General features: G+C 64.2%; 48 protein-coding genes and 5 tRNA genes (2 of these 53 running past the window's edge). 29 read left to right on the top strand and 24 right to left on the bottom strand.

From position 1 onward, the window contains the following. The 5 genes from AC4OR5_RS16130 to AC4OR5_RS16110 all read left to right on the top strand — a co-directional run. Positions 1-179 carry the final stretch of a DUF6160 family protein gene (locus AC4OR5_RS16130; protein ID WP_003098074.1) on the top strand. It extends 259 nt beyond the left edge of the window, so the window shows 179 of its 438 coding nt (coding positions 260-438); its start codon lies off the left edge, out of view; its stop codon occupies positions 177-179. A 78-nt stretch (positions 180-257) separates the two neighbouring features. Beyond that, positions 258-1019: a C39 family peptidase gene (locus AC4OR5_RS16125; protein ID WP_003098072.1), complete on the top strand. Its 762-nt coding sequence runs from the start codon at positions 258-260 to the stop codon at positions 1017-1019. A 40-nt stretch (positions 1020-1059) separates the two neighbouring features. Next, entirely contained in the window at positions 1060-2085 is a 1026-nt protein-coding gene (locus tag AC4OR5_RS16120) for a transporter (protein ID WP_003120313.1), read from the top strand. Positions 2086-2104: 19 nt separating this feature from the next. Further along, positions 2105-3703 carry an outer membrane protein transport protein gene (locus AC4OR5_RS16115; RefSeq protein ID WP_003132834.1) on the top strand — a complete coding sequence of 533 codons (1599 nt, stop codon included), beginning with the start codon at positions 2105-2107 and terminating at the stop codon, positions 3701-3703. Positions 3704-3716: 13 nt separating this feature from the next. Next, complete coding sequence (locus AC4OR5_RS16110) at positions 3717-4904, top strand: MalM family protein (RefSeq protein WP_003087803.1); 1188 nt, start codon at positions 3717-3719, stop codon at positions 4902-4904. Positions 4905-4960: 56 nt separating this feature from the next. On the opposite strand, the gene AC4OR5_RS16105 is transcribed toward AC4OR5_RS16110, so the two are convergent. The 4 genes from AC4OR5_RS16105 to ppsR form a co-directional block, all read right to left on the bottom strand. Then, on the bottom strand, positions 4961-5944 hold the full coding sequence (locus AC4OR5_RS16105; protein ID WP_003087807.1) for an alpha-L-glutamate ligase-like protein: 984 nt from the start codon (positions 5942-5944) through the stop codon (positions 4961-4963). A gap of 3 nt (positions 5945-5947) precedes the next feature. Then, the gene (rloB, locus tag AC4OR5_RS16100; protein ID WP_003087809.1) at positions 5948-7474 is read right to left on the bottom strand and encodes an osmotic stress tolerance membrane protein RloB; all 1527 of its coding nucleotides are present in this window, start codon (positions 7472-7474) and stop codon (positions 5948-5950) included. Between the two features lie 5 nt (positions 7475-7479). Further along, positions 7480-8019: a retropepsin-like aspartic peptidase RloA gene (gene rloA / locus AC4OR5_RS16095; RefSeq protein ID WP_003087811.1), complete on the bottom strand. Its 540-nt coding sequence runs from the start codon at positions 8017-8019 to the stop codon at positions 7480-7482. A gap of 290 nt (positions 8020-8309) precedes the next feature. Then, positions 8310-9128, bottom strand: coding sequence for a posphoenolpyruvate synthetase regulatory kinase/phosphorylase PpsR (ppsR, locus tag AC4OR5_RS16090; protein ID WP_003087813.1), 819 nt, complete (start codon positions 9126-9128; stop codon positions 8310-8312). Positions 9129-9299: 171 nt separating this feature from the next. On the opposite strand from ppsR, the gene ppsA reads away from it, so the two are divergent. The 8 genes from ppsA to oprF all read left to right on the top strand — a co-directional run bounded on the left by ppsA (position 9300) and on the right by oprF (position 17489). Continuing rightward, entirely contained in the window at positions 9300-11675 is a 2376-nt protein-coding gene (gene ppsA, locus AC4OR5_RS16085; RefSeq protein ID WP_003098065.1) for a phosphoenolpyruvate synthase, read from the top strand. A gap of 69 nt (positions 11676-11744) precedes the next feature. Next, positions 11745-12755, top strand: a complete 1011-nt coding sequence (locus AC4OR5_RS16080) for an alpha/beta fold hydrolase (protein WP_031694134.1) — start codon at positions 11745-11747, stop codon at positions 12753-12755. A gap of 106 nt (positions 12756-12861) precedes the next feature. Continuing rightward, complete coding sequence (gene rraA / locus AC4OR5_RS16075; protein ID WP_009876241.1) at positions 12862-13350, top strand: ribonuclease E activity regulator RraA; 489 nt, start codon at positions 12862-12864, stop codon at positions 13348-13350. 187 nt (positions 13351-13537) lie between these two features. Beyond that, a complete protein-coding gene (locus tag AC4OR5_RS16070) occupies positions 13538-14536 on the top strand; it encodes a zinc transporter ZntB (RefSeq protein WP_023106657.1) in 999 nt (332 codons plus the stop codon). Between the two features lie 48 nt (positions 14537-14584). After that, positions 14585-14839: a hypothetical protein gene (locus tag AC4OR5_RS16065; protein ID WP_003120308.1), complete on the top strand. Its 255-nt coding sequence runs from the start codon at positions 14585-14587 to the stop codon at positions 14837-14839. A 2-nt stretch (positions 14840-14841) separates the two neighbouring features. Next, on the top strand, positions 14842-15666 hold the full coding sequence (locus tag AC4OR5_RS16060) for a mechanosensitive ion channel family protein (RefSeq protein ID WP_003087830.1): 825 nt from the start codon (positions 14842-14844) through the stop codon (positions 15664-15666). Positions 15667-15737: 71 nt separating this feature from the next. After that, positions 15738-16328 (top strand): RNA polymerase sigma factor SigX, encoded by a 591-nt coding sequence (gene sigX / locus AC4OR5_RS16055; RefSeq protein ID WP_003098059.1) that lies wholly within the window; start codon positions 15738-15740, stop codon positions 16326-16328. A gap of 108 nt (positions 16329-16436) precedes the next feature. Next, complete coding sequence (gene oprF, locus AC4OR5_RS16050; RefSeq protein WP_003087843.1) at positions 16437-17489, top strand: outer membrane porin OprF; 1053 nt, start codon at positions 16437-16439, stop codon at positions 17487-17489. Positions 17490-17557: 68 nt separating this feature from the next. Here the strand turns inward: oprF and cobA are convergent, their stop codons facing one another. The 10 genes from cobA to acnB form a co-directional block, all read right to left on the bottom strand. Next, positions 17558-18295 (bottom strand): uroporphyrinogen-III C-methyltransferase, encoded by a 738-nt coding sequence (gene cobA / locus AC4OR5_RS16045; protein WP_058160674.1) that lies wholly within the window; start codon positions 18293-18295, stop codon positions 17558-17560. An 11-nt stretch (positions 18296-18306) separates the two neighbouring features. Then, positions 18307-21033 carry a nitrate reductase gene (locus AC4OR5_RS16040; RefSeq protein ID WP_043087234.1) on the bottom strand — a complete coding sequence of 909 codons (2727 nt, stop codon included), beginning with the start codon at positions 21031-21033 and terminating at the stop codon, positions 18307-18309. Between the two features lie 26 nt (positions 21034-21059). Continuing rightward, on the bottom strand, positions 21060-21386 hold the full coding sequence (gene nirD, locus AC4OR5_RS16035) for a nitrite reductase small subunit NirD (RefSeq protein ID WP_003139953.1): 327 nt from the start codon (positions 21384-21386) through the stop codon (positions 21060-21062). A gap of 52 nt (positions 21387-21438) precedes the next feature. Further along, on the bottom strand, positions 21439-23889 hold the full coding sequence (gene nirB, locus AC4OR5_RS16030; RefSeq protein ID WP_003098052.1) for a nitrite reductase large subunit NirB: 2451 nt from the start codon (positions 23887-23889) through the stop codon (positions 21439-21441). 267 nt (positions 23890-24156) lie between these two features. Continuing rightward, a complete protein-coding gene (locus AC4OR5_RS16025) occupies positions 24157-25752 on the bottom strand; it encodes a bifunctional protein-serine/threonine kinase/phosphatase (RefSeq protein ID WP_096082785.1) in 1596 nt (531 codons plus the stop codon). 74 nt (positions 25753-25826) lie between these two features. Next, positions 25827-27038 carry a NarK family nitrate/nitrite MFS transporter gene (locus tag AC4OR5_RS16020; protein ID WP_003087861.1) on the bottom strand — a complete coding sequence of 404 codons (1212 nt, stop codon included), beginning with the start codon at positions 27036-27038 and terminating at the stop codon, positions 25827-25829. Between the two features lie 353 nt (positions 27039-27391). After that, on the bottom strand, positions 27392-28087 hold the full coding sequence (locus AC4OR5_RS16015; protein WP_003087865.1) for a polysaccharide lyase family 7 protein: 696 nt from the start codon (positions 28085-28087) through the stop codon (positions 27392-27394). A gap of 229 nt (positions 28088-28316) precedes the next feature. Beyond that, positions 28317-28895, bottom strand: coding sequence for an ANTAR domain-containing response regulator (locus AC4OR5_RS16010; protein ID WP_003087868.1), 579 nt, complete (start codon positions 28893-28895; stop codon positions 28317-28319). 16 nt (positions 28896-28911) lie between these two features. Beyond that, entirely contained in the window at positions 28912-30120 is a 1209-nt protein-coding gene (locus tag AC4OR5_RS16005) for a CmpA/NrtA family ABC transporter substrate-binding protein (RefSeq protein WP_058160673.1), read from the bottom strand. Positions 30121-30296: 176 nt separating this feature from the next. Next, positions 30297-32906, bottom strand: coding sequence for a bifunctional aconitate hydratase 2/2-methylisocitrate dehydratase (acnB, locus tag AC4OR5_RS16000; RefSeq protein ID WP_003087875.1), 2610 nt, complete (start codon positions 32904-32906; stop codon positions 30297-30299). 381 nt (positions 32907-33287) lie between these two features. Here acnB and AC4OR5_RS15995 point away from each other — a divergent pair, with 381 nt between their 5' ends. Beyond that, positions 33288-33755, top strand: a complete 468-nt coding sequence (locus tag AC4OR5_RS15995) for a DUF1289 domain-containing protein (RefSeq protein ID WP_003098041.1) — start codon at positions 33288-33290, stop codon at positions 33753-33755. Positions 33756-33810: 55 nt separating this feature from the next. Here the strand turns inward: AC4OR5_RS15995 and AC4OR5_RS15990 are convergent, their stop codons facing one another. Further along, entirely contained in the window at positions 33811-34674 is an 864-nt protein-coding gene (locus AC4OR5_RS15990; protein WP_003087881.1) for a universal stress protein, read from the bottom strand. A gap of 170 nt (positions 34675-34844) precedes the next feature. On the opposite strand from AC4OR5_RS15990, the gene AC4OR5_RS15985 reads away from it, so the two are divergent. Next, complete coding sequence (locus AC4OR5_RS15985; protein WP_004342965.1) at positions 34845-35468, top strand: tRNA isopentenyl-2-thiomethyl-A-37 hydroxylase MiaE; 624 nt, start codon at positions 34845-34847, stop codon at positions 35466-35468. 49 nt (positions 35469-35517) lie between these two features. Here the strand turns inward: AC4OR5_RS15985 and AC4OR5_RS15980 are convergent, their stop codons facing one another. The 3 genes from AC4OR5_RS15980 to AC4OR5_RS15970 all read right to left on the bottom strand — a co-directional run bounded on the left by AC4OR5_RS15980 (position 35518) and on the right by AC4OR5_RS15970 (position 38207). Then, the gene (locus AC4OR5_RS15980; RefSeq protein WP_003087885.1) at positions 35518-36849 is read right to left on the bottom strand and encodes an SPFH domain-containing protein; all 1332 of its coding nucleotides are present in this window, start codon (positions 36847-36849) and stop codon (positions 35518-35520) included. 133 nt (positions 36850-36982) lie between these two features. After that, positions 36983-37705, bottom strand: a complete 723-nt coding sequence (gene lpxH / locus AC4OR5_RS15975) for a UDP-2,3-diacylglucosamine diphosphatase (protein ID WP_009314628.1) — start codon at positions 37703-37705, stop codon at positions 36983-36985. A gap of 4 nt (positions 37706-37709) precedes the next feature. Continuing rightward, complete coding sequence (locus tag AC4OR5_RS15970) at positions 37710-38207, bottom strand: peptidylprolyl isomerase (RefSeq protein ID WP_003087890.1); 498 nt, start codon at positions 38205-38207, stop codon at positions 37710-37712. A 122-nt stretch (positions 38208-38329) separates the two neighbouring features. Between AC4OR5_RS15970 and AC4OR5_RS15965 the strand changes: the two genes are divergently transcribed. Both AC4OR5_RS15965 and cysS read left to right on the top strand, forming a co-directional pair. Then, complete coding sequence (locus AC4OR5_RS15965) at positions 38330-40000, top strand: glutamine--tRNA ligase/YqeY domain fusion protein (protein ID WP_043104979.1); 1671 nt, start codon at positions 38330-38332, stop codon at positions 39998-40000. A 9-nt stretch (positions 40001-40009) separates the two neighbouring features. Continuing rightward, positions 40010-41392 carry a cysteine--tRNA ligase gene (gene cysS / locus AC4OR5_RS15960; protein WP_003113587.1) on the top strand — a complete coding sequence of 461 codons (1383 nt, stop codon included), beginning with the start codon at positions 40010-40012 and terminating at the stop codon, positions 41390-41392. A gap of 57 nt (positions 41393-41449) precedes the next feature. On the opposite strand, the gene folD is transcribed toward cysS, so the two are convergent. Further along, positions 41450-42304 carry a bifunctional methylenetetrahydrofolate dehydrogenase/methenyltetrahydrofolate cyclohydrolase FolD gene (gene folD / locus AC4OR5_RS15955; RefSeq protein WP_003087898.1) on the bottom strand — a complete coding sequence of 285 codons (855 nt, stop codon included), beginning with the start codon at positions 42302-42304 and terminating at the stop codon, positions 41450-41452. Between the two features lie 278 nt (positions 42305-42582). On the opposite strand from folD, the gene AC4OR5_RS15950 reads away from it, so the two are divergent. The 5 genes from AC4OR5_RS15950 to AC4OR5_RS15930 all read left to right on the top strand — a co-directional run bounded on the left by AC4OR5_RS15950 (position 42583) and on the right by AC4OR5_RS15930 (position 43477). Beyond that, positions 42583-42659: transfer RNA gene (locus tag AC4OR5_RS15950), tRNA-Arg, on the top strand. A gap of 51 nt (positions 42660-42710) precedes the next feature. Next, positions 42711-42786 (top strand) — tRNA-His (locus tag AC4OR5_RS15945). Positions 42787-42840: 54 nt separating this feature from the next. Beyond that, positions 42841-42925: transfer RNA gene (locus AC4OR5_RS15940), tRNA-Leu, on the top strand. A 66-nt stretch (positions 42926-42991) separates the two neighbouring features. Beyond that, positions 42992-43067, top strand: a tRNA-His gene (locus AC4OR5_RS15935). 188 nt (positions 43068-43255) lie between these two features. Further along, a complete protein-coding gene (locus AC4OR5_RS15930; protein WP_003087901.1) occupies positions 43256-43477 on the top strand; it encodes a hypothetical protein in 222 nt (73 codons plus the stop codon). Between the two features lie 286 nt (positions 43478-43763). Here the strand turns inward: AC4OR5_RS15930 and AC4OR5_RS15925 are convergent, their stop codons facing one another. The 3 genes from AC4OR5_RS15925 to parR form a co-directional block, all read right to left on the bottom strand. Beyond that, positions 43764-45596, bottom strand: a complete 1833-nt coding sequence (locus tag AC4OR5_RS15925; protein ID WP_058160658.1) for a serine hydrolase domain-containing protein — start codon at positions 45594-45596, stop codon at positions 43764-43766. Positions 45597-45700: 104 nt separating this feature from the next. Then, a complete protein-coding gene (gene parS / locus AC4OR5_RS15920; protein ID WP_003087912.1) occupies positions 45701-46987 on the bottom strand; it encodes a sensor histidine kinase ParS in 1287 nt (428 codons plus the stop codon). After that, positions 46988-47695, bottom strand: coding sequence for a response regulator transcription factor ParR (gene parR / locus AC4OR5_RS15915; protein WP_003087915.1), 708 nt, complete (start codon positions 47693-47695; stop codon positions 46988-46990). Between the two features lie 231 nt (positions 47696-47926). Between parR and tig the strand changes: the two genes are divergently transcribed. From tig to AC4OR5_RS15880, 7 genes are all read left to right on the top strand, one after another. After that, positions 47927-49237 (top strand): trigger factor, encoded by a 1311-nt coding sequence (gene tig, locus AC4OR5_RS15910; RefSeq protein ID WP_003087920.1) that lies wholly within the window; start codon positions 47927-47929, stop codon positions 49235-49237. Positions 49238-49330: 93 nt separating this feature from the next. Further along, complete coding sequence (clpP, locus tag AC4OR5_RS15905) at positions 49331-49972, top strand: ATP-dependent Clp endopeptidase proteolytic subunit ClpP (protein WP_003098129.1); 642 nt, start codon at positions 49331-49333, stop codon at positions 49970-49972. A gap of 104 nt (positions 49973-50076) precedes the next feature. Next, the gene (gene clpX, locus AC4OR5_RS15900) at positions 50077-51357 is read left to right on the top strand and encodes an ATP-dependent Clp protease ATP-binding subunit ClpX (protein WP_003087924.1); all 1281 of its coding nucleotides are present in this window, start codon (positions 50077-50079) and stop codon (positions 51355-51357) included. 131 nt (positions 51358-51488) lie between these two features. Continuing rightward, positions 51489-53885 carry an endopeptidase La gene (lon, locus tag AC4OR5_RS15895; RefSeq protein ID WP_003124759.1) on the top strand — a complete coding sequence of 799 codons (2397 nt, stop codon included), beginning with the start codon at positions 51489-51491 and terminating at the stop codon, positions 53883-53885. A 135-nt stretch (positions 53886-54020) separates the two neighbouring features. After that, positions 54021-54293, top strand: a complete 273-nt coding sequence (gene hupB / locus AC4OR5_RS15890; RefSeq protein WP_003087931.1) for a nucleoid-associated protein HU-beta — start codon at positions 54021-54023, stop codon at positions 54291-54293. 51 nt (positions 54294-54344) lie between these two features. Next, positions 54345-54421 (top strand) — tRNA-Asp (locus AC4OR5_RS15885). A gap of 103 nt (positions 54422-54524) precedes the next feature. Continuing rightward, positions 54525-56390: a SurA N-terminal domain-containing protein gene (locus AC4OR5_RS15880; RefSeq protein WP_058160656.1), complete on the top strand. Its 1866-nt coding sequence runs from the start codon at positions 54525-54527 to the stop codon at positions 56388-56390. Positions 56391-56487: 97 nt separating this feature from the next. Here the strand turns inward: AC4OR5_RS15880 and fabI are convergent, their stop codons facing one another. Together fabI and AC4OR5_RS15870 are read right to left on the bottom strand one after the other, a co-directional pair. Further along, on the bottom strand, positions 56488-57285 hold the full coding sequence (gene fabI / locus AC4OR5_RS15875; protein WP_003087936.1) for an enoyl-ACP reductase FabI: 798 nt from the start codon (positions 57283-57285) through the stop codon (positions 56488-56490). A gap of 21 nt (positions 57286-57306) precedes the next feature. Beyond that, on the bottom strand, positions 57307-57671 hold the 3' portion of the coding sequence (locus AC4OR5_RS15870) for an ABC transporter ATP-binding protein (RefSeq protein WP_003087940.1). It continues 1246 nt past the right edge of the window; only the last 365 of its 1611 coding nucleotides appear in the window; its start codon lies beyond the right edge, outside the window; its stop codon occupies positions 57307-57309.

Genomic DNA, 57671 nt, shown 5'->3' with positions numbered 1-57671 from the left:
TCACCACCGATATCGGCGGCAAGTCGACCCAGCAATTGGCCATCGGCCTGCCGGCCATCACCGGCGACGTGACCGTTGGCGCCATCAAGGTGGGCGACACCAGCGCCGCCAGCATCGGCTCGCTGACCGTCTCCGGGCTGAACATGGCCGGTTCCACCATCAAGGTCTGGGGTCACTGATCCAGGAACCGAGTCGAGACGCGAAGACCTCGCCGAGGCATCGGCGGGGTCTTTCTCCGAAAGAGGTACGACGGGGCGATGTTCGAGATTTTGCTGGGAAGTCTGATCGGACTGTTCGGGTTCACCCAGACGGTCGATACCAAGCCGCAACCGCAGGGCACGGTCAACCTCAGCCAGCCTCTGACCCCCAATGGACCCTACCGCGAATCGGTGCAACTGGAGCCGATGAGCCAGTTGCAGTTCCGCAACGTCATCCGCCAGGCCTATGACTACAGCTGCGGCTCGGCGGCGCTTACCACGCTGCTGGACTACTACCTCGGGCGCAACCTCGAGGAACGCCAGGTCATGGAAGGGCTGCTGCGCTATGGCGAGGCCGATAAGATCGTGCAGCGCCGCGGTTTCTCGCTGCTCGACATGAAGCGCTACGCCGCTGCGCTGGGCTACAAGAGCGGTGGTTTTCGCGCCGAGTTCAGCGACCTGGACGCTCTCGAGCATCCGGCGCTGGTCCCCATCCACTATGCCGGCTTCAAGCATTTCGTGGTGGTGCGCGATGTCTACAACGATCACGTCTTCGTCGCCGATCCGGCCTTGGGCAACATCAGCTTCACCCGGACGCGCTTCGAGGAAATCTGGGACCAGAACGTCCTGTTCGTGATCTTCCCGAGTGGGCAGGAGCCCCGCAACGCGCTGGCGCTGAACGATCGCGACATGCGCCTGGTGGACGACCGCACCGTCAGCCTGCTGGCGTTCCGCGAGTTTCCGCAGATCAACAAGATCACTGAAAACCAGGTCCGTGAGCTGGGCACTGGTGGCGACGTCATACACCTGCGCACCAAGTAGCAGATACCCAAAAACAAGAACAATCTCTGGGGATAGCGCCATGAGAATCAGGGGGTACACATGCGCGGCGGCGCTGATGCTGTCTATCAGCGGTTTGTCCGTTGCCGAGGAAGCCTCGGTCGACCAGGCCCGTGACGCGCTGGCCAAGAAGAATGACGATGCCGACAGCGCCAAGGCGCTGGAGGAAGTCTTCCAGGCCGCCGAGAAGAGCTACACCTTGCTGAAGAAGGGCGAGCGGACCCTGACCTACGGTTTCGACTACGCGCTGGTGCGCGACCAGCGGCTGACCCTGGTGCCGCTGACCAAGACCAGCGGCGGCACGCAGATCTACGGCCTCGCCGGCCGGCAGAGCCAGTCCCAGCACACCTTCACCAACTCCTTCACCTTCGACTACGGGATCTGGGACAACCTCACCTTCAGTTTCCGCCTGCCGCTGGTAGCCAAGTACGACACCGAGATGGATACCCACGCCTACAGCCTCGGCGACGTTTCCGCGACCTTGCGCTGGCAGCCCTGGGCGGCGGTGCGCGGGCGGCCGGTCACCACGCTGTATACCACCATCGGCCTGCCGACCGGCGACAGTCCCTACAAGACCAACCTGGACAAGGACATCTCCACCGGCAACGGCTACTACAGCCTGGGCTTCGGCGCGAACATGTCCTATGTGATCGACCCGGTGGTCCTCTACGGCTCGCTCGGCTACACCTGGAACCTGCCGGTGGACGACGTGCACCAGACCCTGGCCGACAACTCCCAGCTGGAGAAGGTCTCGCCCGGCAACACGATCAACTTCAACATGGGCATGGCCTACGCGCTGTCCTACGACGTCTCGCTGGCGACTTCGTACCAGATGGCCTACACGCTGAAGAACCGCTACCACACCACTGCCGGTACGTTCGAGTCGTCCGAACAGACCAGTAGCATCATGAACTTCTCGCTCGGCTTGCGGACGTCACCGGACTACATCGTCAACGTCAACGCCGGTTTCGGCCTCACGGAAGACTCGCCGGATGTACTGCTGGGGTTATCCGTACCCCTCGATATCAAAGGGCTGAAGGCCCAGTAACCCGCGAGCGAGGCCTGTTATGAAGATGCGCATTGCGCCGCTCTGGCTGGCGCTGGCAGGGGTGTGCCTGGCCTGGATTCCGCCGGCCGGCGCGCAGATGGCCAACGACCTGACCATCGGCAACCCGAAAGCCATGGCCCTCGGCAACGCCGTGACCGCCGACGAGACCGGCATCGATTCGGTGCACTACAACCCGGCGGCGCTGACCAAGATGAAGGGCCGCCAGGCGACCGTGAAGCTGCTCACCGGGGTGATGGACATCCGCGCCGGCTTCAAGGCGCCGCCGAACTACGGCGAAGGCACCTTCGGCCTGCGCGACGACCCGGTCGCCAACAGCCACAGCCGGACCCTGACCCCGACCATGTACCTGCCCGGCCTCGGCGGCATGACCGACGTGCCGTTGCTGGTGGCGCCGCTGGCCGGGATCTCGATCAACCCGCCGGGTTCCAAGTTCACCTTCGCCACCAACGTCTACACCCCGCAAGCGCTGGGCTACAGCCGCGATTCCGATAGCGATCCGGCGCGCTACCAGGGACGCGAGGTGTCGTTGCAGCGGCTCACCTACTTCTCGCCGACCCTGGCCTACCAGGTCAACGACGAGCTGTCGGTCGGCCTGTCGGTGGGTTTTTCCCACCAGGCAGTAGCGTTGAACGAGGATTTCCGGGCGCCGAACCAGTTGCTCGGGCTGTTGCAGCAGACCAAGGAGATCGGTTGCCTGCCGGGAATGCAGGAGATCCTCGAGGTGTTCTTCAACGTCTGCGGCGGCAACATCGGTCCGTTCCAGAACCTGGCCAATATCGACCTGGACATGCAGCAGTCGCTGTCGCCCAGCTTCAACCTCGGCGTGCTCTGGGAGCCCACCGACTGGTTCGCCTGGGGCGCGACCTATCAGAGCGAGTCGCGGATGAGGCTCAAGGGTAAGTACCGGGTTGACTACGGCCAGGGCTGGCAGGGTTTCTGGACCGGGGTGCACAAGTCGCTCGGTGGTGCGATCCTCGGCCAGATGTTCCCCTACGGGAACGTCGATGAAGAGCATGGCAACGCCACGATGAACATGGTCTATCCGGATGCCTTCTCCACCGGCGTGAAGCTGCGCCCGTTCAAGAAGTGGCAATTCAACTTCGACCTGAAATGGAACGGCTACAGCGACTGGAACGAGTTCAAGATCGAGTTCGACCGCGAGCTCGACCTGCTGCGCATCGCCAAGTACCTCGACTCGAAGGACGCCACCAGCCACAGCATCACCCTCGACCGCGGCTACCGCGATACCTGGAGCTGGGCCATGGGCGTGCAGTACGACGTCAACGACCGTTTGCAGCTGCGCGCCGGCTACGAATACCGGCCTTCGGCGATCCCCAAGGGCCAGGCGGACATCCTGGTGCCGATCGGCGATGCCAATCTCTACGGCCTGGGGCTGGGCTACCAGTGGGACAAGGACACGGTGATCGATGTCGGTTTCAACTACTTCGTCACCAAGCAGAGCGTCAAGGCCGATACCAGCTGCAACCTGAACTGCACCGGGCTCGACAACCTGGTGTACAACCCCTACGCGGGACTGGACGTGGACACCACGGTGAAGGCCTATATTTTCGCCATGACCTACCGTACGACCTTCTGAGGGCTGGAGCATGATGCGCGCATCCATCGTACTTTGCGTCTTCTCCCTGGCGCTGCCGGCATCTTCGCCGGGCTGGGCCTCCGGCGGGCGCTACCTGACCTGGGTGGACGACAATGGCGGGGTGCACAACACCTTCGTCGACGGCCAGTTCGACCGCCAGCAGCGCCAGGCGCGGCAGCGCATCGGCCAGAGCGACCAGGCGCGGGTGCTGAACAAGGCGGACAACGCCACGCAGTGGCCGGGGAACAGCAGCGGAGGGGAGAGCAAGCGTCGCTACTACACTTGGATCGATGCCAACGGCAACGTGCAGAACAGCTTCTATGCCGGCGCCCAGGTCGCCGGCCAGCGCGCCGACTATGTCCTGCCCAACGGCGAGCACTCCGCCGAATACATCGATGCCGAGGCCTTCGAGGGCAAGGGTTTCGTTCGCAGCGAGAACGGCAGTCCCTACTACACCTGGGTGGACGAGAAGGGCCGTATGCACAACTCGCAGATCCCGCCCGAGGAGCGCGCGGCGCGCTTCAAGCGGGAGGCCGCGCCTTCGTCGCAGATCGCCTTCACCGAGGGCCGGCAGATCGAGTTCAAGCAACGTCCGACGGCGTTGCCCGGGCTGGATGGCGCCGGCCAGCAGAGCGATGCGCTGAAGGCTTTGCTCAAGGGCACCGAGATGACCATCGACGATCTCTACCAGGACCTGCAACGGCGCTGCTGCGAGCAGATCGCCGAGAGCGACTTCACCGAGCTGGATGCCGACGAACCGCGCTACGAGGAGTTGAACCGCTTCTCGCCGAGCTTCGACTTTCCCATGGGCAGGAGCTTCTACGCGGCGATCCGGCTGCCGCGCTCTCAGGGTGTCTACGGCCTGCGCATCCGCAGTTTCGCCAACCGCCAGGTGGTCTACCCGTCGCTGCTGTTCCTCGACGAGCACAAGCGGCCGACCCGGCTGGTCAGCGACGCGGTGTACAAGCTGAACCCGGAAACCTGGTATCGCTACGCTTTCATCGAGGGTACGGTGCCGGTGCGAGCCAATCGCGGCGAGCGCTACGTGCTGCTGCTGACTACCGACGAGGACCGCTCGCTGCAAACCCTCGACAACAAGCCGTTCAAGCGTCCGCTGCAGGACCTGGCGGTGAACGAGGCGGGCATGCAGGTACATGAGCACGCCCGGCAGGGCGGCTTCGAGCTGGCCGTGGTGCGTTGAAATCCGAGACATGAAAAAGCCCGGCCGGAGCCGGGCTTCTTCATACCGGAAGCACGTCAGCCCTGGTGCTGCTGGACGTGGCCGAACAACTGCTGGGAGAAGCGTACGCGCTCTTCCGCGGACTCTTCGATGCCTTTCGCCTTGAGTTCTTCCAGTCGCGCCTCGACGGCGTGGCAGCGGTGCACCAGGCCGCTGTCGTTGGCGATCTGGATGTTCAGGCCCGGGCGGGCGTTGAGTTCGAGGATCAGCGGGCCTTTCTCCTGGTCGAGAACCATGTCCACGCCGATGTAGCCGAGGCCCGACAACTCGTAGCAACCGGCCGCCAGCTTCATGAAGCCGTCCCAGTTCGGCAGTTGCACGCCGTCCACCGCGTTGGTGGTGTCCGGGTGCTTGGCGATCTTGTTGTTCAGCCAGGTGCCGCGCAGGGTGACGCCGGTGGCCAGGTCGACGCCCACGCCGATGGCGCCCTGGTGCAGGTTGGCCTTGCCGCCCGACTGCCGGGTCGGCAGGCGCAGCATGGCCATCACCGGGTAGCCCATCAGTACGATGATGCGGATGTCCGGCACACCTTCGTAGCTGATGCTCTTGAAGATCTGGTCGGGGGTCACCCGGTACTCGATCAGCACGCGGTCGCGATGGCCGCCGAGGGAGTAGAGGCCGGAGAGGATGCTCGAGATGTGGTGCTCGATCTCCTCGTGGCTGACGATCTTCCCCGACACGGTCTTGTAGCGGCCCTCGAAACGGTCGGCGATCACCATGATGCCGTCGCCGCCGGCGCCCTGCGCCGGCTTGATGACGAAATCGTTGTGCTCGCCGATGATCTCGTTGAGCTTGTCGATGCCTTTCTCGGTCTCGATGATGCCGTACATCTCCGGCACGTGGATGCCGGCCTCGAGCGCGCGTTCCTTGGTGATGATCTTGTCGTCCACCACCGGATACAGGTGCCGCTTGTTGTACTTCAGGACGTAATCGGCATTGCGTCGGTTGATGCCCATCACGCCTTTCGCGGTCAGGTCTTTCCAGGTCTTCCAGATCGACATGGTTCAGTCCTTGAGCAGGGCCTTGAAGCGGAACAGCTCGGTCAGGCGGTAGCCGCGGTAGCGGCCCATGGCGAGCATGAAGGCGACCAGGATCAGCAGCACGGCCGGGAAGGTGAAGATGAAGTACACCAGTTCCGGGATGCGCATGAGGATGTGCGCCAGCGATGCCGCGAAAAGGGTGCCGATGGCCACCTTCATCGCATGGCCGCCGCCGCGCTCTTCCCAGGTGATCGACAGGCGTTCGATGGTCATGGTCAGGATCACCATCGGGAACAGGGCGATCGACAGGCCGCTCTCGAAGCCGAGCTTGTGGCTGAACAGGCTGATCACCGCGATCATCACCACCACGAAGGTCAGCACCACCGAGAGGCGCGGCAGCATCTGCAGCTTCAGGTGCTCGAGATAGGAGCGCAGCGACAGGCCCAGGGCGGTGATCACGGTGAACAGGGCGATACCCCATTGCAGGCCGGTCTCGCGGAAGGCCAGGGCGATCAGCACCGGGGTGAAGGTGCCGAGGGTCTGCAGGCCGATCAGGTTGCGCAGGATCAGGATCACCAGCACGCCGATCGGGATCATGATCATGATCTGGAAGGTCTGCTGGGTGGACAGCGGCAGGCCGTACAGGGAGTACTCGAGGAAGGCCGCCTCGGTGTTCTCGTCGGACAGCTTGGCCAGGCGGATGGCATTCATCTCGCTGCTGTTCAGGCTGAAGCTGACCTGGGCCTTCTTGCCGCCGTCGATGGTCATCAGCGGCTCATCGCCAAGCCACCAGATCAGGCGATCGGAGGGCAGGCCCTGTTCGCCGGTGACCACGTTGAAATACAGCCAGTTCTCGCCGTTGAAGCTGCGCAGCCACAGTTCCGGGCTCTGTTGCAGGTCGGCGACCAGGCGGATGGTGTGGACCCGCTCCATCGGCACGTGGGCGATGGACAGCAGGGTCTCGACGATATGCGCTTTCTTTTCCAGGCTGGTGTCGCCAGCCATCAGCAGCTTGACGTTGTCGTCGTTGCCGTTGTTGGCGCGCTTGATGGCTTCGCTGACGAAGGTCTCGACGTCGGCCGAGTGCTGGCGAATGGGGGCCAGCAGGGCTTCTGCGGCGATCTTCTCCGGGCCTTCCAGGGGCAGGCTGTCGCGGAAGATCGGGCCTTTCTCCTTGGTCTTCTCGCCGGTGTAGCGCTTGGTCAGCACCAGGCGGTAGTACAGGGTCTGCTTGCCGTTGGCGCGGCGGGCGGACCAGGTCACCTTGCGATTGCCGTCGGCGCGATTGATGCTGACGCCGTAATTGTTGGAGACGAAGCTTTCGTTGAGGCTGACGTAGTCCTGGCTCAACGGCGGAACGAACATCTGCACCTTGACCGGGGTTTTCGGCGTGGCGACGAAGTCGACCTTGGCATCGATGTTCCAGAGGTCATCGGTTTCGGCTTCGGTAACGGGAATACCCTGGACGAAAATCTGATAGGCGGTGATCGCCACACCCAGGGTCAGCAGGATGGCGATCAGGACTTTCAGATGCAGGTTGAGAGAGCGCATGTCGTTTACTCAGCAGGTTTTGCATCAGGTTTGCAGCCGGGTTTCCCGGCCGAGTATTTCAAACTCGGATCGACCAGTGCGTCGAATTTCTTCAAGGCCTCCGAGCCGATCAAAAGCGGGTATTGGAATGCACTTCGGTCGGTCAGGTTCACTTCGATGGTGCGAATCGCCTTGCCCATGCAGACCTGCAGCTCGATCACCGGACGGGCGGTATAGGCCTTGCCCTCGTCGGGGTTGAAGTCGCCGTGGCGGCGCTTGATCTTGCTGATCCGCGCCAGGGGCTTCTCGATCGGGGTGTCGTCGGCGTTGTCGGTGGCCAGGTAGAAGCGCACCCAGGTTTCGCCGTCGCGCTTGAAACGCTTGATGTCGCGGGCGCTGAGGGAGGCGGTCTTGGCGCCGGTGTCGAGCTTGGCGGCCAGCTGGATGTCCGGGTCGTTGATGCGCGCGTATTCGTTCAGGCCGTAGACCGTCTTTTCGGCGGCTACGCTCAGGCCTGGTACGGCGATGAATAGGCAGAGCAGGGGAGCTAAGGGCTTGAGTTTCATAAGTCCTGGTTGGTGTCGCGTTCGGCGGGTCGATCTTGCGATCGCTGTCCAGTCCGTGACGGAAAACCCTGCGTCATCGACCTGCGCTCGGCAGGCCGGGCATGCCGGGCGCCCCGCCAGGCGCATGCGGGCCGCATTCTATCACGCGGTTTTTCGGCAGCGACAGCCGCTTATACCACTTGGTCGGGGTTTTGCCCCTGGGATGAAACGAAATTCCATCCAGGGGCTCGAAGCGTTACCGGAAGCGGGCAAGGGACCTTGGCGGTGCCGAGCCGCTGGCCCCGGAGCGGTTATTTGAAGCGCCGTTCCACGCCTTTTTCGACGAGGATCTTTGCGGAAATCTCCTCCACCGAGAAATGCGTGGAGTTGATGTAGGCGATGTTTTCGCGGCGGAACAGGCTTTCGACCTCGCGTACCTCGAATTCGCACTGGGCGAAGCTGGCGTAGCGACTGTTGGGCTTGCGTTCGTTGCGGATCGCGGTGAGGCGGTCGGGGTCGATGGTCAGGCCGAACAGCTTGTGCTTGTACTGCTTGAGGGCGTTCGGCAGTTGCAGGCGCTCCATGTCCTCTTCCGTCAACGGGTAGTTGGCGGCGCGGATGCCATACTGCAAGGCCATGTACAGGCAGGTGGGCGTCTTGCCGCAGCGCGAGACGCCGACCAGGATCAGGTCGGCCTTGTCGTAGTAGTGGGTGCGGGCGCCGTCGTCGTTGTCGAGGGCGAAGTTCACCGCCTCGATGCGATCCATGTAGTTGGAGTTGTGGCCGATGGAGTGGGACTTGCCGACCGAATAGGACGAGTCGGCCGAAAGCTCCTGTTCCAGAGGCGAAAGAAAGGTGGCGAAGATATCGATCATGAAACCGTTGGATTGCGCCAGGACCGCCCGGATGTCGCGGTTCACGATGGTATCGAAGATGATCGGGCGGGCCCCGTCCGACTCGGCAGCATTATTGATTTGCTGTACCATGGCGCGCGCTTTTTCTTCGGTATCGATGTACGGTCTCGTCAGTTTGACGAAGCTGATGTTCTCGAACTGTGCCAGAAGGCTTTGGCCCAGGGTTTCGGCGGTGATACCGGTGCCGTCCGAGATGAAGAATGCGGTTCGTTTCATTTGCACCGAAAGCCTTAAGGTAGGAACGATTCTTGGCTATGATAGGCCGCGCGTTGTCAGAGGCCTTTCTGTCGCAGCATTGTCACTTATTTCTAAGGGCCAGGCCAGAATCCAGCGGAGCTGCTCCTGGCCCCGCTTGAGCTTTTCCAATTCAATAGTGGAGAGATCACCTTGGTAGAGTACGTAGTTTCCCTCGATAAGCTCGGCGTCCATGATGTAGAGCATGTGGGGGGCAAGAACGCATCCCTCGGCGAGATGATCAGCAACCTGGCCGGTGCCGGCGTTTCCGTACCCGGCGGATTTGCCACCACCGCCCAGGCCTACCGTGACTTCCTCGAGCAGAGTGGCCTCAACGACCGTATCCACGCGGCCCTGGACGCCCTGGACGTCGACGACGTCAACGCCCTGGCCAAGACCGGCGCGCAGATCCGCCAGTGGGTGATGGAAGCCGAGTTCCCGGCCCGTCTCGACAGCGAAATCCGCCAGGCCTTCGCCGCCCTGGCCAACGGCAACGACAACCTCGCCGTGGCAGTGCGTTCCTCCGCTACCGCCGAAGACCTTCCGGACGCCTCGTTCGCCGGCCAGCAGGAAACCTTCCTCAATATCCGCGGCGTGGACAATGTGATCCGCGCAGCAAAAGAGGTCTTCGCCTCCCTGTTCAACGACCGCGCCATCGCCTACCGCGTGCACCAGGGCTTCGACCACAAGCTGGTCGCCTTGTCCGCCGGCGTGCAGCGCATGGTCCGCTCGGAAACCGGCACCGCCGGGGTGATGTTCACCCTGGACACCGAATCCGGCTTCCGCGACGTGGTCTTCATCACTGGTGCCTACGGCCTGGGCGAGACCGTGGTCCAGGGCGCGGTGAACCCCGACGAGTTCTACGTCCACAAGCCGACCCTGGAAGCCGGGCGTCCGGCCATCCTGCGCCGCAACCTGGGTAGCAAGGCGATCAAGATGATCTACGGCGACGAAGCCAAGGCCGGTCGCTCGGTCAAGGTGGTGGACGTCGATCGCGCCGATCGCGCCCGCTTCGCCCTGAGCGACGCCGAGGTCACCGAGCTGGCCAAGCAGGCCATGATCATCGAGAAGCACTATGGCCGCCCGATGGACATCGAATGGGCCAAGGACGGTGACGACGGCAAGCTGTACATCGTCCAGGCACGCCCGGAAACCGTGAAGAGCCGCGCCAGCGCCACGGTCATGGAGCGCTACCTGCTGAAAGAGAAGGGGACCGTCCTGGTGGAAGGACGTGCCATCGGCCAGCGCATCGGTGCCGGTCCGGTCAAGGTGATCAACGACGTGTCGGAAATGGACAAGGTCCAACCGGGTGACGTCCTGGTCTCCGACATGACCGACCCGGACTGGGAGCCGGTGATGAAGCGCGCCAGCGCCATCGTCACCAACCGCGGCGGGCGCACCTGCCACGCGGCGATCATCGCTCGCGAACTGGGCATCCCGGCGGTGGTCGGTTGCGGCAATGCCACCCAGATCCTGCAGGATGGCCAGGGGGTGACCGTTTCCTGTGCCGAAGGCGATACCGGCTTCATCTTCGAAGGCGAACTCGGTTTCGATGTGCGCAAGAACTCGGTCGACGCCATGCCCGACCTTCCGTTCAAGATCATGATGAACGTCGGCAATCCCGATCGCGCTTTCGATTTCGCCCAGTTGCCGAACGAAGGCGTGGGCCTGGCCCGCCTCGAATTCATCATCAACCGCATGATCGGCGTGCACCCCAAGGCGTTGCTGAACTTCGCCGGCCTGCCGGCGGACATCAAGGAAAGCGTGGAGAAGCGCATCGCCGGCTATCCCGATCCGGTCGGCTTCTACGTCGAGAAGCTGGTGGAGGGCATCAGCACCCTGGCCGCGGCGTTCTGGCCGAAGAAGGTCATCGTGCGCCTGTCCGACTTCAAGTCCAATGAGTACGCCAACCTGATCGGCGGCAAGCTCTACGAGCCGGAAGAAGAGAACCCGATGCTCGGCTTCCGTGGCGCCTCGCGCTACATCAGCGAGTCGTTCCGCGACTGCTTCGAGCTGGAGTGTCGTGCGCTGAAGAAGGTCCGCAACGAAATGGGCCTGACCAACGTCGAGATCATGGTGCCCTTCGTGCGCACCCTGGGCGAGGCGAGCCAGGTGGTCGAGCTGCTGGCCGGGAACGGCCTGAAGCGCGGCGAGAACGGACTGAAGGTCATCATGATGTGCGAACTGCCGTCGAACGCCCTGCTGGCCGACGAGTTCCTTGAGTTCTTCGATGGCTTCTCCATCGGTTCCAACGACCTGACCCAACTGACCCTGGGCCTGGATCGCGATTCCGGCATCGTTGCCCACCTGTTCGACGAGCGCAATCCGGCGGTGAAGAAGCTGCTGGCCAACGCCATCGCTGCCTGCAACAAGGCCGGCAAGTACATCGGCATCTGCGGCCAGGGTCCGTCGGACCACCCGGACCTGGCCCGCTGGCTGATGGAGCAGGGCATCGAGAGCGTCTCGTTGAACCCCGACTCGGTGCTGGATACCTGGTTCTTCCTCGCCGAGGGTCAAGACCAGGCCTGATCGGTCCTCGCTGTATCCGGAAAGGGCGGGTAACACCGCCCTTTTTCGTGCCTCCTGTACAAGACAAGCATGCAAAGCAGTAGTCGCCTCTTTCCTGTCGCCCTGGTCAGCGCCGAATTGCGCGCCGACCTTACCGAAGACATCTACCGCCTGAAGCCCGGCAACAGCCCCGATGCCAGCGTCGAGCTGGTCGTAACCCGGCTCGGACAGCAGGCCGCCGGCGAGCGGCGCGGACCGCCTGTGATCCTCCTGCACGGGAGTTTTTCCAACCGCCGCTTCTGGTACTCGCCGCGTGCGCTCGGATTAGGTCCTTACCTGGCGCGGGCGGGGTTCGATGTCTGGCTGCCGGAAATGCGCGGCCATGGCCTGTCGATTCGCAACGATGGTTACCGGGACAACCGGGTCGCCGACTACGCGCGCTACGACCTGCCGGCGCTGGCCTCCTTCATCCACGAGCAGTGCGGGCAGCCGGCGCACTGGATTGGCCACTCCCTCGGTGGGGTGGTGCTGGCGGCGGGACTGGGCGGGGGCTACCTGGACCAGGCACGGATCGCTTCCGTGGCGTTGTTCGGTAGCCAGGTCAGCACCGCGCACTGGCTGTTCAGGTTGCCCATGGCAGGCATCCTCGCGCGCCTGCTGCTGCGCCGCGTCGACGCGCTATCCGGAAGCCGTTGGCGGCAGGGCCCGGAAGACGAGCCGGTCGGCCTGGCGCTGGAGGTCCTGCGTTGGCATGGGCTGTTCGGCCGCTTCGGCGAGCCGGGCAACGACTGGTGGAAGGGGCTCGCCGCAGTCGACGTGCCGCTATTGGCGGTCGCCGGGGCTGGGGACCGGCAGGACCCGTCCTGGGCCTGTCGCAAGTTGTTCGAGCAGTTCGCCTCGTCCGAGCGCGAATACCTGTTGCTCGGACGCGAGGCTGGCTACGCCGAGGACTACGGGCATATCGAGATGCTGATCGGCAAGGCGGCCCAGCTGGAGGTCTGGCCCTTGGTGGAGCGCTGGCTGCGCCAGCGATCGCCGGTGCGCGACGAATCCGCGTGGGGCGAGGCGCTAGACGTATCGGAAGCCGGAATCAGCGGCTAACATGTGACGCAAATGGCGGCTCCGGTCACGCCGGCGCCGCCGGGGCGGGCGGCCGATGATCCTCCGGAGCTGCCCGAGCCGATCCCTTCACCCACAGGAGCTTCCCATGCATTACGTCACTCCCGATCTGTGCGATGCCTATCCTGAGCTGGTCCAGGTCGTCGAACCCATGTTCAGCAACTTCGGCGGCCGCGACTCCTTCGGCGGCGAGATCGTCACCATCAAGTGCTTCGAAGACAACTCGCTGGTCAAGGAGCAGGTCGACAAGGACGGCAAGGGCAAGGTCCTGGTCGTCGATGGCGGTGGTTCGCTGCGCCGCGCCCTGCTGGGTGACATGCTTGCCGAGAAAGCGGCGAAGAGCGGCTGGGAAGGGATCGTCGTATATGGCTGCATCCGTGACGTCGACGTGATCGCCCAGACCGACCTTGGCGTCCAGGCCCTGGCCAGTCATCCGCTGAAGACCGACAAGCGCGGCATCGGCGATCTGAACGTCGCCGTGACCTTCGGCGGCGTCACCTTCCGCCCCGGCGAGTTCGTGTATGCCGACAACAACGGCATTATCGTTTCTCCGCAGGCCTTGAAGATGCCCGAATAGGGCTTTTTAACAGCCGTTCCGGCCCCGGTGACGCAGGCAGCGTCCCGGGGCTTTTTGCTGGAATGAACCCGAGGCGCGCATATGGGTCTCAGGACTGGCTTTAAGGTTGTGCCGCAAGTCCATGAATTGACTGGTGCCGGACTTGTGTTTTTACTGTCGAAATGGTCGTTTTACCAAGGGAAGCGCAATGCAAGCGTACGAGTCGGGTGACGAGCGCGGCTTGATCTATGGCTACGTCCTCAACGGGCGCGGCGGCGGACGCCGTGTCGGACGCAACCAGATAGCGGTGCTCGACCTGCTGCCGGAGGAGAGCCTTTGGCTGCACTGGGACCGCGGCGTACCGGAAGCGCAGGCCTGGCTGCGGGATTCCGCGGGGCTCAGCGAGTTCGCCTGCGATCTGCTGCTGGAGGAGGCGACCCGCCCCCGTTTGCTCGATCTCGGGGCCGAAAGCCTGCTGGTGTTCCTCCGTGGAGTGAACCTGAATCCGGGCGCGGAGCCGGAAGACATGGTTTCGCTGCGGGTATTCGCCGACGCGCGCCGGGTGATCTCGCTGCGCCTGCGGCCGCTGAAGGCGGTGGCCGATCTGCTCGAGGACCTGGAGGCGGGGAAAGGGCCGAAGACGGCATCCGAGGTCGTGTACTACCTCGCGCACTACCTGACCGATCGCGTCGACACGCTGATCAGCGGGGTAGCCGACCAGCTCGATGCTGTCGAGGAGCTGGTCGAGGCGGACGAGCGCGCCAGTCCCGACCAGCACCAGTTGCGTACCCTGCGCCGCCGGTCGGCGGGGTTGCGGCGCTACCTGGCGCCGCAGCGGGACATCTACTCGCAACTGGCGCGCTACAAGCTGTCCTGGTTCGTCGAGGACGACGCCGATTACTGGAACGAGCTGAACAACCGGCTGACGCGGAATCTCGAAGAACTCGAGTTGATACGGGAGCGCATCAGCGTCCTGCAGGAAGCCGAGTCGCGGCGAATTACCGAACGGATGAACCGCACCATGTATCTCCTTGGTATAATCACCGGCTTTTTCCTGCCGATGAGCTTCGTCACCGGCCTGCTGGGCATCAATGTCGGCGGCATTCCAGGGGCGGATGCACCGCATGGGTTCTGGCTGGCCTGCCTGCTGATCGGCGGGGTCGCCACCTTCCAGTGGTGGGTATTTCGTCGGCTGCGCTGGCTCTGACGTGACCTGGGGTGAGGAGAGGGCGTCACTCCCTCGTACAGACATGAGGTGCGCATGCACGATCCGTTCGAAGAGTCCCTGCGGGACCTGCTCAAGGCTTCGGCTCCCCAGCCGGACGACGACGCGCGTCTGGGACGGGTGCTGAAGACCGCCAATCGCCAGGTCGGCGCCGGTGACCTGTTCAGCCTCATGGGGCACTGGCTGCAGGCGCTGATGATCGGCATCAACAACGGTTCGCCGCATCTGGCGCCGGTTTCCCGTATTTCCGCGAAAAACGCATCTTCTGCTGACAAGGCTGAGTGAACATGCAATTCGATATCTGGACCCAGAGCTTGCTGACCGCGATGAACACCCTGTGGGGCAAGCTGGCAGGCTTCATTCCCAACCTGCTCGGCGCCCTGGTGGTCGTTCTGCTCGGCTTCGTCATCGCCAAGCTGCTCGATGCGCTGCTTTCCAAGCTGCTGGCCAAGCTGGGCCTGGACCGGCTGATGGGTGGCACCGGCCTGACCAAGCTGCTGGCCCGGGTCGGTATCCAGGTTCCGGTCTCGACGCTGGTCGGCAAGATCGTCTACTGGTTCGTGCTGCTCGTCTTCCTCGTATCCGCCGCCGAGTCGCTCGGCCTGCAGCGGGTATCCGCCACGCTGGACGTCCTCGCCCTGTACCTGCCCAAGGTGTTCGGCGCGGCCCTGGTGCTGATCGTCGGCGTGCTCCTGGCGCAACTGGTGAACAGCGTCGTGCGCGGCGCAGCGGACGGCGTCGGCCTCGAATACGCGAACGGCCTGGGGCGGATCGCCCAGTGGCTGGTCATCATCATCAGCATCTCGGTGGCGGTGGGGCAGCTCGAGGTCAAGACCGACCTGCTCAACTACATCATCGCCATCGTCCTGATCACCGTCGGCCTGGCCGCTGCGCTGGCCCTGGGCCTGGGCAGCCGCGAGGTCGCCGGACAGATCATTGCAGGAATCTACGTCCGCGAGCTGTATCAGGTCGGACAACAGGTGAAAGTGGGTGACGTTGAAGGCACTATTGAAGAGATAGGTACGGTCAAGACCATCCTGCTGACGGAAGAGGGAGAGCTTGTGTCGCTGGCCAACCGTCTACTGCTCGATCAGCGAGTTACCAGCCGCTGATCCGGGAGAGATAATGGACGTGGCTGCTCTGCAGGGCGGCCCGGCTTACGATATGACTGGCCTGATCTCACTTGAATAAGCCTCACCCCCTGTCACAGCGGTATGACCCACGCCAGCTTTCCGATGAAGAGCTGGTCGAGCGTGCGCACTCGGAGCTGTTCCACGTGACGCGCGCCTATGAAGAATTGATGCGGCGTTACCAGCGCACGCTGTTCAACGTCTGTGCCCGCTATCTGGGCAACGACCGCGACGCGGACGACGTGTGCCAGGAGGTGATGCTGAAAGTTTTGTACGGGTTGAAGAACTTTGAGGGCAAGTCGAAGTTCAAAACATGGCTATATAGCATCACGTACAACGAGTGCATCACGCAGTACCGCAAGGAGCGCCGCAAGCGCCGATTGATGGATGCGCTCAGCCTCGACCCGCTGGAGGAGGCTTCCGAGGAGAAGTCGCCGAAGGTTGAGGAGCGGGGCGGATTGGATCGTTGGCTCGTCCATGTCAATCCGATAGATCGGGAGATTCTGGTTCTTCGCTTCGTCGCGGAACTGGAGTTTCAGGAGATAGCGGATATCATGCACATGGGTCTGAGTGCGACGAAAATGCGCTACAAGCGGGCACTGGACCGCCTGCGCGAAAAGTTTTCAGATGCGACCGAAACATAGTTGGGTAAATATTGTCTCTCTATGCGGGAAGTTCTGATAAACTTGCCACCCAAGTTGTGCGGCTGATTGTTGGACAACTAACTGACCATCAAGATGGGGATTTAACGGATGAAACTGAAGAACACCTTAGGCGTTGTCATCGGCTCGCTGGTTGCCGCTTCGGCAATGAACGCCTTTGCCCAGGGCCAGAACTCGGTAGAGATCGAAGCCTTCGGCAAGCGCTACTTCACCGACAGCGTTCGCAACATGAAGAACGCGGACCTGTACGGCGGCTCGATCGGTTACTTCCTGACCGACGACGTCGAGCTGGCGCTGTCCTACGGTGAGTACCATGACGTTCGTGGCACCTACGAAACCGGCAACAAGAAGGTCCACGGCAACCTGACCTCTCTGGACGCCATCTACCACTTCGGTACCCCGGGCGTAGGTCTGCGTCCGTACGTGTCGGCTGGTCTGGCTCACCAGAACATCACCAACATCAACAGCGACAGCCAAGGCCGTCAGCAGATGACCATGGCCAACATCGGCGCTGGTCTGAAGTACTACTTCACCGAGAACTTCTTCGCCAAGGCCAGCCTCGACGGCCAGTATGGTCTGGAGAAGCGTGACAACGGTCACCAGGGCGAGTGGATGGCTGGCCTGGGCGTCGGCTTCAACTTCGGTGGTTCGAAAGCCGCTCCGGCTCCGGAACCGGTTGCCGACGTTTGCTCCGACTCCGACAACGACGGCGTTTGCGACAACGTCGACAAGTGCCCGGATACCCCGGCCAACGTCACCGTTGACGCCAACGGCTGCCCGGCTGTCGCCGAAGTCGTACGCGTACAGCTGGACGTGAAGTTCGACTTCGACAAGTCCAAGGTCAAAGAGAACAGCTACGCTGACATCAAGAACCTGGCTGACTTCATGAAGCAGTACCCGTCCACTTCCACCACCGTTGAAGGTCACACCGACTCCGTCGGCACCGACGCTTACAACCAGAAGCTGTCCGAGCGTCGTGCCAACGCCGTTCGTGACGTACTGGTCAACGAGTACGGTGTAGAAGGTGGTCGCGTGAACGCTGTTGGTTACGGCGAGTCCCGCCCGGTTGCCGACAACGCCACCGCTGAAGGTCGCGCTATCAACCGTCGCGTTGAAGCCGAAGTAGAAGCTGAAGCCAAGTAATCGGCTGAGCCTCTAAGGAAAAACCCGGCTCAGGCCGGGTTTTTCTTTGCCTGGAAAAAGACCGCTCGTCAGGCGCTCAGGGAAATCGGTTGCGACACGATGTCGCGGGTTACTTCGCCGATCACCAGGATCGCCGGGCTTTTCAAGGCGAAACGTCCGGCGTCCCGCAGTAGCTCGCCGAGGTTGCTGCGGCATTCGCGCTGGTTGCCCAGGGTGGCGTTCTCGATCATCGCCAGCGGCGTATCCTCGGCCATGCCTCCAGCCAGCAGCCCGGCCTGGATCTCCGCGAGTCGGGCGATGCCCATGTAGACCACCAGCGTGGTACCGTTGCGTGCCAGGGCTTCCCAGGCCAGCGGGCTGTCGTCCTGGGTATGCGCGGTCACCAGGGTCACGCCGCGGCTGATGCCGCGGTAGGTCAGCGGTATGCCGCAGGCAGTGGCGCCAGCCAGCCCGGCGGTGATGCCGTTCACTATCTCGCTGTCTATCCCGTGCCGGGCCAGCCATTCGGCTTCTTCGCCGGCGCGGCCGAAGATGCATGGATCGCCGCCTTTCAGGCGCACCACGCTGCGTCCCTGGCGGGCATGCCGCAGCATCAGGCGCTGGATGAAGTCCTGCGGTGTGGAGCGGCAGCCGCCGCGTTTGCCGACCCGGACCAGCCGGGCGGACGGACAGTGCTCCAGTATACTCGGGTTGACCAGATCGTCGACCATCACCACATCCGCGTCCTGCAGGGCGCGAACTGCCTTCAGGGTCAACAGTTCCGGATCGCCGGGACCCGCACCCACCAGCCAGACCTTACCGCTCATCGTCGTTCTCCTCAGGCATTCGCCGCCATGGGCCGGGGGGCCGCCAGCAGTCTCTTGATTTCCGGTACGCAGGAGCCGCAGCCGGTGCCGCAGCCGAACTCGCGCTTCAATCCGTCCAGGTCCAATCCGCGGGCGATGCCGCCGAGCACCGTTTGCTGGCTGACGTTCTGGCAACTGCACAGGGTCTTGCCGCCCGCACCCTGGCTGGGTCGTCCCGGTGCCGCGCCGAGTGGGGCGAGCAGCCAGCGGCGTAGCTCGCTATCGGCCCGGCCGGTAAGCCAGAGCTCTTTCAACCAGTCGCGGGCGAGGGTTTCGCCGGCGAGCCGGACGGCGACGATGCGCCCGTCTTCGAGGCGCACGCGCTTGCCGATGGCGCGCCGGGGGTCGTCGTAGGCGAGGATCGGCCCGTCGAGCAATTCGAGTTGGCGATCTATCCGCTCCAGCAGGTCTGCGCCAGGTGCCTCATGGTGTGCGGCGCTGACCAGCAGGGCGGGGCGCTCGCGTCCGGCGAGACTGAAGCTGGCGTGGTCGAAGACTTCGCACAGCGCACGGAGGGCCTCGAAACGCGCCTGGATATCGGTTTCCACCAGCGCGAACAGGCGCCAGGGCAGTTCGACGGATTCGACCTGAACCCCGGCGTGCTTGAGTTCGGGTTGTTTCGACAGGGGGTCGAACGCCGGCAGGGTCAGGACATTGCAGCCCAGGCCCTTGAGGAAGCGATCGCCCCAGTGCATCGGCAGGAAGGCCTGGCCGGGGCGCACCGAGTCGTCTGCGCTCACCGGCAGGACCAGGGCGCCACGCCGGCTCTTCAGGCGCACGAGCTGCCCGTCCCGCAGTTGGCGGCGGCGCAGTTCCTCGGGATGCAGGTGCACCAGGGCCTCCTCTTCATGGCCGAACAGGCGTGCGCAGGTGCCGGTCCGGCTCATGCCGTGCCACTGGTCGCGCAAGCGTCCGGTATTGAGGGTCAGCGGGTAGCGCGCGTCGCGTTTTTCCTGGGCGGCGCGGTAGGGTTCGGCGACCAGTTGCGCGCGTCCCGAGGCGGTAGGGAAGCGGCCGTCTGCATAGAGCCGTGCGGTGCCTTGCTCCGCGCCAGTGGGAAATGGCCACTGCTGCGGCCCCAGGCGGTCGAGCAGTGCGTAGCTGAGGCCGGAAAGATCGAGGTCGCGGCCGGCGGTAAGCAGCTTGTATTCGTCGAACAGGCTGCGGCTGTCGGCAAAGGCGAACAGGCCGGGTTTAGCGGGACGCAGGTGCCCTTCCAGGCGGCGCGCGAAGTCGCAGACGATGTTCCAGTCCTGGCGTGCTTCCCCGGGGGGCGGAACGGCCCGACGGACATGACTGACCCGCCGTTCCGAATTGGTCACGGAGCCTTCCTTTTCTCCCCAGGATGCGGCTGGAAGCAAAAGGTCGGCGTATTGGCAGGTTTCCGTGCCGGCGAAGGCTTCCTGGACCACCACGAAGGGACAGCGGGCAAGGGCCTCGTGGATCTTGCGCTGGTCCGGCAGCGATTGCGCGGGGTTGGTACAGGCGATCCAGAGCGCCTTGATCCGGCCGTCGTGGACCGCATCGAACAGCTCGATGGCGCTGAGACCGGGGGACGTGGGCAACTGTTCCACGCCCCAGTAGTGCGCCACCTCGGCGCGATGGCCGGGATCGGCGGCTTCGCGGTGGCCGGGCAGCAGGTTGGCCAGGCTGCCGGTCTCGCGACCGCCCATGGCGTTCGGCTGGCCGGTGAGGGAAAACGGCCCGCATCCGGCGCGGCCGATCTTGCCGGTGGCCAGGTGCAGGTTGATCAGCGCGCTGTTCTTGGCGCTGCCGGTGCTGGACTGGTTGAGCCCCATGCACCAGAGCGAAAGGAAGCGCGGCGAACGGCCGATCCATTCGGCGCAGCGCTGCAGGTCGGCGCGGTCGATGCCGCAGATGTCGGCGACGGCGGCCGGGGTGTAGTCGCGCACCAGTTCCTTCAGGTCGGCGAAACCCTCGGTATGCTCGGCGATGAACGAACGGTCGATCCAGTCCTCCCAGAGCAGGATATGCAGGATGCCGTGGAACAGTGCGACGTCGGTGCCGGGCAGCAGCGCCAGGTGCAGGTCGGCCAGCTCGCAGGTGTCGGTGCGCCGCGGGTCGATCACCACGATGCGCATCTCCGGCCGAGCGGCCTTGGCGGCTTCCAGGCGACGGAACAGGACCGGGTGGGCGAAGGCCATGTTGCTGCCGGCGATCAGCACGCAATCGGCGCAGTCGAGGTCTTCGTAGCTGCAGGGCGGGGCGTCGGCGCCCAGGCTGCGCTTGTAGCCGACCACCGCCGAGGACATGCACAGGCGCGAATTGCTGTCGATGTTGTTGGTGCCGACCAGGGCCCGCGCCAGCTTGTTGAAGGCGTAGTAGTCCTCGGTCAGCAACTGGCCGGAGATATAGAAGGCCACGCTGTCCGGCCCGTGTTCGCGAATGGTCTCGGCGAAACGCCCGGCGGCATGTTCCAGGGCACTCTCCCAGTCGCTGCGAGCCCGCGCCATTTGCTTGCCGAGGCGCAGTTGGGGGTACAGCGCGCGGGCCTGGAGGTCGCCGGTCAGGTGCAGGCTGGCGCCTTTGCTGCAGAGTCTGCCGAAGTTGGCCGGGTGCCGCGGGTCGCCTTGCACGCCGAGGATGCGTTCGCCGTCGTGTTCGATCAGGACGCCACAACCCACGCCGCAGTAGCAGCAGGTCGAAGCGGTGGTGCGCAGCGGGGAATCTGTCGACATGCTCGGCTCCTGTTATCGGCGAGAGATCAGGCGCACAGCGCCACGCTGTCCAGGCCGAGCAGCACCCGTCCGTTCTCCACCCGCACCGGGTGGCGATGGGCGCAGCCCTGGTCCGGGGCCACGGCTTCGCCGCTCTCCAGTTCGATCTGCCAGTTGTGCAACGGACAGGCCACTCGCTTGCCGTAGATCAGGCCCTGGGACAGCGGGCCGCCCTTGTGCGGGCAGCGGTCATCGAGGGCGAAGACCTGGTCGTCGGAGGCGCGGAAGATGGCGATGTCGCCTTTCGGGCCGGCGACCACGCGCGAGCCCAGCGGGTTGATTTCATCGAGGGCGCAGATATCCAGCCAGTTCATCGGTTCACTCCGGTAGGGGGAGGGCCGCCGTGGGACGGCCCGGACAAGGGATTCAGACGTTTTCCAGTTGCTTGAGCGGAATCCGTTCGAACTCCTTCTTCAATTGCGGCTGTTCGATGCGCTGCTTCCATGGGTCCTGCTCGAAGGAGAGGGCGAATTGCAGGCGGTCGTTGAGCGCCTTGCGGTTTTCCGCGTCCTCGACCACCGCCTTGCGGATGTGCTCCATGCCGACCCGCTGCAGGTAATGCACCGTGCGCTCCAGGTAGAAGGCTTCCTCGCGGTAGAGCTGGAGGAAGGCGCCGTTGTATTCGCGCACTTCTTCGGCGGTCTTGAGCTTGACGAAGAACTCCGCGACCTCGGTCTTGATCCCGCCGTTGCCGCCGATGTACATCTCCCAACCGGAGTCCACGCCGATGATGCCGACGTCCTTGATCCCGGCCTCGGCGCAATTGCGCGGGCAGCCGGAGACCGCCAGCTTGACCTTGTGCGGCGACCACATGTTGAACAGGTCGTGTTCCAGATCGATGCCCAGCTGCGTCGAGTTTTGCGTGCCGAAGCGGCAGAACTCGCTGCCGACGCAGGTCTTCACGGTGCGGATGGATTTGCCGTAGGCATGTCCGGAGGGCATGTCGAGGTCTTTCCAGATGGCCGGCAGATCGTCCTTCTTCACCCCCAGTAGGTCGATGCGCTGGCCGCCGGTGACCTTGACCATCGGCACCTGGTACTTGTCGGCGACGTCGGCGATGCGCCGCAACTCGGCGGCGTTGGTCACGCCGCCCCACATCCGCGGTACCACCGAGTAGGTGCCGTCCTTCTGGATGTTGGCGTGGGCGCGTTCGTTGATCAGGCGCGACTGCGGATCGTCCTTGGCTTCTCCCGGCCAGGTTGAGATCAGGTAGTAGTTCAGGGCCGGGCGGCAGGTGGCACAGCCGTTCGGGGTCTTCCAGTCCATGAAGCGCATGGCGGCGTCGAGACTGGTCAGCCGGTGTTCGCGAATGGCCTTGCGGATCTGCCCGTGGTTGAGGTCGCTGCAGCCGCAGATGGCCTTCTCGCTCTTCGGCTTGACGTCGGCGGCGCCGCCGACGGTGCTGATCAGGATCTGTTCCACCAATCCCGCGCAGGAGCCACAGGAGCTGGCGGCCTTGGTGTGTTTCTTGACTTCGTCGACGCTGAACAGGCCGTGTTCTTGTATGGCCTTGACGATGGTGCCCTTGCAGACGCCGTTGCAGCCGCATACTTCGGCCGTGTCGGGCATGCTCGCGGCGCTGTTCTGGCCCTGGTGGCCGACATCGCCGAGGGCGTTCTCGCCGAACATCAGGTGGTCGCGGATCTGCGCGACGTTGTGGTTCTCGCGGATCTGCCGGAAGTACCAGCCGCCGTCGGCGGTGTCGCCGTAGAGACAGGCGCCGACCAGTACATCGTCCTTGATCACCAGCTTCTTGTAGACGCCGCCGATGGGGTCGGAAAGGGTGATGGTCTCGCTGCCTTCGCCGCCGATGAAGTCGCCGGCGGAGAACAGGTCGATACCGGTCACCTTGAGCTTGGTCGAGGTCACCGAGCCCTGGTAGCGGGCGTAACCGAGATGAGCCAGGTGGTTGGCGCAGACCTTGGCCTGCTCGAACAGCGGCGCAACCAGGCCGTAGGCGATGCCACGGTGGTTGGCGCATTCGCCGACCGCATAGATGCGTGGGTCGTAGGTCTGCAGGGTGTCATTGACCAGGATGCCGCGGTTGCAGGGGATGCCCGCGCTTTCGGCCAGCTCGGTATTGGGGCGGATGCCGGCGGCCATTACCACCAGGTCGGCGGGAATCACGTCGCCGTCGTTGAACTGCACGGCACAGACCCGGCCGCTGCCGTTGTCCATCAGTTCCTGGGTCTGGGTGTTCAGGCGGAAGCGGATGCCGCGGGCTTCCAGCGCGCCTTGCAGGAGTTTGCCGGCGGTGCGGTCCAGTTGGCGTTCCAGCAGCCAGTCGGAGAGGTGCACGACGGTCACGTCCATGCCGCGTTGCTTGAGGCCGTTGGCCGCCTCCAGGCCGAGCAGGCCGCCGCCGATCACCACCGCGTGGCTGTGGGTCCGGGCGCAGTCGATCATGGCCTGGGTGTCGGCGATGTCGCGGTAGCCGATCACGCCCTGCAGGCGATTGCCGGGTATCGGCAGGATGAAGGGGACCGAGCCGGTGGCCAGCAGCAGGCGGTCGTACTCGGCCTCGCTGCCGTCCGCGGCGACCACCCTGCGGCGGACCCGGTCGATCTGCACCACCTTGCGGTCGAGGAGGAGCTTGATGCCGTTTTCCGCATACCAGTTGAGGTCGTTGAGGACGATTTCCTCGAAGGTCTGCTCGCCGGCCAGTACCGGGGACAGCAGGATGCGGTTGTAGTTGGGATGGGGCTCGGCGCCGAACACCGTGATGTCGTAGAAGTCCGAGTTGAGCTTGAGCAGTTCTTCCAGGGTACGGACCCCGGCCATGCCGTTGCCGACCATCACCAGCTTGATCTTCTTCATGCGGAGTAGCTCCTGCATAAGGTTGGCGCAAACAAAAAAGGCGTCCCGCTGTTGCCAGCAGGACGCCTTTGTCCAGGTCCCGTTCGGTCGGGAAACGCCGCCTCGTCGTTGAGGCAGGCGCTTTGTTGTCGATTGTCGGGAGAACCCAAGCAGGCGCCGTGCCAACTTGCGCTATTGCCTATCTCCATGGCCTTGCAGGGATAACGCGGGGGCTCCCCGCGGTCTTTCTGCTCCGTGCCGGGGCGTATCGCACCGGGCTGGTGCCACTCAGCCCTTCAGCCAGACCAGGAGTAGCGCCAGGTTGGCGGCCAGGGACAGCAGGGCGATGGCGCGCCAGGTCTGCAGCGGTTCGCGCTCCAGCAATGGGCGGGGTGCCGCGGCCGGCAACGCTTCTCCCTGTTGCAGCGAGAGCAGCCATTCCTCGGCGGTCTCGAAGCGCTGTGCGGGGTCGCAGGCGACGGCGCGCAGCAGCAGGTCGTCGATCCAGGCCGGCAGGTCGGGGCGATAGCGGCTGGGCGGGACGGGGCGACCGAAGCGCGGGTGCTGGAAGGCTTCGATCTCGCCATAGGGATAGCGCCCGGTCAGCGCCTGGTAGAGGCAGACGCCGGTGGCGTAGAGATCCTGGCGCACCGAGGGCGAGGTGCCGGAGAAGCACTCCGGCGCCAGGTAGCTGGGCGTACCCGGTAGCAGATGGGGGTCTTCGCGCGACAATCCCGGACACCAGGCCAGGCCGAAATCCAGCAGGCGCAGCTCGCCGTCGCGGCCGAGGTGGAGATTTTCCGGCTTGAGGTCGCGGTGCAGCAGGTTGCGTCGATGCAACTGGCCAAGCCCGCGCAGCAGCTGGTTGGCCAGCCCCAGCCACTCCGGCAGCGACAGCGGGCCATGGTTGCGCAAGCGCTCGGCGAGAGTCTCTCCGGGGTGCTCGCGCATCAGGTAATACAGATGCTGGCGTTGCGCCAATCCGTGCAGCTCGGGGAAATGCCGGCCCTGGACGCGGCGCAGGAACCATTCCTCGAGCAGCAGGGCCTGGGTTGCCAGCGGATCGTCGGCACGTGCGGCGGGAAGGGTCTTCAGCAGCCAGGGTTGGCCCTGGCCATCCTCGACCCGGTAGAGCAGGGACTGGCGGGATTCGCCGAGCAACTGCCGGACCCGCCAGCCTTCGAAGAGCTGGTCGGGCTTCAGCGGTGGCGGCAGTGGCCAGTGGCCCAGTTGCGCGAGGGCGTCGCCGAGGCTGCCTGCGGGCACGGCTTCCACGCGCACCAGCAGGGCGCTGGCGTTGTCCTGGCTGCCTGCCAGGTGGGCGGCGCGAACCAGAGCCTCGGCGCTGCGCTGCGGCTCTTCGGCGTTGCGCAGGATGCTGCGGATGCCGCTGTCGCCCAGCGTCGCCCAGACGCCGTCGCTGACCAGTAGCCACTGGCTGCCGGGCTCCAGATCGCCTTCCAGATAGTCGACCACCAGATGCTGGTCCAGTCCCAGGGCGCGGGTCAGCACGTGTTGCATGTGCGGCTGTTCCCAGACGTGGTCGCTGGTCTGCCGGAGCAACTCGCCGTCGCGCCACAGGTAGGCCCGGCAATCGCCGACGTGGGCAAGGGTGTAGCGGGTGCCGCGCAGCACCAGGGCGGTGAGGGTGGTGAGCAGCGGCTGGCCGCCGCCGTTGGCCTGTAGCCAGCGGTTCTGCGCCAGCAGCAGGCGGTCCAGGGACTGCACGATGGCCCAGGTTTCCGGAGTCGCATAGTAATCCAGGGCCAGCGCTTGCAGGCTGCTGCGCGCCGCCAGGCCGCCATCGGCGCACTGGCTGACACCGTCGGCGATGGCCAGCAGGTGTCCCTTGCTGGCGGCCAGGGCCGGCGCCGGGGTGACCACCCGCAGCGCGTCCTGGTTTTCCGTGCGAGGCCCGCAGGCGCTGGCCTCGCCGATGCTCAGTCGCAGCCCCACGCTCAGACCCGCGCGGCGGTAACCGCGGCCGAGCCCCAGGTGGTGCGCCAGCGCCGCTTCACCCCGTGGAGGCCGAACCAGGCCAGCACGCCGAGACTGGCGAACAGCCACAGGCCGAGCTGGTAGTCGCCGGTGCTTTGCTTGATCGCGCCGAGGCCGGCAGTCAGGCAGAAGCCGCCGATGCCGCCGGCCATGCCGATCAGCCCGGTCATCACGCCGATTTCCTTGTGGAAGCGCTGCGGTACCAACTGGAACACCGCGCCATTGCCGGCACCGAGACTGAGCATGGCGACCACGAACAGGCCGAGGGCGGCCATCGCGCTGGGCAAGTGGAAACCGACCGCGGCGATGCAGATGGCGGCCAGGGTGTACACCATCAGCAGGCTGCGGATGCCGCCGATGCGATCGGCGAGGGCGCCACCGAGCGGGCGCATCAGGCTGCCGGCGAAGACGCAGGCGGCGGTGTAGTAGCCGGCGGTCACCGGGTTCAGGCCGTACTGGTCGTGGAAATAGCCGGGCAGGGTGCTGGCCAGGCCGAGGAAGCCGCCGAAGGTGACGCTGTAGAAGAACATGAACCACCAGCTGTCGCGGTCGCCGAGGGCTTTCAGGTAATCGCCCATGGCCTTGGGCGCCGGCCGCTGCGGGGCGTTGCGCGCGACCATGGCGAACACCAGGAGGGTCAGGACGAGCGGCAGCAGGGCGAAGCCGAACACGTTGTTCCAGCCGAACGCGGCGGCCAGGCCGGGGGCGAAGAGGGCGGCGAGCACGGTGCCGGAGTTGCCCGCGCCGGCGATGCCCATGGCCTTGCCCTGGTGTTGCGGCGGGTACCATTGCGATGCGAGCGGCAGGGCCACGGCGAAGGATGCCCCGGCGAAGCCGAGGAACAACCCCAGCAGCAGTGCCTGCGCATAGCTGTTCACGCCCAGCAGCCAGGCGGCCGCCAGGGCGGCGATGACGATGACCTGGGCGAGGATGCCGGCGCTCTTCGGCGACCAGCGATCGGCCAGCAGGCCGAGCAGGAAGCGCAGTACGGCGCCGGCGAGGATCGGCGTGGCGACCATCATCGCGCGCTGCTGGGTGCTCAGTTGCAGGTCGCCGGCAATCTGCACCCCCAGCGGGCCGAGCACGTACCAGACCATGAAGCTCAGGTCGAAATAGAGAAACGCCGCGAACAGGGTCGGCGCATGGCCGGCCTTCCAGAAGCTGTTGTTCATCGAACACCTCGTATCCAGCGGAATCGGGGCGGAACGGCCGCCCGGCGGAAGTTGCATCGCTACAAGGTGAGCGTCCGACAGCGGACCACCCACCCGCCCCGACGCTGGGGCGAAACGACGAAGACGCCACGGGCCTCTGCCGGGAAGGAGAGGCCGCGCGACGTCTTTGTCGGGGATGGGTAACCGCCGTTGGCTACCGTCAGGCAGGACGTAGCAAGCTCTTTGCCAAGTTGTCGAAAGCGCGGCGTAGAGCGGTTGCAGGGACAACCATGGCGTCGGGCGTGCACGCCGCGGTGGCAGGCGTCGGGGGCTTGCACAGGGCTGGGGCGGCGCGTCCGTGCGCCGTCGGCGGTTCAGCGATGGGCGGTGTTCAGGTGGTAGATGGTCACGCGGCTGCCTTCGCCGCTGTCGCCGGCGTTGTCGTTCACGTAGGCGCCGGCCTTGAAATAGAGCAACTGGTCGTTCCAGGCGCTGCCGAGGGTCTGGTAGTAGGCGTCCTCTTCGCCGTCCTGGCTGCGCGCGCGCACCGCCAACTCGCCGCTGGAGGTGACGCGCAGGCTGTAGTTGAAGCGCTCGCCCAGGCGTACCTGCTCGAGGATCGACACGTTGCGGCTATAGGAATCGTCCGGGTGGTTGCGTACCAGCGCCTCGACCCGGCCGAGGCCTTCCTCGGGCTTGTAGTAGTACTGCAGCTTCACCAGAGGTTCGCCGTCGTCGGTCTGTGGCGACTTGCTGTGGATCTGGCCGATGATCACCTTGTTCTTCGAGGGGACCTTCTCGACGCTCATGGTCACCCGCAGTTCGTTGTCGGCCTGCCAGTAGTACCAGTTGTCGAGGCTGCCGTCGGCCTGGGTTTCGCGCAGTTCGGTGCGAGGATAGGTGCTGTCCTCGGTGTGCGAGCCGTCGATGGGCACCCAGAAGACCAGGCCGCCATCGTTGCCTTGCTGGAAGTACCGGCTCTGGTAGCCGTTGTTGAGTTGCTGGGTGGTGATCACCTGCGGGGTGGGTTCGGTGGGAATGGTAAGGTTCCAGGTGCTGAGATCGATCATGCTGAGCATCTCCTGACCGCTGAGTCGGCGGTGCGGTTCGGGCGGACGCCTGCGGCTCCTAGCCCTGGGCGTCCACTGCGGGCCTCCCTGGTCATGCTAGTCGAGGGTGGCGAGGGGGTAGCTCCCAGAACGGATAGGGCCGTTCCGGGCGCACGAGCATAGCCGCGCCGCTCTGCGCCGGGGGCCAGCAGGGTGGCTGGCGATATGATCGCCAGCTGCCCAGCCGGATTCAGCCGCCGAGCATGTCGTGCATGGCGATGATCTGCTCGGCGACTTGGATCAGCTTCTGCTGGCGGCTCATGGCCTGGCGCCGCATCAGCGTGTAGGCCTCCTCCTCGCCGCAATGCTTCATCTTCATCAGCAGGCCCTTGGCCAGCTCGATGCGCTTGCGTTCGGCCAACTGCGCCTCGCGCGCCTGCAGTTGAGCGCGCAGCGCCTGGTCGCTCTCGAAGCGCGCCATGGCGACGTCGAGGATCGGTTGCAGGCGGCTGGCCTGGATGCCTTCGACGATGTAGGCGCTGACCCCGGACTGGATGGCGCGGCGCATCACTCCCGGATCGTGCTCGTCGGTGAACATCACGATCGGGCGCGGCTGGTCGCGGCTGACCAGGCAGACCTGCTCCATCACGTCGCGGCCGGGAGACTCCGTGTCGATCAGGATCACGTCGGGACGCAGCGCTTCGACGCGCGCCGGCAGGTCGATGGTCAGCCCCGACTCGTCCACCACTTCGAAACCGCTCTCGAGCAGGGCGGCCCTGAGGCGTCCGACTTTCTTCGGCGTGTCGTCGATCAGCAGGATACGCAGCATGGCGGGCGCACCAGGGTCAGAGGTCGATGCCCTGGCCGGTTTCGGCCAGGGCGTGGATCGGGAAGCTGCGGGCGTAGCCGGCGGGGTCGCTGCCGTCCCAGATACGCCCGTCGATCAGCGTCGAGCGGCGCATGTCGGCGCCGTCCAGGCACAGGCCAAGGGCCGTCGCGGCATCGCGGTACAGCGCGGTCTGCTGGACCCTGCGGGCGATGCCCAGGTAGTCCGGGTCTTCGCGCAGCAGGCCCCAGCGGCGGAACTGAGTCATGAACCACATGCCATCCGAGAGCCAGGGCCGGTTGACTTCGCCGTCGGCGTAGAAGCGCAGCGGATGCGGGTCCTGCCAGGCGTTGCCGAGGCCGTCCTGGTAGCGGCCGAAGAAGCGCGGCTGGATCGCGCCGAGCGGAGCGTCGACATAGTCGCAGCCGCTGATCAGTTGCGCGGTGCCCAGGCGGTTCTCGGCGTTCTGTTCGATGAAGCGGCTGGCGTCGAGGACCGCCATGACCAGCGCGCGGGCGGTGTTCGGGTAGGCGTCGACGAAGGCGCGGGTAGTGCCGAGGACCTTTTCCGGGTGGTCCGGCCAGATCGCCTGGCTGGTGGCGATGGTGAAGCCCTGGCCCTGGTCCACGGCCAGGGCGCCCCAGGGGCCGCCGGCGCAGAACCCGTCGATGCGCCCGGCCTGGAGATGGCCGACCATCTGCGCCGGTGGAACCACCACGCTGTGCACGTCGTGCAGCGGATGCAGACCGATGCTCGCCAGCCAGTAGTTCAGCCAGAGCGCGTGGGTACCGGTGGGAAAGGTCTGCGCCAGGGTCAGGCGTGCACCATTCTGGCGCCGATGCCGGAGCAGTGCCTCCGCACTGGTCACGCCAGCCTGCTTCAGCGGTTCGGAAAGATTGATCGCCTGGCCGTTCTGGCACAGTCCCATGAGCACCGCCATCTCGCTTGCCGCGCTGCCGCCGAGGCCGAGCTGGACGCCGTAGACCAGCCCGTACAGGCACTGCGCGGCATCCAGCTCGCCGCTGAGCAGCTTGTCGCGCAAGGTGGCCCAGGACGGTTGGCGCCTGAGATTGAGCGTGAGGCCGTAGGGCTGGGCGAAGCCCTGGGTGGCGGCCACGATCAGCGAGGCCGAATCGGTCAGCGCCATGAAACCGATGTCCAGGGCGCTCTTTTCCGGTGCGTCGGAACCGCCGGCCCAGGCCTGGCTGCGTATCGCTCTGTCTGTCATCACCACCTCGAGTGCGGGAGGGCGGCGCGGCCGTCCCGTTTTCCAGTGCGCCGGCGCCGTCGTCGGCGCGCTTTTCCATAGCTGCCACAGCAAGCGCTATGCCAGGCGGCGCGGGGGTTTTCGCCGGGCAAGAAAAAGCCCCGCACGGGGCGGGGCTTGTTCGACGCGTCGCTGGATCAGGCCTGGACGACCGGGATCTTGGCGTTCGCAGCCGCTTCGCGGAACTCGGCGATCTGGTCGAAGCTGAGGTAGCGGTAGACGTCGGCAGCCATGCTGTCGATGTCCTTCGCGTAGGCCATGTACTCCTCCACGGTCGGCAGTTTGCCGAGGATCGAGGAGACCGCCGCCAGCTCGGCCGATGCCAGGAACACATCGGTGGCATCGCCCAGACGGTTCGGGAAGTTACGGGTCGAAGTGGAGACCACGGTGGAACCGGTCTGGACGCGAGCCTGGTTGCCCATGCACAGCGAGCAGCCCGGCATTTCCATGCGCGCGCCAGCCTTGCCGTAGATGCCGTAGTAGCCTTCCTCGGTCAGCTGGTGGGCGTCCATCTTGGTCGGCGGAGCCAGCCACAGACGGGTCGGGATGCCGCCCTTGACCTTGTCCAGCAGCTTACCGGCGGCGCGGAAGTGGCCGATGTTGGTCATGCAGGAGCCGATGAACACTTCATCGATCTTGCGGCCCTGTACGCTCGACAGCAGGCGCGCGTCGTCCGGATCGTTCGGCGCGCAGAGCACCGGCTCCTTGACGTCGGCCAGGTCGATCTCGATCACCGCGGCGTACTCGGCGTCCTTGTCGGCTTCCAGCAGCTCCGGCTTGGCCAGCCAGGCTTCCATCGCCTGGGCGCGACGCTCCAGGGTGCGCGGGTCGCCGTAGCCTTCGCCGATCATCCAGCGCAGCAGGGTGATGTTGGACTTCAGGTACTCGGCGATCGCCTGTTCCGGCAGCTTGATGGTGCAGCCGGCGGCGGAACGCTCGGCCGAGGCGTCGGACAGCTCGAAGGCCTGTTCCACGGTCAGGTCGTTGAGGCCTTCGATCTCGAGGATGCGGCCGGAGAAGATGTTCTTCTTGCCTTTCTTCTCGACGGTCAGCAGGCCCTGCTGGATCGCGTAGTAAGGGATCGCATGGACCAGGTCGCGCAGGGTGATGCCCGGTTGCAGCTTGCCCTTGAAGCGCACCAGCACCGACTCCGGCATGTCCAGCGGCATCACGCCGGTGGCGGCGGCGAAGGCCACCAGGCCGGAGCCGGCCGGGAACGAGATGCCGATCGGGAAGCGGGTGTGCGAGTCGCCGCCGGTACCAACGGTATCGGGCAGCAGCATGCGGTTCAGCCAGCTGTGGATGATGCCGTCGCCCGGACGCAGCGACACGCCGCCACGGGTCATGATGAAGTCGGGCAGGGTGTGGTGGGTCTTGACGTCGATCGGCTTCGGATAGGCCGCGGTGTGGCAGAAGGACTGCATCACCAGGTCGGCGGAGAAGCCGAGGCAGGCGAGGTCCTTCAGTTCGTCGCGGGTCATCGGGCCGGTGGTGTCCTGGGAACCGACGGTGGTCATCTTCGGTTCGCAGTAGGTGCCCGGGCGCACGCCCTGGCCTTCCGGCAGACCGCAGGCGCGGCCGACCATTTTCTGCGCCAGGGTGAAGCCCTTGCCGCTATCGGCCGGTGCTTCCGGCTTGCGGAACAGGTCGGAGGCGCCCAGGCCCAGCTCGGCGCGGGCCTTCTCGGTCAGGCCACGGCCGACGATCAGCGGGATACGGCCGCCGGCGCGGACTTCGTCGAGCAGGACCGGGGTCTTCAGCTCGAAGGTGGTGACCACTTCGCCGCTGTCGTGGCGAACGACCTTGCCTTCATAGGGGTATACGTCGATGACGTCGCCCATGGCCAGGTTGGTGCAGTCGAACTCGATCGGCAGGGCGCCGGCATCTTCCATGGTGTTGTAGAAGATCGGCGCGATCTTGGTGCCGAAGCAGAAGCCGCCGGCACGCTTGTTCGGCACGAACGGAATGTCGTCGCCGAAGAACCACAGCACCGAGTTGGTGGCGGATTTGCGCGAGGAACCGGTGCCGACCACGTCGCCGACGTAGGCGACCGGGAAGCCCTTGGCCTTGACCGCTTCGATCTGCTTCAGCGGACCGACCGAACCCGGCTGGACCGGCTCGATGCCGTCGCGGGCCATCTTCAGCATGGCCAGGGCGTGCAGCGGGATGTCCGGGCGCGACCAGGCGTCGGGGGCCGGGGAGAGGTCGTCGGTGTTGGTTTCGCCGGGGACCTTGAATACGGTGAGCGTCAGCTTTTCCGGGACTTCCGGCTTGGCCTTGAACCACTCGCCATCGGCCCAGGATTGCAGCACGGACTTGGCCGCGGCATTGCCCTTCTTGGCGCGTTCGGCGACGTCGTGGAAGGCGTCGAACATCAGCAGGGTGTGCTTCAGCTGTTCGGCGGCGGTGTTGGCCAGTTCGGCGTCGTCCAGCAGTTCGACCAGGGTGGCGATGTTGTAGCCGCCCTGCATGGTGCCCAGCAGCTCGGCGGCACGTTGCTTGTCGATAAGGGGGGAGGTGGCTTCGCCCTTGACGATGGCGGAAAGGAATCCGGCCTTGACGTAGGCGGCTTCGTCGACGCCCGGCGGTACGCGGTTGGTGATCAGGTCAAGGAGGAATTCTTCTTCGCCGGCCGGCGGGTTCTTCAGCAGCTCGACCAGGCCTGCGGTCTGTTCGGCGTTCAGCGGTTGGGGCACGACACCCTGGGCGGCACGCTCTTCTACGTGTTTGCGGTAGGCTTCAAGCACAGTATTTCCCTCATCAGTGGTCCCGGGGGACACGTATCCAGGAACCGACGCAGATCCGCTCGTCAGGCCCAGGTGGACGGTAATCCACCAACCTACGAGGGCATCGGCAGGTTCCAGACAGAAGCTGTTTTCAAAGTTTTACGCCGGCGGGCTGGGGTGGGGCTGGCGAGACGCTTGAGGGAGGCGCCGTCGCCAGCGTACCTGCCGGAAACTGTGCTCGTGACGCTTTGAAAACAGCTTCTAACGGACATTGGCGCCTAAAAAGGCGGACCAATGTTACTGGAAACTCGACGCAAAGTTAAGTCGGAAACCCTAGGAACCACAGGGTGAACTTGATTAGACAAAGGGCTAAGATGCCGCTTTGTTTTCGTTGTCCCGGCCATGTCTTCGCAAAGAATCAAAACCCCCTGCGTAGGGCTTTGCTCCACGGTATACGGCGACCTGGTATGCCGTGGCTGCAAGCGTTTCCACCATGAGGTGGTCAACTGGAACCTCTACGACGCCGAGGAAAAGCGGGCTGTCTGGAGTCGCCTTGAGCAGTTGCTGGCCCAGGTGATGGCCGCCAAGCTGGAAGTCTTCGACGCCGCGCGCCTGCGCCTGCAACTGGAGCAGCGGCAGATCCGCTTCGTCCCCGAGCAGTCTCCCTATTGCTGGGCCTACCAGTTGATCGCCCGCGGTTCCCGGCTGATCAACCAGATCGAAGCCTACGGCGTGGCACTGCTGCCGGAATTCCGCGACTGGAGCCTGCCGGACCTGCGCGATGCCATCGACCGGGAATTCTTCCTGCTGTCGGAAGCGCATTACCAGCGCTACATCGCGCCCTCGTTCCTGCAGGCGATCGACAGATAGGCGGTGTCTCCAGCGAAAAAGCCGCCCTTGGGCGGCTTTTTCGTCCGACCAGCGGTCACTCCTTGCTGGCCAGCTCCTCCAGGTGGGCGATGATGTCGTCCGGCTTCAACACCAGCACGTCGCTTTCCAGGGTATCCAGCACCACTTCCGCGGTATTGCCGATCAGCGCGCCGGACAACCCGGTGCGCGCCACGGTGCCGATCACGGTGACCACCGCGTCGAGCTTCTGCGCGGTGCGCGGGATCAGCACGTCGGCCGGACCTTCCTCGATGTGCAATTGTTCGTCGCTGAAACCGTACTCGGCCTGGAAGGTGCGGCAGGCCTCGCGATAGCGGGCCTCGATGGTTTCGCTGAGCTGGAAGGTCGGGTCGGCGGAGGAGAGCATCGGCGAGGGGTGGGCGCTGATCACGTGCAGCGTGGCCTTGGCCAGGCCGGCGATGTCGTAGGCATGGCTGATGATCCCGGCGTGCAGGGAGCGGTGCTCGCCGTCGTTGTTGCCGACGTCGACCGCGGCGAGGATCTTTCCGCCCGTCCAGGGCCGGGCGGTCTTGGTCATCAGTACCGGGCAGGGCGCGAAGCGCAGCAGTTTCCAGTCGTCCGGGGTGAGGATGGCCTTTTTCAGCGGGTTGTCGGGAAAGTGCTGCTTGATGATCAGCCCGCAGCCTTCGGCCTGTTGCTCGGCGATGATGGTCTGGTGCAGGGAGTCCTTCCAGGCCTGGTTGGTCGAGACGCTGTAGCCTTCCTCGCGCAGTTCCTGGGCCAGGTCGTTGAGGGCGGCGCTGTGGTCGCGGCGCTTCTCGCAGACCAGCAGGTGCAGGTGCGACTGGGTCACGCCGGCGATCAGTTGTGCCCGTTTCAGGGCGAGACCTTCCAGCTGGTCCGGTTCAATCACCACGAGGATGCTGCGAATGGCTTGCATGATCGTCTCCCTGAGTGCTTGTGGTTATCGCTGAAACAACTCTAGACGCAATCCAGCCGCTGCTCTTGATGCATATCAAACGGGTCGGCCTGCCCGACCACCGCAGCTTCCGTATAATGCTCCGCCTTTCCTGCCCCGACCAGCGTCGTGGCAGACCCTTTCCAGAATGAGTGACCTGCACCATGTTGCCCGAGATCGACCAATTCCTTGCCTGTTCCACTCCCGCCGCCTGGGTCGAGGCGGCCCTGGAGCGCCAGGACGTCATGCTGCTGGACCACAAGGCCTGCGAGATGAAGGCCGCGGCGACGGCGATGCAACTGATCGGCAAGTACTCCGGCCGCCTGGACCTGGTGAACAAGATGAGCCGCCTGGCGCGCGAGGAGCTGCGCCACTTCGAGCAGGTGCTGGCGATCCTGAAGAAACGCGGCATCCCGGTGGTCAATGTCAGCGCCTCCCGCTACGCCTCGGCGCTGCGCGACCTGGTGCGCAAGCAGGAGCCGCAGCGGCTGACCGATACGCTGGTGGTCGGCGCCTTCATCGAGGCGCGTTCCTGCGAGCGCTTCGCCGCCCTGGTGCCGCACCTGGACGCGGAGCTGGCGAAATTCTACGGCGGTTTGCTGAAGTCCGAGTCGCGGCATTTCCAGGACTACCTGAAGCTGGCCTACCAGTACGGCGACGAGGCCGACGTGGAGCGGACGATCGAGGTGGTGCGGGCCAAGGAGGCCGAGCTGATCAGCAGTCCGGACAACGAATTCCGCTTCCACAGCGGCCTCCCGGTGGACCTGGTGGCCTGAGCCGGAAACAAGAAAGCGCCCCGCGGGGCGCTTTTTTTTGCTGCCTGGATCAGTCCTTGACCTTGAGGTCGAGAGCCAGGTCGCGGGCGGCCTTGGTCGCCAGAACGCCCATCAGCTGGCCGATCTCGTCCTGGCGGCTCGCCGCGCCGTTGGCGCCGGCGCCCATCATTACGCTGGGGACGGGGGCCTGGGCGGCGGCTTCGGCCCAGACCTTGTTGATCGCGATCAGCGCGTCGAGCTTCGGCTGCAACGCGCCGTCCGCCTTGATCACCGCTTCGCGGGCGTAGGCCTCGGCGTCGGCGGTGATCTTGGTGGCCTGGGCGGTCACCGTGGCCTTGTCGCGCAGCAGTTCGGCGGTCTGCTTCTCGATCTCGGCGCGCTGCTTCTCGCGCTCGGCGTTGATCACCGCCAATTGCTTGTCGGTTTCCGCCTGGGTGGTGCGTTCGATCTGGTCGCGCAGGGTTTCCTGGCGCTTGGCCTCGACTTCCTTCTCGCCGCGGGCGGTGACCAGCAGCTTTTCCTCTTCTTCCTTCAGGCGGTTCTGCCGCGCCACCGCCAGCTCGGCGAGCGCCTGCTGGACCTTGACCATGCGCTGCTTGTACTGCGGGTTGGGATCGACGTTGGTGATCCGCGCTTCCACCACCTCGACGCCGAACTTGCGGAACTGCTGTTGCTTGCGTACCGGGATGCCCTTGGCATCGGTGACCTTCTCGGTGACGAACTGGCTGGCGTTGTTGTCGCCGAACGCTCCCTGCTCGGTGCCGGCCTGGAGGATCGCGGTCTGGTGCGGAATGGCGCCGCGCGGCCCGCGGACTTCCTTGCGCTTGATCAGGTACAGGCCGTCGTTGAGCTGGTTCTCGAACTCGGCGGCGAATTCGCTGCGGGCTCCGGCGTAGTAGTCGTCGGCGCTCATCAGCGAAGCGGTGGCCTGGAGGGTTTCCTTGATCGCCGGCACCAGTGCGGTGCGGATGAAATTGTCCGGGTTGCGGTATTCCTGGGCCATCTTCAGGAACGGCTCGCCGCCGGGCAGGCGAAAGCGCGCGGAAGATTCGACCTTGGCGTCGACGTTGCCGAGGAACACGATCGGGAAAGCCTCGATGGTGGCGCCGAGGCCGTCGTTGTCCGGATTGGTGTCGTTATCGTCCATGACCAGCACGGACTGCACGCTGATGGCCTTCTTCCAGGTGGTGGCGCGACCGAACCACTTGGTCGCGTAGCCGACGTCATCGACGATCTTCTCGTCGCCGAAGATGGTCCTTACGTGGGTCATGAAGCCGGCTTCGTTATAGAAGAACACGCCGTTGAACAGGCCGAAGCCGAGGGCGAGCACGCCGAGGGGGGCGGCGACGAACTTGATCAGGTTTCCCTTCGAGATGATCACGATCATTCCTTGATGCGGGGTGGGGGAGCGCGATCCTGCTGAAAGGTGGCCCGCAACGTCAAGATGGACGGCGGAAAAAATGCGAATCGCATAATGTTTCGCTGAAAGGCCCGCATGGCGGGCCTGGGGTGGGTCAGAGCGGGAAGGGCGCCTGGCGATGGCCGTTGGCGTCGACCTCCAGGGCCCAGCCCTGGCGGTCCCAGTCGCCGAGCACGATGCGCCGGGCGGGCTGGCCGTCGATGTCCAGCGGGTGTTCGGCCGGCCGATGAGTGTGGCCGTGGATCAGGGTACGCACGCCATGCCTGCGCATGACCCGGGGCACTTCTTCGGGTGTGACATCGATGATGTCGACGGCTTTCATGCGGGTCTGCGCGCGGCTTTCCTTGCGCAGCTTGCGTGCCAGCTTGTGCCGGGTGGCCAGCGGCAGGTGGCGCAGTACCCAGAGCGTGAGCGGGTTGCGCAGCCAGCGGCGCAGGCGCATGTAGGCCTCGTCGCGGGTGCACAGGCTGTCACCGTGCATCAGCAATACCGGCTCGCCGTACAGGTCGATCACGCTCGGGTCGGGCAGCAGCGTGCATCCGGCCTCGCGGCAGAACGCCTTGCCAATGAGGAAGTCGCGATTGCCGTGCATCAGGTAGATGCGCGTACCGCCGTCGGCCACCTGGCGCAGGGACTGGGCGATGGAGCGCTGGAAAGCGTCCATGCCGTCGTCGCCGATCCAGGCTTCGAAGAAGTCGCCGAGGATGTACAGGGCCTCGGCCCGGCGGGCGCGCTCATCGAGGAAAGACAGAAACGCCCGGGTGATGTCCGGGCGTTCCGCTTCGAGATGCAGGTCCGAGATGAACAGGACGCTCATCGCTTCATTCTTCGACGATTTCGGCCTTCTCGATGATCACGTCCTCGGCCGGCACGTCCTGGTGGCCGCTGCGCATGGTGGTGGCCACGCCCTTGATCTTGTTGACCACGTCCATGCCCTCGACCACTTCGCCGAATACGGCATAGCCCCAGCCCTGGGTGGTGGGGGCGGTGTGGTTGAGGAAATCGTTGTCGGCGACGTTGATGAAGAACTGCGCGCTGGCCGAATGGGGGTCCATGGTACGAGCCATGGCGATGCTGCCGACCTTGTTGGTCAGGCCGTTGTTGGCTTCGTTCTTGATCGGCGCGCGGGTGGGCTTCTGCTTCATGCCCGGCTCGAAACCGCCGCCCTGGATCATGAAGTTGTTGATCACGCGGTGGAAGACGGTGTTGTCGTAGTGGCCACTTTTCACGTACTCCTTGAAGTTCGCCGCGGTTTCCGGGGCTTTCTCTTCATCGAGCTTCAGGGTGATGACGCCATGGTTGGTATGCAGCTTGATCATGTGGGTAATCCGCTTTGTCGTGAAAATCGAAGGCCTGTCAGGGGGTTGACAGCTTCGGCTATGATAAGCGCTTTGATTTGCCCGGCCTACCCTGGTCGGGCGAGAGCATGACCAAGGATCCCATGAGCAAGCCAGAGACCACCGCCGCCCCGAACTTCCTGCGCCAGATCGTTCAAGCCGACCTGGATGCCGGCAAGCACGCGAAGATCGTCACCCGTTTCCCCCCGGAGCCCAACGGTTACCTGCACATCGGCCACGCCAAGTCGATCTGCCTGAACTTCGGCCTGGCCCAGGAATTCGCTGGCGATTGCCATCTGCGCTTCGATGACACCAACCCGGCCAAGGAAGACCAGGAGTACATCGATGCCATCGAGGCCGACATCAAGTGGCTGGGCTTCCAGTGGTCCGGCGAGGTCTGCTATGCCTCCAACTATTTCGACCAGTTGCATGCCTGGGCCATCGAGCTGATCAAGGCCGGCAAGGCGTTCGTCTGCGACCTCGGTCCCGAGGAAATGCGCGAATACCGCGGCACCCTCACCGAGCCGGGCCGCAACAGCCCTTACCGTGACCGTTCGGTGGAGGAGAACCTCGACCTGTTCGCCCGCATGAAGGCCGGTGAGTTCCCCGACGGCGCCCGTTCGCTGCGGGCGAAGATCGACATGGGTTCGCCGAACATGAACCTGCGCGATCCGATCCTGTACCGCATCCGCCATGCGCATCACCACCAGACCGGCGACAAGTGGTGCATCTACCCGAGCTACGACTTCACCCACGGTCAGTCGGACGCCATCGAGGGCATCACCCATTCGATCTGCACCCTGGAATTCGAAGACCATCGTCCGCTCTACGAGTGGTTCCTGGCCAACCTGCCGGTACCTGCGCAACCGCGCCAGTACGAATTCTCCCGGCTCAACCTGAACTACACCGTGACCAGCAAGCGCAAGCTCAAGCAACTGGTCGACGAAGGCCATGTCAGCGGCTGGGACGATCCGCGCATGTCGACCCTGTCCGGCTATCGCCGCCGCGGCTACACCCCGGAGTCGATCCGCAACTTCTGCGAGATGATCGGGGTGAACCGTGCCAGCGGCGTGGTCGACATCGGCATGCTCGAGTTCAGCATCCGCGACCACCTGGACGCCACCGCGCCGCGTGCCATGTGCGTGCTGAAACCGCTCAAGGTGGTGATCACCAACTACCCCGAAGGGCAGGTGGAGAACCTCGAGTTGCCGCGTCATCCGAAGGAAGACATGGGAGTGCGCGTACTGCCGTTCGGTCGCGAGCTGTTCATCGATGCCGGTGACTTCGAGGAAGTCCCGCCGGCCGGCTACAAGCGCCTGATCCCCGGTGGCGAGGTGCGTCTGCGCGGCAGCTACGTGATCCGTGCCGACGAAGCGATCAAGGATGCCGACGGCAATATCGTCGAACTGCGCTGCAGCTACGATCCGGACACCCTGGGCAAGAACCCAGAAGGCCGCAAGGTCAAGGGTGTGATCCACTGGGTGCCGGCCGAGGGCAGCGTCGAGTGCGAAGTGCGCCTGTACGATCGGCTGTTCCGCTCGGCCAATCCGGAGAAGGCGGAAGAGGGCGGCAGCTTCCTCGACAACATCAACGCCGACTCCCTGCAGGTACTGACCGGCTGTCGCGCCGAGCCGTCGCTGGGCCAGGCGAACCCGGAGGATCGCTTCCAGTTCGAGCGCGAAGGCTATTTCGTCGCCGACCTGAAGGACTCCAGGCCGGGCAGGCCGGTGTTCAACCGTACCGTCACCCTGCGTGACTCCTGGGGACAGGGCTGAGGAAAGACCGTGCTGCAGATCTACAACACGCTGAGCAAGACCAAAGAAGTCTTCACGCCGCTGGTCGGCAACCAGGTGCGCATGTACGTGTGCGGCATGACCGTGTACGACTACTGCCATCTGGGCCACGGCCGCAGCATGGTGGCGTTCGACGTGATCACCCGCTGGTTGCGCCACCGTGGCTACGACCTGACGTACGTGCGCAACATCACCGACATCGATGACAAGATCATCAATCGCGCCAACGAGAACGGCGAACCGTTCGATGTGCTGACCGAGCGCATGATCGCGGCGATGCACGAGGACGAGGCCCGGCTGAACATCCTCAAGCCGGACCAGGAGCCGCGCGCCACCGATCACATCGCCGGCATGCACGCGATGATCCAGACCCTGATCGACAAGGGCTATGCCTACGCGCCGGGCAACGGTGACGTGTACTACCGGGTCGGCAAGTTCGCTGGCTACGGCAAGTTGTCGCGTCGGCGGGTCGAGGACCTGCGCATCGGTGCGCGGATCGAGCCGGGCGAAGCGAAGGAGGATCCGCTCGATTTCGTGCTCTGGAAGGGCGCCAAGCCGGGCGAGCCGAGCTGGTCGTCGCCCTGGGGCGAGGGGCGCCCGGGCTGGCACATCGAATGCTCGGTGATGTCCACCTGCTGCCTGGGCGATTCCTTCGACATCCATGGCGGTGGCAACGACCTGGAGTTCCCTCACCACGAGAACGAGATCGCCCAGAGCGAGGCCGCGACCGGCAAGCCCTACGCCAAGTCCTGGCTGCACTGCGGGATGATTACCATCAACGGCGAGAAGATGTCCAAGTCGCTGGGCAATTTCTTCACCATCCGCGAAGTGCTGGAGAAATATCACCCCGAAGTGGTGCGTTACCTGCTGATCGCCAGCCATTACCGCAGTCCGATCAACTACTCGGAGGAGAACCTGCGCGAGGCCAAGGCGGCCCTGGACCGTTTCTACAACGCGCTCAAGGGGCTGCCCGAGGCGGCGCCGGCGGAAGCGGCGGAGTATGTCGAGCGCTTCGCCGCGGCGATGGACGACGACTTCAATACCGCGGGTGCCTGCTCGGTGCTGTTCGAGCTGGCGCGGGAGGTCAATCGTCTGCGCGAAAGCGACCTGTCGGCGGCGGCCGCGCTGGCCGCGCGCCTGAAGCAGTTGGCTGGCCTGCTGGGGGTGCTGCAGCTGGAGCCGGAAGCCTTCCTGCAGGCGGGCGCCGAGGGCAAGGTCGATGCGGCCGAGGTCGAGGCGTTGATCCAGGCGCGCCTGGAGGCGCGGGCGGCGAAGAACTGGGCGGAGTCCGACCGGATTCGCGACCAGCTCACCGCCATGGGCGTGGTGCTGGAGGATGGCAAGGGCGGCACTACCTGGCGCCTGGCCGACTGAACCCGCAGCGATAAATGAAAAGCCCCGCGTTCGCGGGGCTTTTCATTACCGGCGACCTCAGTCGTGCAGGTGTTCGGCGGCGTGCAGGGTATTTTCCAGCAGGCAGGCGCGGGTCATCGGCCCGACGCCGCCCGGCACCGGGGTGATCCAGCTGGCGCGTTGCGCCGCCACCTCGTATTCCACGTCGCCGACCAGACGGCCGTCGGCCTGGCGGTTGATGCCGACGTCGATGACGATGGCGCCTTCCTTGATCCACTCGCCCTTGACCAGTCCCGGCTTGCCGGCAGCGACCACCACCAGGTCGGCGCGCGACACATGGTCGGCCAGGTCGCGGGTGAAGCGGTGGGTCACGGTGACGGTGCAGCCACCCAGCAGCAACTCCAGAGCCATGGGCCGGCCGACGATGTTCGAGGCGCCGACCACGACCGCGTCCATGCCGTACAGGTCGGCGCCGGTGCTGGCGAGCAGGGTCATGATGCCTTTCGGGGTGCAGGGGCGCAGCAGGGGCATGCGCTGGGCCAGGCGGCCGATGTTGTAGGGATGGAAACCGTCCACGTCCTTGTCCGGGTGGATACGCTCCAGCAGCAGGGAGGCGTCCAGGTGGGCGGGCAGGGGTAGCTGGACCAGGATGCCGTCGATGGCGGGATCGTCGTTCAGGCGGTCGATCAGGGCCAGCAGGTCGTCCTGGCTGGTTTCGGCGGGAAGATCGTAGGCCTGGGAGAGAAAGCCGACTTCCTCGCAGTCCTTGCGCTTGTGCGCCACATAGACCTGAGAGGCCGGATCGGTGCCGACCAGGATCACCGCCAGGCCGGGAACGCGCAGGCCTTGCTGGCGGCGCTCGGTCACGCGTTGGGCTATCTGCTGGCGAAGGTTGGCGGCGATCGCTTTGCCGTCGATCAGTTGTGCGGTCATGTCGGAAGGGTAACCATCGAATCGGGTGGAAAAAGGACGCGCATTTTCGCATGGACGCCGCCCGGGGCAAAGGAGGCGACCCGCGGATTTGCCGTAACTCCTTTATATAGCTGAATTTTTTTAAAAAACCCGTTGACGGCCTTTCGCCCCCTGTATAACATGCGCCCCGCTTGCCGAGCACAGCCGGACGCAGGGTAAGAGGTAATGCAAGTCGGTTGCTGACTTTGTGATTGCCAGAGCTTAAAGTTTGCGCTCAGCATTGAATGCAGATGAATAAAGCGCCCGTAGCTCAGCTGGATAGAGCATCCGCCTTCTAAGCGGATGGTCGCAGGTTCGAGTCCTGCCGGGTGCGCCATTCGGCGAATCGGCAAGAAGCAGGCGATGTTTTACCGCAAGTCGTAATATGGTGGGCGTAGCTCAGTTGGTAGAGCACAGGATTGTGGCTCCTGGTGTCGTGGGTTCGATTCCCATCGTCCACCCCATATTCCGAAGCGCCAGGCCCGAGGCCTGGCGTTTTCATTTCCAAGCAGTGTCCCGCGGACGTGGTGGAATTGGTAGACACACTGGATTTAGGTTCCAGCGCCGCAAGGCGTGAGAGTTCGAGTCTCTCCGTCCGCACCACCTTCAGGCTCGGCTTGTCCGGCCGCTGCGGTTGAAGCCGGAACGTCCGGCACGATTCACGATATGGTGGGCGTAGCTCAGTTGGTAGAGCACAGGATTGTGGCTCCTGGTGTCGTGGGTTCGATTCCCATCGTCCACCCCATATTTCGAAGCGCCAGGCCTTGTGCCTGGCGTTTTCGTTTGCGCTTCACGATCTCTTCTCCGCTTGTCTTTCCGGCACCCAGCCCGCCCTCATGGGGCGACGGCAGGTTGAACTTGTTCCGGGTCCGGCGCTCTTAAGCGAGCCCGTCGTTCCTGGCGGGTCCGTATATGCAGTCTGGGTGAAGCGACATGTCGATGAAATGGACCGAGCAGCGCTTGCGCAAGGCTCTCAAGCAGATGGCGAACAATCATGAATCGGCTGCGGTCGAGGTCATGCGCGCCGTCGAGCGGGCGAACGATCCGAAGCTGGCGCAGCGCCTGCTCGAGGTGATCGAGCAGATGCACCAGGATGCCGATGCGCTGCGCTCCATCGACGACGAAATCGCCAGCGGCGTGATCCGTTGCCAATGAGGCCGTAGACGCTCCGCAGTTCAGGACTTCCCGGCGGAAGCCGGCGCATCCGGCCGGTTCGCCAGTTTCGGGCGCAAGGTCGCGCCCTGGGCTGTGTTCCGGCGAACGGTATAAGGTTGGCGGCCGCGGAAGGCGAAGGCGGTGAACATGTTCGTATTCTCTCTCGGTGCGTTTCAGAAACGGTGTTTCACCTGGACGCCCAGGCCGATGCTGTCATGCCGCTCTTCGGCGACAGCGGCGAAGCAGAGGCTGGCGAGCGTGCCGGCGAGGCACAGGGAGGGGCTTCTCATGGGGACTCCTTCCGTTGCAGCCAGGGACGTGCCTTGGTGTCTTGCTGGGCGAAGCGGTAGCCGAGCGCGTTCAGACCGTCGAAGTCGCGACTGAAGGTGTCTCCCAGGCCCTGGCCGCTGCCGGCCAGGACGGCGTGTGCGCTGTCGATGGGTTGCAGGATGAACTCGCCGGAGCGGGTTCCTCCAGCTTGTCCGCGCACCAGCAGGAAGCCGTCTTCGATCCTGATGCTCAGGCCGTTCAGGTAGCTGTGCCGGCTCGTGCTGGCGACGCGGTAGGTGCCGACGGCTTCGGTCCAGGCCTGGGGCAGGGGTGTCGGCTCGATGCGCTCGCCGAGGTAGGCGGCCTGGCCGTGGCGGCGGGACACCAGGATTCGGCGTTGGCCGTAGCTGACCACGTCCAGTTGCAACTGTCCGGCGCTGTCCATGCCGACGGGCCAGAACCCCAGCAGTCTTTTTCTCATCTGCAGCCAGCCCGAGGTGTCGCGCAACAGTTCCACGCGTTGTTCGCCGAAATCTGCGTACAGGCGACCCCGGCGCTCGTACAGGCGAACCTGGCCTTGGCGGGTTGCGTAGCGACCGTATAGCTGTCGCCGGTCCTCCGGGCTCGGCACCTTCAGTGCGGGGGCGCGCGCGGGGGTGGGCTGTACGGCGGAGCGACGAGCGCCCTGCCTGACCTGCAGCATGAGCGACGCCGCTTGCCGGGCCAGGGAGGCGGTGAGCGAACCGCTGTCATCGGCGTTGCTCATGACAATGGCGGCGAGGCGCTGTTCCGGCAGCAGAACCAGGTGGGCGCTGAATCCCGGGGTGGCGCTGGCGTACTCATAGTGACGGATGCCCCCTTCCAGCGGCGCGGAGCCGCACGGGCTGAGGAACCAGGCCAGGCCCACCTGGCAGTCGAAGTCCAGGGCATTGCCGGCGTTCTGCTGGCGGAACATCTCCTCGACGGAGTGTTTCCGGAGAAGCTGGCGCTCCTTGTGGCGCCCGTTGGCGAACAGCATGCGGACGAAGCGGCTGAGGTCGACCGGGCTGCTCCACAGATCGTTGACCGGGAGGTCGCTGGCGGAGCTGGGGCGACCGCCGCCGCTGTAGCCGTGGGCGCGTTGCGCCTGGGGCAGAGCGTTCCTGGCGAAGCTGGAGCGAGTCATCTGCAAAGGCTCCAGCAGGTGCTCGCGCATGTGCTGCTCGAAGTGCTTTCCGGTGTTGCGCTCGATGGCCGCGCCGACCAGTTCGTAGCCAAGGTTGGAATAGGCGACCTGGGTTCCCGGCGGATTGCTCAGCCAGACACCGGATACTTTCGCCGGCAGTTGGCCGAGTGAGTTCGGGCGTTCGCCGAACAGGGGCGGCAGGTGTTCGCCAGGAAGGCCGGACTGATGGCTGAGCAGCCGGCGGAAAGTGATCGCGCGATCCGCCTCGCTCTGGTCGGCATGGAAGCGTGAGCGTACGTAGAACTCGTGCAAGGTGGCCTGGAGCGGAGCGTCGAGAGAGAGTTGGCCGCGTTCGGCCAGTTGCAGGGTCGCGCTGGCGATCAGTAGCTTGGACAGGTCGCCGGCGTGGAATGCGGTGTGCTCGCTGGCGTTGATCCTGTGCTGTCGGTCGGCATAGCCGAAACCGCGAGCCCAGACCAGTTGCTGGTCGTCGACCAATGCCAGGGCCAGGCCGGGCACGTCCTGCCTTTCCATTTCCCGGCGGATGTGGCGTTGCAGATAGTCGATGACCTCGCCGTAGTTGCCCACGGCGGCGCTCGGCGCTGGCGGGGCGGGTGGCAGGCCGTGGCAGCCGCTGGTGCCGAGCAGGCAGCCGAGAAGGGGAAGGTGCATGGCGCGAAACATGGAATACCTGGCGGAAAGGCGAGGTGTCCCATGCTAGGGCGGGCCTGGCTGGCAATCCTTACGGCTTTGTCAGCAATCTGTGAAAGATTGTTAAGCCTCCGCTGTCAACGGGGTCGCTCCCAGGTCAGGCGGAAGGAGGCGCCTCCCTGCGGCGTTTCCAGCGCTTCCGCATAGCCGCCGTGCCATTGCGCGACCCGGCGGACGATCGCCAGGCCCAGGCCGAAGCCGCCGGTGCTGCGATCGCGGCTGTCGTCCAGGCGCGAAAAGGGTTCGAAAATCTTCTGCCGGGCATCCGCCGGTATCCCGGGGCCGTCGTCGTTGACCCGTATCTGACAGCTGTCGCCTTGATCGAGGAGGGCGATTTCGACGCGCGAGTGTGCGTGGCGGATGGCGTTGCGCAGCAGGTTGATCACGGCGCGCGCCATGAAGCGAGGCTCGATGCGGATCTGTTCGACCTGGCAGGCGCTGATCTCGCAGGTGACTCCGGCGGCTTCGGCTTCCAGGGCGACGTCGGCGACGACGCTATCCAGCCAGCTCGCGGCGTCGACGATTTCCCGGTGGCTCCCGACGTTGCCGTGCTCCAGGCGGGCGTAGGTCAGCAGTTCGGATACCATTTCCTCCAGTTCACCGAGGTCGGCGCGCATGTCCTCTATCAGGTCGTGGCGTACTTCGGCGTCGACCTGCTTGTTCAATTGCTCGAGTTCGAAGGACAGGCGGGAGATCGGCGTGCGCAATTCGTGGGATACCGCGTTGGTCAGTTCGCGCTGGTTGCTGATCAGGCTTTCGATGCGGTCGGCCATCTGGTTGAAGTGTTGGGCCAGGGTGCGGATATCGGAGCGTCGGAAAATGCGCGTGCGCGATGACAGGTCGCCGTCGCCGAAGCGTTGCGCGGCCAGGCGCAGGGTCTCGAGGTCGCGCCAGTGCGGGCGGACCCATACCAGCAGGGCGATGCCGACCAGCACGCCGAGCAGGATGTAGGCCAGCACGGTGAACAGTGGGGTCAGCGAGGGTTCCGGCGGCAGCTTGATGTCGAGCAACTGCGGACCCGCGTCGATGCGGCTGATGAATTCCGTGAAGTCCTCGCGTACCACCAGCAGGTTCTTGTCGAGGAGAGCCTGCTCTTCCTGCGTCAGCTTCGCCTGCCTGGCATCCGTCAGGCTCAGCTCGAGCCCGTAGTGGGGGCGCCAGTCTTCGAGCTGTCGCTGGCGTCCGGCCTGGTCCAGCGGGGCCAGCTTTTCCACCAGCGAATAGGCCTGGCCGCGAACGGCGTCGCGGTGATAGTTCTCGACGATGCTGTCGTAGAACGCGTCGATGACATGGTCGACCACGAAGATCGCGGCGGCGAACCCCAGGGCCAGCAGCAGGTAGAGGCGCAGGAACAGGCGCAGCATTCAGAGTTCCCAGCCCAGCGGGTTGAACAGGTAGCCCTTGCCCCAGACGGTCTTGATCCGGACCGGCTCGCGCGGATTGTCCTTCAGTTTATTGCGCAGCTTGCTGATGCAGACGTCGACGCTGCGGTTCAGGCCGTCGAAGCCGATGCCGCGGATCTGGTTGAGGATCTCGTCGCGGGAAAGTATTTCCCCTGCCTGGTTGGCCAGCAGCCAGAGCAGCTCGAACTCCATCGTGGTCAGTTCTATGCCGCGGCCTTCGAGTTCCGCTTCGCGCCGCCGTCGGTCGATGTTCAGCTTGCCGAATGTCAGGCTTTCCGGGGAGGCGGGAAGGGGCGCGTGCCGGCGCATCAGGGCGCGCAGGCGGGCGAGCAGCACCGGTGGCTCGATCGGCTTGATCACGTAGTCGTCGGCGCCGGACTCCAGGCCGAGGATGTGATCGAGATCGTCCTCCTGGGCGGTGAGTATGAGGATCGGCAGGTTCGCGACCCGGCGGATCTCCCGGCACACCTGCAGACCATTCTGTCCGGGGAGCATGAGGTCGAGAACCACCACTTGCGGCTTGAAGTCGAGGAAAGCGGCGAACGCGGCATCACCGCGATGCACCTGGCGCACTTCGAAACCATGCTGGGAAAGGAAGCTGGCAATCAGGCGGGCGAGCTTCTGGTCGTCTTCGACGAGCAATACCTTGCTGAGGGTAGGGCAGTCCATAGGGTTTCATCGGTCGGAGCGGAATCGGCTGGCATTATATGCACCCGCTTCCGGCGAAGCTCCAGCGACTCGTTCGAGACCGGGCTGCGATCGGCGGAAGCGGCCGGAAACACCCCGGGGATCCGCCTGCACCCTGGCGGGGTGACTTCTGCTTTTCCCTCTACTAGAATGCATGCCCTTGATTCTGGGAGCCGGAAGGACCGGCTTACGTCTGTGCAACGAGGAATATCCATGCAAGTTTCTGTTGAAAGCACTTCCGCTCTTGAGCGCCGCATGACCGTTGGTGTGCCTGCCGAGCGTATCGAGACCGAAGTCAACAAGCGTCTGCAGCAGACCGCCCGTCGTGCCAAGATTCCAGGTTTCCGCCCCGGCAAGGTGCCGATGAGTGTCATTCGTCAGCGCTACGAAGCTTCCGCGCGCCAGGAAGCCATGGGCGATCTGATCCAGGAAACCTTCTACGAAGCCGTGGTCGAGCAGAAGCTGAATCCGGCCGGTTCGCCGTCGGTAGAGCCCAAGTCCTTCGAGAAAGGCAAGGACCTGGAATACATCGCAACCTTCGAAGTCTTCCCGGAATTTACCGTTTCCGGCCTGGAAGACATCAAGGTCGAGCGCCTGCAGGCCGAAGTTTCCGATGCTGATGTCGACAACATGCTCGATGTCCTGCGCAAGCAGAACACCCGTTTCGAAGTGGTCGAGCGTGCCGCCCAGAACGATGACCAGTTGAACATCGACTTCGTCGGTAAGATCGACGGCGAAGCCTTCGCCGGCGGTTCCGCCAAGGGCACCCTGCTGGTACTGGGCTCCGGTCGCATGATCGCCGGCTTCGAAGAAGGGCTGGTGGGGGCGAAGGCCGGTGAAGAGCGCGTGCTCAACCTGACCTTCCCCGAGGACTACCAGAACCTGGACCTGGCCAACAAGGCTGCCGAGTTCACCGTTACCGTCAATAGCGTTGCCGAGCCCAAGCTGCCGGAACTGAACGAAGAGTTCTTCGCTCTGTTCGGCGTGAAGGAAACCGGTCTCGATGGCTTCCGCGCCGAAGTGCAGAAGAACATGGAGCGCGAGCTGCGCCAGGCGATCAAGTCCAAGGTCAAGAACCAGGTCATGGAAGGTCTGCTGCAGGCCAACCCGATCGAAGTGCCCAAGGCCCTGATCGGCAACGAAGTGAACCGTCTGCGCGTGCAGGCCGTCCAGCAGTTCGGTGGCAACATCAAGCCTGACCAACTGCCGGCCGAGCTGTTCGAGGAGCAGGCCAAGCGCCGTGTGGTGCTGGGCCTGATCGTCGCCGAAGTGGTCAAGCAGCACGAGCTGAAGGCCGACGAAGGTCGCGTTCGCGAAATGATCGAGGAAATGGCCTCGGCCTACCAGGAGCCCGAGCAGGTCGTCGCCTGGTACTTCAAGAACGAGCCCCAGCTGAACGAAGTCCGTTCTGTTGTACTGGAAGAACAAGTCGTAGATACTGTCCTGCAAAAGGCCACTGTGACCGATAAGCAGGTATCCTACGAAGAAGCGGTCAAGCCGGCCGAAGCTCCGCAAGCGGCCTGATTCGTTCCTCTCGTTCGAATCCCACAAGCCAGCCTTAGTGCTGGCTTGTGCGTCTTTGAGGCTTCACTATCTGTTAGGGAGTGATCGCAAGACATGTCTCGCAACTCTTTTATTCCGCACGTTCCCGATATCCAGGCCGCCGGTGGCCTGGTGCCCATGGTGGTGGAGCAGTCCGCCCGCGGCGAGCGCGCCTACGACATCTATTCGCGCCTGCTGAAGGAGCGGATCATCTTCCTGGTCGGCCAGGTCGAGGACTACATGGCCAACCTGGTGGTTGCCCAGTTGCTGTTCCTGGAGGCTGAAAATCCCGAGAAGGACATTCATCTCTACATCAACTCGCCGGGTGGCTCGGTGACTGCCGGGATGTCCATCTACGACACCATGCAGTTCATCAAGCCCAACGTCTCGACCACCTGTATCGGTCAGGCGTGCAGCATGGGTGCCCTGCTGCTTGCGGGCGGTGCCGCCGGCAAGCGCTACTGCCTGCCGCATTCGCGGATGATGATCCACCAGCCGCTGGGCGGTTTCCAGGGCCAGGCCTCGGATATCGAGATCCATGCCAAGGAAATCCTCTTCATCAAGGAGCGTCTGAACCAGATCCTGGCGCACCACACCGGCCAGCCCCTGGACGTCATTGCCCGCGATACCGATCGTGACCGCTTCATGAGCGGTGACGAAGCCGTCAAGTATGGCCTGATCGACAAGGTCATGACCCAGCGCGACCTGGCCGTCTAAGGCTCCGCAATACTGGCGGTCGAGACATTCGGCCGCCTCGTGGGCTTGAAAATGCCCACAATTGCCTTCATCTTGTGTTTGAAGCTACCCATTGGATCGATCGAATGACTGATACCCGCAACGGCGAGGACAACGGCAAGCTGCTGTATTGCTCCTTCTGCGGCAAGAGCCAGCACGAAGTGCGCAAGTTGATTGCCGGCCCCTCGGTCTTTATCTGCGACGAGTGTGTCGACCTGTGCAATGACATCATCCGCGAGGAGGTGCAGGAAGCGCAGGCGGAAAGTAGTGGGCACAAACTTCCGGCGCCGAAAGAGATCCGCACCATCCTCGATCAGTACGTGATCGGGCAGGAGCGGGCCAAGAAGGTTCTGGCGGTAGCGGTATACAACCACTACAAGCGCCTCAACCAGCGTGACAAGAAGGACGATATCGAGCTCGGCAAGAGCAACATTCTGATGATCGGCCCAACCGGCTCGGGCAAGACCCTGCTGGCCGAGACCCTCGCACGTCTGCTGAACGTGCCGTTCACCATCGCCGATGCGACCACGCTGACGGAAGCGGGCTACGTGGGCGAGGATGTCGAGAACATCATCCAGAAACTCTTGCAGAAGTGCGATTACGATGTGGAGAAGGCCCAGATGGGCATCGTCTACATCGACGAGATCGACAAGATTTCCCGGAAATCGGACAACCCCTCCATCACTCGCGACGTTTCCGGCGAGGGTGTGCAGCAGGCCCTGCTGAAGCTCATCGAGGGCACCGTTGCCTCGGTACCGCCGCAGGGCGGTCGCAAGCATCCGCAGCAGGAGTTCCTGCAGGTCGATACGCGCAACATCCTGTTCATCTGCGGCGGCGCTTTCGCCGGTCTGGAGCGGGTCATCCAGAACCGTTCCGCGCGCGGCGGCATTGGTTTCAATGCCGAAGTACGCAGTCAGGAGATGGGCAAGAAGGTCGGCGAGGCGTTCAAGGAAGTTGAGCCGGAAGATCTCGTCAAGTTCGGTCTTATTCCCGAATTTGTAGGGCGTTTGCCGGTGATCGCGACTCTTGATGAGCTCGACGAGGCTGCGCTCATGCAGATCCTGACCGAGCCGAAGAACGCTCTCACCAAGCAGTACGCCAAGCTGTTCGAGATGGAAGGCGTCGATCTCGAATTCCGTCCGGACGCACTCAAGGCGGTTGCCCGCAAGGCGCTCGAACGCAAGACCGGTGCACGTGGCTTGCGTTCAATTCTCGAAGGTATCCTTCTCGATACCATGTACGAGATTCCCTCCCAGCAGGATGTCAGCAAGGTGGTCATCGATGAGAGTGTCATCGATGGCTCGTCGCAACCCCTGATGATCTACGAGAACAGCGAAAAGCCAGCCAAGGCTGCGCCTGAGGCATGAAAGAGCAGGGGCCTTCGGGCCCCTTTTCTTTTCCGACTGGCACGCTTGTTTTTTCCCGGGCCTAACCCCATCTTAGGCTGAAAGGTCTTCCTATCTGTTTCGTGGCCAAGTGCCGCTGTAGAGCCGACATTATGAAAACACTCGTCGAATTGCCCTTGCTGCCGCTACGTGACGTGGTGGTGTACCCGCACATGGTCATCCCGTTGTTCGTCGGTCGGGAAAAGTCCATCGAGGCCCTGGAGGCAGCGATGACCGGCGACAAGCAAATCCTCCTGCTGGCGCAGAAAAACCCCGCGGACGACGATCCGGGCGAAGATGGCCTGTACCGCATGGGTACGGTCGCTACCGTGCTGCAGTTGCTCAAGCTGCCGGATGGCACCGTCAAGGTGCTGGTCGAAGGCGAGCAGCGCGGCCAGGTCGAGCGCTTCATCGAGGAAGAAGGGCACATTCGTGCCGCGGTCCAGGCCATCGATGACGCCAATGTCGGCGAGCGCGAGGCTGAGGTCTTCACTCGCAGCCTGCTGAGCCAGTTCGAGCAATACGTCCAGTTGGGCAAGAAAGTCCCCGCCGAGGTGCTTTCCTCGCTGAACAGCATCGACGAGCCGAGCAGGCTGGTCGATACCATGGCCGCGCACATGGCGCTGAAGATCGAGCAGAAGCAGGACATCCTGGAGATCACCGACCTGTCGTCGCGGGTCGAGCATGTCCTGGCGCTGCTGGATGCCGAGATCGACCTGCTGCAGGTGGAAAAGCGCATCCGCGGCCGGGTCAAGAAGCAGATGGAGCGCAGCCAGCGCGAGTACTACCTGAATGAGCAGATGAAGGCCATTCAGAAGGAACTCGGCGATATCGACGAAGGGCACAACGAAGTCGAGGAGCTGAAGAAGCGCATCGACGCCGCTGGCTTGACCAAGGAGGCGCACACCAAGGCCACTGCCGAGCTGAACAAGCTCAAGCAGATGTCGCCGATGTCGGCGGAAGCCACCGTGGTGCGTTCCTACATAGACTGGCTGCTGAACGTGCCGTGGAAGGCCGAGAGCAAGGTGCGCCATGATCTCGCCAAGGCGGAAGACATCCTCGATGCCGACCATTACGGCCTGGAAGAGGTCAAGGAGCGCATTCTCGAGTATCTCGCCGTGCAAAAGCGGGTGAAGAAGCTCAAGGGCCCGGTCCTTTGCCTGGTGGGGCCGCCCGGCGTGGGCAAGACCTCCCTGGCCGAATCCATCGCTCGCGCCACCAATCGCAAGTTCGTGCGCATGGCGCTCGGCGGCGTGCGTGACGAGGCCGAGATCCGCGGTCACCGTCGTACCTATATCGGCTCCATGCCGGGCCGCCTGATCCAGAAGATGACCAAGGTCGGCGTGCGCAACCCGCTGTTCCTCCTCGACGAAATCGACAAGATGGGCAGCGACATGCGCGGGGATCCCGCCTCGGCGCTGCTCGAGGTGCTCGACCCGGAGCAGAACCACAACTTCAACGATCACTACCTGGAAGTCGACTACGACCTGTCCGACGTGATGTTCCTCTGCACCGCGAACTCGATGAACATCCCGGCGCCCCTGCTGGATCGGATGGAAGTCATCCGCCTGCCGGGCTACACCGAGGACGAGAAGGTCAACATCGCCTCCAAGTACCTGATTCCGAAGCAGGTCCAGGCCAACGGCCTGAAGAAGGGCGAGCTGACCTTCGAGGAAGGCGCCCTGCGCGACATCATTCGTTACTACACCCGCGAAGCCGGGGTGCGCAGCCTTGAGCGGCAGATCGCCAAGGTCTGCCGCAAGGCGGTGAAGGAGCATGCCAAGCTCAAGCGTATCCAGGCGGTGGTGTCCAGCGAGACGCTGGAGAACTACCTCGGCGTGCGCAAGTTCCGTTATGGCCTCGCCGAACAGCAGGACCAGATCGGCCAGGTGACCGGGCTGGCCTGGACCCAGGTCGGCGGCGAGCTGCTCACCATCGAGGCGGCCGTGGTACCGGGCAAGGGCCAGTTGACCAAGACCGGATCGCTGGGCGACGTGATGGCGGAGTCGATCACCGCGGCGTTGACCGTGGTGCGCAGCCGCGCCCAGAGCCTAGGAATCGCGGCGGACTTCCACGAGAAACGCGACATCCATATCCACGTTCCGGAAGGCGCTACGCCGAAGGATGGCCCGAGCGCAGGCATCGGCATGTGCACGGCGCTGGTTTCGGCGATCACGCAGATCCCGGTGCGCGCCGACGTGGCAATGACCGGGGAGATCACCCTGCGTGGGCAGGTGCTGGCGATCGGCGGGCTGAAAGAAAAACTTTTGGCGGCGCACCGCGGCGGGATCAAGACGGTGATCATTCCCGAGGAAAATGTTCGCGACCTGAAGGAAATTCCGGACAATATTAAGAGTGATCTGGTTATTAAACCGGTTAAATGGATTGACGAAGTCCTGCAAATTGCGCTGCAATACGCCCCGGAGCCCTTGCCCGATGCGGCTCCGGAGATGGTTGCAAAGGATGAAAAACGCGAGCCTGATTCCAAGGAGCGAATTAGCACGCATTAGTCGGTAGGTATTCTTGACACTGTTTTTGGGCCCTTGTTATAAAGCGGCACTTGCTGAGTCAGTTGGCCTACCAGCACAGAATTTCCTTACACCTAACACATAGAAACATACTCAACAGAAATAAGGGGACTTAGAGTGAACAAGTCGGAACTGATCGATGCAATTGCCGCATCTGCTGATATCCCGAAAGCTGTTGCCGGTCGCGCACTGGACGCAGTGATCGAGTCCGTCACTGGCGCCCTGAAGGCTGGTGACTCCGTCGTGCTGGTTGGTTTCGGCACCTTCGCTGTCAAAGAGCGCGCTGCTCGCACCGGTCGCAACCCGCAAACTGGCAAGCCGATCAAGATCGCCGCTGCCAAGATCCCGGGCTTCAAAGCCGGTAAAGCCCTGAAGGATGCTGTCAACTAAGCGTCTTTTTGGACTCGTTCTACCCAGGTCAGCCAAGGCTGGCCTGGCTGCGGAGCGGTAGTTCAGTCGGTTAGAATACCGGCCTGTCACGCCGGGGGTCGCGGGTTCGAGTCCCGTCCGCTCCGCCAGTTACGAGAAGGCGCATCCTCGGATGCGCCTTTCTTATATCCGCATCTCTTACCCACGCCGCGCCGCCCAAGACGGCTGGTCGTGGCAGTTTTTGGGGGCTGCATGCTGCAGAACATCAGGGATAATTCCCAGGGCTGGATCGCCAAGACCATCATTGGCGTGATCATCGTTCTCCTGTCGCTGACCGGCTTCGACGCGATCATCCGGGCCACCGACCACTCCAACGTGGCCGCCAAGGTCAACGGCGACGATATCAGTCTCAATGAAGTCCAACAGGCCGTGGACATGCAGCGTCGCCAGCTGCTGCAACGCCTGGGCAAGGATTTCGATCCGTCCATGCTGGATGACAAGCTGCTCAAGGAAGCGGCCCTGAAGGGGCTGATCGAGCGTACCCTGCTGCTCCAGGCCGCCAAGGACGACAAGTTCGCTTTCTCCGACCAGGCGCTGGACCAGTTGATCCTGCAAACTCCCGAGTTCCAGGTCGACGGCAAGTTCAACGCGGATCGCTTCGACCAGGTCATCCGCCAGATGAACTACAGCCGCATGCAGTTCCGCCAGATGCTCGGCCAGGAAATGCTCATCGGCCAGCTTCGCGCCGGCCTGGCGGGCACCGGTTTCGTCACCGACAACGAATTGCAGTCCTTCGCTCGCCTCGAGAAGCAGACCCGCGACTTCGCTACCCTGGCGATCAAGGCCGACGCGTCCAAGAGCAGCGTGAGCGAGGACGAGGTGAAGGCCTTCTACGAAGGCCACAAGAGCGAGTTCATGACTCCCGAGCAGGTGGTCGTCGAATACGTGGAACTGAAGAAGTCCTCCTTCTTTGACCAGGTCAAGGTGAAGCAGGAAGACCTCGAGGCGTTGTACCAGAAGGAAATCGCCAACCTCTCCGAGCAGCGCGATGCCGCCCACATCCTGATCGAGGTGAACGACAAGGTCGGCGACGAGCAGGCCAAGGCGAAGATCGACGAGATCAAGGCTCGCCTGGCCAAGGGCGAGGATTTCGCCGCGCTGGCCAAGGAGTTCTCCCAGGATATCGGCTCGGCCGCCACCGGCGGTGACCTGGGCTACGCCGGTCGCGGCGTGTACGACCCCGCGTTCGAGGAGGCGCTGTATGCGCTGAAGCAAGGTGAGGTATCCGCCCCGGTGAAGACTCCGTACGGCTACCACCTGATCAAGCTGCTGGGCGTGCAGGCACCGGAAGTACCGAGCCTGGAAAGCCTCAAGCCGAAGCTCGAGGACGAACTGAAGAAGCAGATGGTCGAGCAGCGTTTCGTCGAGGCTACCAAGGATCTGGAAAGCTCCGCCTACGAAGCCGCCGACCTGAGCCAGCCGGCGCAGGAAATGGGCCTGAAGGTCCAGACCAGCCAGCCGTTCGGACGTTCGGGGGGCGACGGCATCGCTGCCAACCGCCAGATCGTGCAGACCGCGTTCAGCGCCGAGGTGCTGGAAGAAGCGGCCAACAGTGGCGCCATCGAGCTGGATCCGGACACCGTGGTGGTGCTGCGGGTCAAGGAACACAACAAGCCGAAGGAGCAACCGCTGGAGCAGGTCGCGGCGAACATCCGCGAGCGCCTGGCCGCCGAAAAGGCCGCCGAGGAGGCGCAGAAGCGTGGCGAGGCCCTGATCGCAGAGCTGCGTGAAGGCCGTACCTCTTCCGCAGCGGGTGAGTCGTGGAAAGTGGTCGAGGCGGCCTCCCGCGGCCAGGAAGGCGTCGATCCGAAACTGCTCCAGGCGGTGTTCCGCATGCAGCGTCCGGAGGCCAAGGACAAGCCTTCGCTCTCTGGCGTGACCCTGGCCAATGGCGATTACGTGGTGATCCGCCTGAATGGCGTCAGTGAGCCGGAGAAGGCTATCTCCGACGACGAGAAGGCCATGTACCGCCGCTTCCTGGCTTCGCGCAGCGGACAGGCAGACTTCGCCGCCTTCCGCCGTCAGTTGCAGGACAAGGCGGAAGTCGAGAAATACTGAGACCGAGATGCAAAGAAAAGGCCGCTTACGCGGCCTTTTCTTTATTCCACCCATGAAAAAGGCCGCTCGAAGCGGCCATTTTTCATGGGCGGGGTGATCAGTCGTCGTCCAGCGGGCCCATGGCGGTAGTGTTGAAGCCGCCATCGACGTAGAGGATCTCGCCACTGATACCGCTGGCCAGGTCCGAACAGAGGAAGGCGCCGGCATTGCCGACTTCCTCGATGGTGACGTTGCGCCGCAGCGGCGTCTGCCGCTCGTTGGCGGCCAGCATCTTGCGGAAGCTCTTGATTCCGGAGGCGGCGAGCGTTCGGATCGGCCCGGCGGAAACCGCATTGACCCGGGTGCCTTCCGCGCCCAGGCTGCCGGCCAGGTAGCGGACCCCGGCCTCCAGGCTGGCCTTGGCCATGCCCATTACGTTGTAGTTCGGCATGGTCCGTTCGGCGCCCAGGTAGGAGAGGGTCAGCAGGCTGCCGTTGCGGCCCTTCATCATTTCCCGTCCGGCCTTGGCCAGGGCGATGAAGCTGTAGGCGCTGATGTCGTGGGCGATGCGGAAGCCCTCGCGGGTGGTCACCGCGGTGAAGTCGCCGTCGAGCTGATCGCCTGGAGCGAATCCGACGGAGTGGACGATGATGTCCAGGCCGTCCCAGTGCTTGCCCAGGGCGGCGAACACCGCTTCGATCTGGCTGTCGTCGGCCACGTCACAGGGGAAGCACAGCTCCGGCCGCGAGCCCCAGCCACTGGCGAACTCCTCCACCCGGCCCCTGAGCTTGTCGTTCTGGTAGGTGAAGGCCAGTTCGGCGCCTTCCCGGTGCATGGCGGCGGCGATGCCGGAAGCGATGGAGAGCTTGCTGGCGACTCCGACGATCAGGGCGCGTTTTCCTGTGAGAAATCCCATGGTCCGTTCCTTGTCTGCTACTCAGTTTTCCGCGCTTGCCGGGGCCATGAAGGCGGCCTCCAGCAATTGCTGCGTATAGGGATGTTGCGGCGAGGCGAAAACCGCTTCGGCGCTGCCCTGTTCCACCACCTTGCCATGTCGAACCACCATCAACTGGTGGCTGAGCGCCTTGACCACCGCCAGGTCGTGGCTGATGAACAGGTAGGTGAGGTTGTACTTGCCCTGCAGTTGCCGCAGCAATTCCACGACCTGGCGCTGCACGGTGCGGTCGAGCGCCGAGGTCGGTTCGTCGAGCAGGATCAGTGCCGGTTTCAGCACCAGTGCCCGGGCGATGGCGATGCGCTGGCGCTGGCCGCCGGAGAATTCGTGGGGGTAACGGTAGCGGG

The organism is Pseudomonas sp. YA1 (genome assembly GCF_058680555.1).
This window is presented reverse-complemented; position numbering and strand designations above follow the sequence as displayed.

Bases quoted from the DNA above. Each gene is read 5' to 3' on its own strand.
- AC4OR5_RS15995 (WP_003098041.1), top strand. From the start codon at position 33,288: ATGTCTTCGCAAAGAATCAAAACCCCCTGCGTAGGGCTTTGCTCCACG.
- AC4OR5_RS16040 (WP_043087234.1), bottom strand. From the start codon at position 21,033: ATGTCGACAGATTCCCCGCTGCGCACCACCGCTTCGACCTGCTGCTAC.
- nirD (WP_003139953.1), bottom strand. From the start codon at position 21,386: ATGAACTGGCTGGATATCTGCGCCCTCGATGAAATCAACCCGCTGGGC.
- parS (WP_003087912.1), bottom strand. From the start codon at position 46,987: ATGCTGCGCCTGTTCCTGCGCCTCTACCTGCTGCTGGCCCTGGGGTTC.
- folD (WP_003087898.1), bottom strand. From the start codon at position 42,304: ATGACCGCACAACTGATCGACGGCAAAGCGATCGCCGCCAACCTTCGC.
- AC4OR5_RS16060 (WP_003087830.1), top strand. From the start codon at position 14,842: ATGCAATTCGATATCTGGACCCAGAGCTTGCTGACCGCGATGAACACC.
- tig (WP_003087920.1), top strand. From the start codon at position 47,927: ATGCAAGTTTCTGTTGAAAGCACTTCCGCTCTTGAGCGCCGCATGACC.
- AC4OR5_RS16020 (WP_003087861.1), bottom strand. From the start codon at position 27,038: ATGAACAACAGCTTCTGGAAGGCCGGCCATGCGCCGACCCTGTTCGCG.
- AC4OR5_RS16015 (WP_003087865.1), bottom strand. From the start codon at position 28,087: ATGATCGATCTCAGCACCTGGAACCTTACCATTCCCACCGAACCCACC.
- AC4OR5_RS15925 (WP_058160658.1), bottom strand. From the start codon at position 45,596: ATGTTTCGCGCCATGCACCTTCCCCTTCTCGGCTGCCTGCTCGGCACC.
- AC4OR5_RS16115 (WP_003132834.1), top strand. From the start codon at position 2,105: ATGAAGATGCGCATTGCGCCGCTCTGGCTGGCGCTGGCAGGGGTGTGC.
- lon (WP_003124759.1), top strand. From the start codon at position 51,489: ATGAAAACACTCGTCGAATTGCCCTTGCTGCCGCTACGTGACGTGGTG.
- nirB (WP_003098052.1), bottom strand. From the start codon at position 23,889: ATGAAGAAGATCAAGCTGGTGATGGTCGGCAACGGCATGGCCGGGGTC.
- AC4OR5_RS16125 (WP_003098072.1), top strand. From the start codon at position 258: ATGTTCGAGATTTTGCTGGGAAGTCTGATCGGACTGTTCGGGTTCACC.
- AC4OR5_RS16120 (WP_003120313.1), top strand. From the start codon at position 1,060: ATGAGAATCAGGGGGTACACATGCGCGGCGGCGCTGATGCTGTCTATC.
- fabI (WP_003087936.1), bottom strand. From the start codon at position 57,285: ATGGGATTTCTCACAGGAAAACGCGCCCTGATCGTCGGAGTCGCCAGC.
- AC4OR5_RS15930 (WP_003087901.1), top strand. From the start codon at position 43,256: ATGTCGATGAAATGGACCGAGCAGCGCTTGCGCAAGGCTCTCAAGCAG.
- AC4OR5_RS15880 (WP_058160656.1), top strand. From the start codon at position 54,525: ATGCTGCAGAACATCAGGGATAATTCCCAGGGCTGGATCGCCAAGACC.
- AC4OR5_RS16070 (WP_023106657.1), top strand. From the start codon at position 13,538: ATGCAAGCGTACGAGTCGGGTGACGAGCGCGGCTTGATCTATGGCTAC.
- AC4OR5_RS15970 (WP_003087890.1), bottom strand. From the start codon at position 38,207: ATGATCAAGCTGCATACCAACCATGGCGTCATCACCCTGAAGCTCGAT.
- rloA (WP_003087811.1), bottom strand. From the start codon at position 8,019: ATGAAACTCAAGCCCTTAGCTCCCCTGCTCTGCCTATTCATCGCCGTA.
- AC4OR5_RS16110 (WP_003087803.1), top strand. From the start codon at position 3,717: ATGCGCGCATCCATCGTACTTTGCGTCTTCTCCCTGGCGCTGCCGGCA.
- clpX (WP_003087924.1), top strand. From the start codon at position 50,077: ATGACTGATACCCGCAACGGCGAGGACAACGGCAAGCTGCTGTATTGC.
- cobA (WP_058160674.1), bottom strand. From the start codon at position 18,295: ATGAGCGGTAAGGTCTGGCTGGTGGGTGCGGGTCCCGGCGATCCGGAA.
- oprF (WP_003087843.1), top strand. From the start codon at position 16,437: ATGAAACTGAAGAACACCTTAGGCGTTGTCATCGGCTCGCTGGTTGCC.
- AC4OR5_RS16005 (WP_058160673.1), bottom strand. From the start codon at position 30,120: ATGACAGACAGAGCGATACGCAGCCAGGCCTGGGCCGGCGGTTCCGAC.
- AC4OR5_RS15965 (WP_043104979.1), top strand. From the start codon at position 38,330: ATGAGCAAGCCAGAGACCACCGCCGCCCCGAACTTCCTGCGCCAGATC.
- clpP (WP_003098129.1), top strand. From the start codon at position 49,331: ATGTCTCGCAACTCTTTTATTCCGCACGTTCCCGATATCCAGGCCGCC.
- rloB (WP_003087809.1), bottom strand. From the start codon at position 7,474: ATGCGCTCTCTCAACCTGCATCTGAAAGTCCTGATCGCCATCCTGCTG.
- ppsR (WP_003087813.1), bottom strand. From the start codon at position 9,128: ATGAAACGAACCGCATTCTTCATCTCGGACGGCACCGGTATCACCGCC.
- parR (WP_003087915.1), bottom strand. From the start codon at position 47,695: ATGGACTGCCCTACCCTCAGCAAGGTATTGCTCGTCGAAGACGACCAG.
- rraA (WP_009876241.1), top strand. From the start codon at position 12,862: ATGCATTACGTCACTCCCGATCTGTGCGATGCCTATCCTGAGCTGGTC.
- AC4OR5_RS16105 (WP_003087807.1), bottom strand. From the start codon at position 5,944: ATGTCGATCTGGAAGACCTGGAAAGACCTGACCGCGAAAGGCGTGATG.
- AC4OR5_RS15990 (WP_003087881.1), bottom strand. From the start codon at position 34,674: ATGCAAGCCATTCGCAGCATCCTCGTGGTGATTGAACCGGACCAGCTG.
- AC4OR5_RS16080 (WP_031694134.1), top strand. From the start codon at position 11,745: ATGCAAAGCAGTAGTCGCCTCTTTCCTGTCGCCCTGGTCAGCGCCGAA.
- AC4OR5_RS16010 (WP_003087868.1), bottom strand. From the start codon at position 28,895: ATGCTGCGTATCCTGCTGATCGACGACACGCCGAAGAAAGTCGGACGC.
- lpxH (WP_009314628.1), bottom strand. From the start codon at position 37,705: ATGAGCGTCCTGTTCATCTCGGACCTGCATCTCGAAGCGGAACGCCCG.